Raw genomic sequence first — 57,671 nt, forward strand, 5'->3', positions numbered from 1 at the left:
GCCGCGCGTATTCGAGCATCGTCTTGCCCGACGGCGTCAGCTGCATCCCGTGACGGCCGCGCTCGAACAACTCGGTGCCCATGTCTTCTTCCAGCAGCCGCAGCTGGCGCGACACCGCCGGCTGCACGAGATTGAGCAGGCTCGACGCACGCGTGACGTTGCCGGTTTCGGCCACGGTGACGAAGGCGCGCAGTTGCTTCAGATCCATCGCAAGGGTCCTCGATACCGAAAACTGATCCATCGATCAGAAAATTCTATTTTTTGGTTGATCCATCAAAACTTATTATGGACCTAACCGATGCCAATGACGAGACAGGATTCATGAGCGCCTCCATCTTTTCCGCCCCCGACCAGTACCAGGAAATCCGCGACGCCGTGCGCGGCCTGTGCAGTCAGTTTCCGGCTGAATACCACCGCAAGATCGACGAAGCGCGCGGCTATCCCGAGGCCTTCGTGACCGCGCTCACGCAGGCCGGCTGGCTGGCCGCGCTGATCCCGCAGGAGTACGGCGGCCCGGGCCTGTCGATGGCCGAGGCGTCGGTCATCATGGAGGAAATCAACCGCTCCGGCGGCAATTCGGGCGCCTGCCACGGCCAGATGTACGTGATGAACACGATCGTGTTCAGCGGCACCGAAGCGCAGAAGCAGCGCTACCTGCCGCGGATCGCGGCGGGCGAGCTGCGCGTGCAGTCGATGGGCGTGACCGAGCCGAGCACCGGCAGCGACACGACTAAGCTGAAGACCACCGCCGTGAAGAAGGACGGCCGCTGGGTCATCAACGGGCAGAAGGTGTGGATCTCGCGCGTCCAGCACAGCGACCTGCTGATCCTGCTCGCACGCACCACGCCGCTGGAGCAGGTGCAGAAGAAGAGCGACGGTCTCTCGTGCTTCATCGTCGAACTCGACAAGGCGATCGGCAACGGCCTGACCGTGCGCCCGATCCTCAACATGGTCAATCACGAGACCAACGAACTGTTCTTCGACAATCTCGAACTGCCGGAAGACGCACTGCTCGGCACCGAGGGCAAGGGGCTGAAGGTGATCTTCGACGGCCTGAACGCGGAGCGCACGCTGATCGCGGCCGAGTGCATCGGCGACGGCTACTGGTTCCTCGAGAAGGCTCGCGATTACGCGAGCGAGCGCAAGGTGTTCGGCCGCCCGATCGGGCAGAACCAGGGGATCCAGTTTCCGCTGGCCGAGTCGTTCATCGAACTGGAAGCGGCGAACCTGATGCGCTGGCGCGCGTGCGAGAAGATCGATGCGCGCCAGAACGCGGGCGTCGAGGCCAACATGGCCAAGTACCTGGCCGCGAAGGCGAGCTGGGAAGCCGCGAACGCATGCCTGCAGACGCACGGCGGCTTCGGCTTCGCCTGCGAATACGACATCGAGCGCAAATTCCGCGAAACGCGCCTGTACCAGGTCGCGCCGATCTCCACCAACATGATCCTGGGGCACGTGGCCGAGCACGTGCTGCAACTGCCCCGTTCCTATTGATTCCCGAAGGAAGCCTTTTCATGAAGATTCTCGTACCCGTCAAGCGCGTGGTCGACGCGAACGTGAAGGTCGGCGTGAAGTCCGACCAATCCGGCGTCGACATCGCGAACGTGAAGATGTCGATGAACCCGTTCGACGAAATCGCCGTTGAAGAAGCCGTGCGCCTGAAGGAAGCGGGTGTGGCGACCGAAGTGATCGCGGTATCGGTGGGTGTCGCGCAAGCGCAGGAAACGCTGCGCACGGCGCTGGCGATCGGCGCGGATCGCGCGATCCTCGTCGAGTCGAACAACAGCGTCGAGCCGCTGGCCGTCGCGAAGATCCTGAAGGCGCTGGTCGACAAGGAACAGCCGCAACTGATGATCCTCGGCAAGCAGGCGATCGACGACGATTCGAATCAGACGGGCCAGATGCTGGCCGCGCTGGCAGGTCTCCCGCAAGCGACGTTCGCATCGAAGGTGACGATCGCCGACGGCAAGGCAACGGTGGCGCGCGAAGTCGACGGCGGTGCGGAAACGCTGTCGCTGACGCTGCCGGCAGTCGTGACGACCGACCTGCGCCTGAACGAGCCGCGCTATGTGACGCTGCCGAACATCATGAAGGCGAAGAAGAAGCCGCTGGAAACCGTGAAGCCGGAAGACCTCGGGGTGGACGTCGCGCCGCGCCTGAAGACGCTGAAGGTGGTCGAGCCGCAGAAGCGCGCGGCCGGCGTGAAGGTGCCGGACGTGAAGACGCTGGTCGAGAAGCTGAAGACCGAAGCCAAGGTGCTGTAAGAAGGAGCGCAAAGAAATGACGATTCTGGTGATTGCAGAACACGACAACGCGTCGGTCAAGGCCGCGACGCTGAACACGGTGGCGGCGGCTGCGAAGATTGGCGGCGACATCCACGTGCTGGTCGCGGGCCACAACGCGCAAGCGGCGGCCGACGCGGCAGCGAAGATCGCGGGTGTGTCGAAGGTGCTGCTGGCCGACGCGCCGCAACTGGCCGAGGGCCTCGCGGAAAACGTCGAGGCGACCGCGCTGAACATCGCGAAGGACTACTCGCACATCCTCGCGCCGGCGACGGCCTACGGCAAGAACATTGCGCCGCGTATCGCCGCGAAGCTCGACGTCGCGCAGATCTCGGACATCACGGCGGTCGATTCGGCCGACACGTTCGAGCGTCCGATCTATGCGGGCAACGCAATCGCGACGGTACAGTCGAGCGACCCGATCAAGGTCATCACGGTGCGTGCGACGGGCTTCGATCCGGTCGCGGCCGAAGGCGGCGGCGCAGCGGTCGAGAAGATCGAAGCGGCGGCCGACGCCGGCAAGTCGCAATTCGTAAGCCGTGAAGTGACGAAGCTGGACCGTCCGGAACTGACGTCGGCGAGCATCATCGTGTCGGGCGGCCGCGGTCTGGGTAGCGGCGAGAACTACACGAAGGTGCTGGAGCCGCTGGCGGACAAGCTGTCGGCCGCGCTCGGCGCATCGCGCGCGGCAGTCGACGCCGGCTACGTGCCGAACGACTACCAGGTCGGCCAGACCGGCAAGATCGTCGCGCCGCAGCTGTACATCGCGGTCGGCATCTCGGGTGCGATCCAGCATCTGGCCGGTATGAAGGATTCGAAGGTGATCGTCGCGATCAACAAGGATCCGGAAGCGCCGATCTTCAGCGTGGCCGATTACGGCCTCGTCGGCGATCTGTTCACGCTCGTGCCAGAACTGGTCAACGAACTCTGACGGGAACGGCTGCCGCAACTCAACTGCCGGCAGCCTTCACGACACTTCAATCATCGAGAACGCGAAACGACATGACTGGCGAACAACCCGAATCATTCGACGCGTGGATTGGCCGCCGCGAAGAGAGTGTGGACCGCATCACCCCCGCGCCGATCCGGCTCCTGCGGGCCACGCTGGACGACGCCGAGCCGTCCGCGCTGCCGGCCGCCCTGCCGCCGCTGTGGCACTGGCTGTACTTCCTGCCCGGCGAGCGGCAGTCGAACATCGGCATCGACGGTCACGCGCGGCGCGGCGGCTTCCTGCCGCCGGTCGCGTTGCCGCGCCGCATGTGGGCCGGCGGACGGCTGCAGTTTCTGCGTCCGCTCGCCGTCGATACGCCGATACAGCGCCGCTCCACGATCGCGAACGTGCAGAGCAAGTCCGGCCGCAGCGGCCGGCTCGTGTTCGTGACCGTGCTGCACGAGATCGGCGACGCGCAAGGCTTGGCGATCCGCGAAGAACAGGACATCGTCTATCGCGACGCGCCGCCGCCCGCCGCTGCAGGCACGCCAGCGCCCGCCCCGCAGCCGGCCCCGACCGACGAGCAGTATTCGCGCATCGTCATCCCCGATCCGGTGCTGCTGATGCGCTTTTCCGCCCTCACCTTCAACGGCCACCGGATCCACTACGACCGCCCCTACGCGATGCAGGAAGAAGGCTATCCGGGCCTCGTGGTGCACGGCCCGCTGATCGCGATGCTGCTGATGGAAGAACTGCGCCGCACGCACCCCGGCAAGACGATCCGCGCCTTCGACTTCAAGGCGGTCAGCCCGCTGTTCGACACCGCACCGTTCACCGTGAACGGCAAGCTCGACGGCAAGACCGCCCGCGTGTGGGCGCGCGGCCCGCAAGGACAGCTGGCCATGCAGGCCAGCATCGAACTGGAATAGCGATCCGATCATGCAAGCTCGCCAAGCTCAACCCGGCCCGCTGAGCGGGATGACCGTCGTCACGCTCGAACACGCGATCGCCGCGCCGTTCTGCACGCGTCAGCTCGCCGATCTCGGCGCGCGCGTGATCAAGGTGGAACGGCCCGGCGTCGGCGATTTCGCGCGCGCCTACGATCACCGCACGCGCGGTCTCGCGTCGCACTTCGTCTGGACCAACCGCTCGAAGGAAAGCCTCACGCTGGACCTGAAGCAACCCGCTGCACAGGACGTGCTTGGCGAGCTCGTCGCCCAGGCCGACGTGCTGGTGCAGAACCTCGCACCCGGTGCCGCCGCGCGCATGGGGCTGTCGTTCGACGCGCTGCACGCCAAGTATCCGCGCCTGATCGTCTGCGACATCTCCGGCTACGGTGGCGACGGCCCGTATCGCGACAAGAAAGCCTACGACCTGCTGATCCAGAGCGAGGCCGCGTTCCTGTCGATCACCGGCACGCCCGACGAGCCGTGCAAGGCCGGCAATTCGATCGCGGATATCGCGGCCGGCATGTACGCGTACACGGGCATCCTCAGCGCGCTGCTGCAGCGCGGCGTCACGGGCACAGGCTCGCACGTGGAAATCTCGATGCTCGAGGCGCTCGCCGAGTGGATGGGATTTCCGATGTACTACGCGTACGACGGCCAGCAACCGCCCACACGCAACGGTGCGGCGCACGCGACCATCTATCCGTACGGGCCGTTTACGGCCGGCGACGGCCGCGTCGTGATGCTGGGCCTGCAGAACGAGCGCGAGTGGAAGGTGTTCTGCGACGTCGTGCTGCGCCGCCCGGACCTCGCGACCGACCCGCGCTTCGACGCCAACGTGCGCCGCTCGGAAAACCGCGCGAGCCTGAAAGCCGTGATCGAGCAGGTGTTTGCCGACCTGACCGCGCAGGACGTGAGCGCGCGGCTCGACGAAGCGCAGATCGCGAATGCCGCGGTCAACCAGGTCCGCGATCTGTGGACGCACCCGCAGCTGCATGCGCGCGGTCGCTTCCGCACCGTCGGTTCGCCGGCCGGCGAGCTGCAGGCGCTGCTGCCGCCCGCCACGATCGACAGCTTCGACGTGCGCATGGATCCGGTGCCCGCGCTCGGCGAACACAGCACGGCGATCCTGCGCGAACTGGGGCGCAGCGACGCCGATATCGAACAACTGCGCGCCGACGGCGTGATCTGAGCCATGACGACCTCTCCTTCCCCCGTGCTGCATGCGCGCAGCCTGCTGTTCGTGCCCGCCACGCGTCCCGAGCGCTTTGCGAAGGCATTCGATACGGACGCCGACTGCATCGTCATCGACCTCGAGGACGCGGTGCCCGAAGGCAGCAAGGACGACGCACGCGCGCAGCTCGCGCGGCATCTCCCGCACTTCACGCCCGAGCATCGCGCGCGCACCGTGGTGCGCGTGAACGCCGTCGGCACGCCGTGGCACGACGCGGATCTCGCGTTGCTGCGCGACTGGACCGGGCAAGGCGTCGCCGTGATGCTGCCGAAGTCCGAAGACGTGCATGCGCTGCGCCGCGTCGCGCAGCAGCTCGGCGAGGCGGCGCGCCTCGTCGCGCTGATCGAATCGCTGGCCGGGCTCGATGCGGCCGATGCGCTTGCGCGCGATCCGCAAGTCGTGCGTCTCGCCTTCGGCCATCTCGACTTCCAGCTCGATCTCGGCATGCGCGCATCGCCCGACGAGCCGGAGCTGGCGTTCGCGCGCAACGCGCTCGTGGCCGCGTCGCGCCGCGCGCAGTTGCCCGCGCCGATCGACGGCGTGACGACCCGCACCGACGATGCGCCACGTCTGGCCGCTGACGCGCAGCGCGCACGCGCGTTTGGCTTCGGCGGCAAGCTGTGCATCCACCCGGCGCAGGTCGCCGGCGTGAACGATGCGATGGGATACTCGGACGAAGAGCATGCGTGGGCGCGCCGCGTGCTCGACGAAGCCGCGAAGCACGGCGGCGCGGCGTTCAGCCTCGACGGCCGCATGGTCGACCTGCCGGTGATTCGCGCCGCCGAGGCGATCGTCGCGAGCGTGCGGAAACCGGCGCGATCGGCTTAGCGTCTGTTCACGCCAACGACGGTATCGGCCTCGAATCCGCGGGCCGATGAAAAAGCGGGCGGCGTCCGGTATTCCGGCGCCGCCCGTTGTTCTTGCATAGTCTCGAATCACCGCAGCGGCCGCCCGGAACGCGCACATCGCTCCGGACGACCGCGCCGCTCAGCCTTCCACCGCCCACATCGCAGTCAGCTCCGCCGCCTTCGTCGCCGGATTCAGCTCACGCAGCGCGGCCAGCAGCGCACGTGCGCGTTCGGTGCCCAGCACGTCGGTGGTCAAGTCCATGAACTTCGCATCCTGCTCGTGCTCCGGCATCGGATTCGTGTCGGTGCCGATCGGATCGCCGACGAACACGTGCTCGGTGCGCCCGTCCTTGAACGTGACGGTCACGTCGGCGACGAACTTGCCCGGATACTGTTTCTCCAGCTCGGGCGCCTCGCTGATGCGGATGCTGCGCGCGATCTCGATCACGGGCGCCATGTCGACCTTGCCGACGAGGTAATCGCGGTGGACCGGATAGCCGTTGCCCTTGCCGAGCAGCGTGAACGCCGCCTGGATCGGCAGGCTGAACTGCACGTGCTCGATGTTCTTCGGCGTATACGCGTTGACGTTGGCCGTGCCGACGACCACGTTGAAGTGCGGCGTAATTTTCAGATGGATGTCGGCGATCTCGTCGCGGCGCGCCGCGAACGGCCGCAGCGCGTCGATGTACGCGTGCGTGCAGTAGCACGCGCAATACGCCTTGAGCCACACGGTACCGATCTCGAACGGCCGGTCGAGGTCGAAGCGTCGCTCGGCGTTGTCGCCGGCCGTGCGCTGCAGGAAGGTGCGGAAGAAGCCCTTGTTGCCGCTCAGGAACGCGCGCGGGCCCGTGATGCCCGCGCGTGCCATGTCGGCCGCCGCCATCCCGTTGCGCGTGCCGATGCCCGCATGGATGCGCTTGATGGAGCCGCCGGTCGACGTGTATTCGGTCGTGCCCGACACGTGGCTCAGCGCGATCGCCAGCGCGTGCAGCGTCGTCTCGGCGTCGAAGCCGCGCAACTTGGCCGCCACGGCCGCCGCGCCGAAGTTGGACAGCGTCGCGTGCGGGTGATAGCCGCGCTGCAGCAGTTCGGGCGCGGCAAGCAGGCCGATGCGCGCATAGACTTCGTAGCCGGCCACCATCGCGACGATCACCTCCTCGAGCGATGCGCCGAGCTCCTCGCCAATCGCGAGCGCGGCCGGAATCACGCAGCTGCCGGGGTGGCTGTAGCTCGGGCCGTGCGCGTCGTCGTACTCGAAGCCGTGCCCATACGAACCGTTCACGAACGCGGCATCGGCCGCGCTCATCGTCAGCGCCGACGCGCTCACGCGGCTTTTGCCGGGACGCTGCCCGGCCTTCGCGTAAGCGAGGAGCCGCTCGGACCACGGCATTTTCGAAATGCCGACCTGCAACGCGATCTGGTCGCGCATCAGGCGGTTGACGCCGGCCAGCGCGCGCGCGTCGAGGTGCTCGTATTTCAGCTCCTGGATGAAACGCACCACCGCTTGCTCGAGCGGTGGGCAGTTGTCCGGCGCGACGGAGCGGGTCTCGCGGGTGACGGTCATGAAAGTCTCCTGGATGATCGAATGGTAAATGGCCCGGCTCTCGCGCGGGCCACGACGGGTCATGCGGGGCGATAGGTGCGGCCCGGCCGTCCTGCCGAAAGCGCGATGCCGGCGGCAAGCAGGGCGACGACGGCCATCAGCAGCATTGCCGCCGTGTAGCCGCCGGTGCGCTCAGAACACGAAAACGCCCTTGCCGCCCGCCTGCGCGTCGAACTGCCGGTAGGCCTCGTCGGCCTGCTCGAGCTGCCAGCGGTCGGTGAACAGCTTGTCGACGTCCACGCCGTGATCGGCGACGAAGTGAATGCAGTCCTTCATCCCGACTTCCGAGAACGTATAGGAGCCGAGGATCGTGCGCTGCTTGCCGATCACGTCCTTCATCCCGTCGACGTTGAGGTTGCCGCCCACGGCCACCAGCGCGATCCGCCCCCACGGGCGCGTGCTGCGCACCGCCTGCTGCTTGGGCACGTCGCCGCCCGCGCAATCCATCGCACAGGTCGCGCCGAGGCCGCCGGTGAGCTTCTGGATTTCCTCGATCGGATCCTGCCGGCTGCCGTCGATCACGTGGGCCGCGCCGAAATCCTTCGCGCGCGCGACGCGGTCGGCCGCGATATCGACGCCGATCACCTCGACGCCCATCGCCGCGGCCAGCTGCACGGCCGACAGGCCGACCGGGCCCAGCCCGAACACCGCGAGCGTGTCGCGCGCGGTGATGCCGAGGCGCAGCAGCGCGCCCCACGCCGTGCCGGTGCCGCAGGAAATCGCGGCGCCGGTGGCGTACGACACGTCGTCGGGCAGATGGACGAGCGAGGTCGCGGGCACCTTCATGTAGTGCGCGTGGCCGCCGTGCTTGATCACGCCGTGGATATCCGCGCCGTGGCTGCACATCTGCGTCCAGCCGGTGCGGCAGTGATCGCAGTGCATGCAGCCTTCGTAGTGGAACACCGCGACGCGATCGCCGACCTTGAACGCGCGCGGGTCGACGGCCGAGCCGACCGCGACGATTCGGCCGCACGGCTCGTGACCGCCGATGATCGGCGTGTCCTCCGACATGCCGCGCGACGCTAGATCCTTGAAACCCAGCGAATGGATCACGTCGGCCGGCTTGTTGCGATAGAAGTGCAGGTCGCTGCCGCACATGCCCGATGCCTTCATTTCGATCACGGCATCGGCGGGGCCGGGCGTCGGATCGTCGAAATCGAGAATCTCCAGCCTGCGTTCGCCTCTGAAAACCACGCCTTTCATGTCTTGTGTCTCCTGTGCCTCGGGACTGCGGTCGTGACGCGGCGCCGTGCCGGCTCACACCAGATTGATATAGGTGGCCTTCGGGTACAGGAAGCTCTCGACGTGCTCCTTGCCGCCTTTCCAGCCGTAGCCGCTCATCTTCGTGCCGCCGAAACCCACCGCCGGATCGATCACGCCGTAGCAGTTGACCCACACGGTGCCCGAGCGAATCCCCTGCGAGACGCGGTGCGCGGTCGACAGGCTGCTGGTCCATACGCCGCCGGCGAGCCCGTACGGCGTATCGTTCGCGAGCCGCAGCGCGTCCTCGATCGTGTCGAACGGAATCACCGACGCGACCGGCCCGAAGATCTCCTCGCGCGCGATCGTCATGTCGTTCCGCACGTCGGCAAACACCGTCGGCTCGATGAAGAACCCGCCGGCGGGCGCGCCGTCCGGACGACCGCCGCCGTGCACGAGCCGGGCCTCCTTGCCGCCGACGTCCACGTAATGCATCACGCGCTCGAGCTGGCGCCGCGAAATCAGCGGGCCGATCTGCGTATCGGGATCGCGGCCGTCGCCGATGCGGATCGTGCCGGCGAACGCGGCCATGCGCTGCACGAATTCGTCGTGGATCGCGCGCTGCACGAAGATCCGCGTGCCGGCCACGCACACCTGGCCGGTATTCGTGAACACGCCCATCGCCGCGCCGGGCACGGCCTTGTCGAGATCGGCATCGGCGAACACGATGTCGGGCGACTTGCCGCCGAGTTCGAGCTGCAGCCGCTTCAGGTTGCCGGCCGACGCGCGCACGATCGCCTGCGCGGTGCCGACCGAGCCCGTGAAGGCGACGCGATCGACGTCCCGGTGCTCGGCCAGCGCCTGGCCGACGTCCTTGCCGTAGCCGGTGACGACGTTGATCACGCCGTCGGGCACGCCCGCTTCCATCATCAGCTCGGACACGCGCAGCGACGACAGCGATGCATCCTCGGCCGGCTTCAGCACGGCCGTGCAGCCGGTGGCCAGCGCGGGGCCGTAGATCCACCACATCCCCATCAGCGGGCCGTTCCACGGGATGATGCCGCCGACCACGCCGACCGGCATCAACTGCTTGAGCGCGGTGAAGTTCGGCGCGATCGACATCGGCGGCGTTTCCACCGCGCCCGCGCCCGTTTGCGATGCGTAGAACTGCAGCAGCTGCGACAGCCATTCCTTGTAGCCGCGCGTGCGCGCGAGCGGCGCGCCCATGTCGAGCGTCTCAATCAGCGCGAGCTCGTCGAAGTAATCGAGAATCGCGTCATGCACGCGCAGCAGCAGCTTGCGCCGCTCGTGCGGCGTGAAGCGGCTCCACGGTCCTTCGAACGCGTGGCGCGCCGCGGCCACGGCGCGGTCCACGTCCTGCGTGCTGCCCTGCGCGATATGGCACAGCACCTCGCCGGTGGCCGGGTTGATGGCCTCGATGCGCTCGCCGCCGGCCGGCTCGACCCACTGCCCGCCGATCAGCAACTGCTTCGTACCCTTCACGAAATGTGGAATGTCCATGCTGATGAATGTCTCCTGGCTATTGTTCCGGACGTCGAAATTTACATGCGGAGCATGATCGACTTGGTCTGCGTATAGGCGTCGATCGACTCCTGGCCAAATTCGCGGCCCCAGCCCGATTGCTTGTATCCGCCGAATGCCATCGCCGGGTCGGATTCGCCGAACGTGTTGATCCACAGCCGCCCGGCCTTGAGTGCGCGCACCACCTTGTGCGCCCGCGCGACATCGCGCGTCCAGACCGCGGCGGACAGCCCGTAGGTCGTGTCATTGGCCTGCAGCACCGCATCGTCCTCGTCGCGGAACGGGATGATCGACAGCACCGGCCCGAAGATCTCCTCCTGCGCGATCCGCATGCCGTTGCGCACGTTGTCGAAGATCGTCGGCTCGACGAAATAGCCGGTGCCGCGCCACGGCTGGCCGCCGAGCCGCAACGTCGCGCCGCCTTCGCGGCCCACGGCGATGTACGACTGGACCCGCTCGCGCTGCGTCGCCGAGATCAGCGGGCCGATCTTCGTGTCGGCCGCGAACGGGTCGCCGGCCTTCCACTCGGCCGCCACCTGCGCGACGCGTTCCGCCACTTGCTCGTGGATGCTTTCCTGCACGAACAGGCGCGTGCCGGCCGAGCACACCTGGCCCGAGTTGCCGCAGAACGTTTTCACAGCGGCCTGCACGGCCTTTTCGATGTCGGCATCGGCGAACACCACGTTGGGCGCCTTCCCGCCGAGTTCGAGCGTCACCTTCTTCAGGTTCAGCGTCGCGTCGCGCGTGATCTGCTTGCCGACCGCCGTCGAGCCCGTGAACGCGATCTTGTCGACGCCCGGGTGCTGCGCGAGCGCGGCGCCCGCCGTCGCGCCGAAGCCCGGCAGCACGTTGACGACACCCGGCGGCAAGTCGGTTTCCTGGATCAGCTCCGCGAGCCGGATCGAGGTCAGGCAAGCCAGCTCGGCCGGCTTCAGGATCACCGTATTGCCGCAGCACAACGCGTTCGCGATCTTGATCGCGGCCATCAGGATCGGTACGTTCCACGGGATGATCTGGCCGCACACGCCGAGCGGCTCGCGCAGCGTGTAGATCAGCGTGCTGCCGTCCGACGGGATCGTGGTGCCCAGCACCTTCGAACACCAGCCCGCGTAGTAGCGGACGATGTCCACGGTGGCGCCCGCCGCGGCGCGCGCAAACCACAGCGGCATGCCGTTGTCGAGCGATTCGATCGCGGCCAGCTCGTCGACATGGGCTTCGATCGCGTCGGCGATCTTCAGCAACGCCCGCGTGCGCGCGTGCGGCGACAACGCCGACCACGACGGCGCGTCGAACGCGTTGCGCGCCGCGATCACGGCAGCGTCGACGTCGGCGCCGTCGGCCTCGGCAATGCGGCAAAGCGGCTGCTCGGTGGCCGGGTTGATCGTCTCGAACGTCTTTCCCGATGCGGCGTCGACCCATCGCCCGCCGATCAGCAGACGCTTCGTGCCTTGTCCGATCCACGCGAGCGCTTTCGCGCGCGCGGCCTGTGCAGCATCAGTTACGGTCGTCATGAAACCTCCAGTTGATAGCGCAGCGTTCGTCAGGCCAGCGGAACGTCGACGCGCGCCCGAATTCAAAATGCCGCGCACCATGGCAGGCACAGCGTGCAGCTTCGGTAGGCGCCATGCCGTCGAGAAGCGGTCGCGGCCTGCGCGATTTTACCTACCGTTAGTTAGATAGAAGGCTGCGGCAGCCGGGCCGAAGCCCGGGCATTCGATCGCTTACGACTGCGGCAGCTGCGCCGACGGGAATTCGGGCTGGCGTTTGCCGCGCAATGCCGCGACGCCTTCCTTCACGTCCGCGCCCAGGAAACACAACATCTCCATCGCGAGCGAGTTGTCGAAGATGGGGCCCGCCAGTCGCATCCAGTTGTTCAGCGATTTCTTGGTCGCGCGGATCGCGGTCTGACTGCCGCGCGCGAGGTTCGCGGCAATCGCGAGCGAGCGCGGCAGCACGTCGGCGCGCGGCGTGCAGAAGCTGACCAGCCCAATCCGCTCGGCTTCCCTGCCGTCGACGAAATCCGCGGTCATCAGGTAGTACTTGGCCTTGGCCATCCCGCACAGCAGCGGCCACACGATCGCCGCGTGATCGCCGGCCGACACGCCGAGGCGCGCATGCCCGTCGGTCAGCTTCGCATCCTCGGCCATCACGCTCACGTCGGCCAGCAGCGCGACGACGAGACCCGCGCCCACGGCCGTGCCGTTGATGGCGGAGACGATCGGCTTGTCGCACGCGAGCATGTTGTAGACGATGTCGGACGCTTCCTTCATCACGCGCAGCGTGGCTTCCTGGCTGCCCGCCATTTCCTCGACGACGGCGAGATCGCCGCCGGCCGAGAACGCGCGATCGCCCGCCCCCGTCACGACGATGACCTTGACGCTCGGGTCTTCGGCAACCACGCCCCAGACCTTGGTCAATTCCCAGTGCATGCGGTTGTTCGTCGCGTTCATGACCTCCGGGCGATTGAGCGTGACGAGCAGGACGCCGTCCGGCTGGCGATCGAACAGGAGAAACTGGAAGTCTTCGTATTTCATGCGTAGTCCGGGAAGTGGGAGAGCGCGGGCGGCGTGTATCGCGCCCGCCGGCGAAGTGCGGCTGTGTCGGTTCGCGGTGCAAAAGGGAAAGCGTATAGGCCATGGCGGCTTCACGCAATCTAACTAACAATCGTTATTCTATTTTGCATGCGGCGATTTCCCATCAGGGTATCCCCGCATGCGGCAGTTCGCGCGCGCGCGACGCGGCGCGCGGCTTTCGAAGAACGGAACGTTTCGATCGCAGGCATTGCGCACGACGGCGCGCGAGCCAACGCTGATCGCATTTGTCCAGACATAAACAGCATTCGAACGAGGAGCGAGACACATGACTTCCCCCACCATCGTCCAGCAACTGGCCGATTTCGCGGCCGGCGTCGACACGGCGCGGCTGCCGGACATCGTCGTGCAGGAATGCAAGCGCGACATCCTCGACTCGCTTGGCGTCGCGCTGGCCGGTATCGATCATCCGCGCGGGCGCATCGGTGTCGAAATGGGCCGTCGCATCGGCGGCAGCGCAGGCGATGCGACGATCATCGGCACCGGCGAGCGCACCACCGTCTACGGCGCCGCGTTCGCCAACAGCGAATTGCTGAACGCGCTCGATGCGGACTCGGTGCTGCTGCCGGGCCACGTGAGCCCGTACGTGCTGCCCGGCGCCTTTGCGACCGCCGAGGTGTACGGCCGCTCCGGCAAGGATCTGATCGCCGCCGTGGCGGTGTCGCACGAGATCTCGTACCGCTTCGGCGCCGCGATGGCCGGCTACCGCGACACCAAGGACGGCAAGTCCGCCAATCCCGCGTCGGTCGTCGGCTATAGCAGCACCGTGTTCGGCGCGACCGCGTCCGCGGGCAAGCTCAAGCGCTTGTCGTCGGCGCAACTGGCCAACGCACTGGGCCTCGCCGCCGCATCGGCGCCCGTGAATGCGCAGCGCGCGTGGTTCACGCACGCGCCCACCGCGACCATCAAGTACCAGTTGGCCGGCGGCCTGACCAATATCGCGCTCACGGCCGCCGACATGGGCGAACTCGGGCACCGCGGCGATCTTCGGATCCTCGATGACGAAGTGAACGGCTACGCGAGCTTCATCGGCACCGATCGCTGGACGCCCGAGCTGATCACGGCCGATCTCGGCGACACGTGGCGCTTCCCCGCCTTCCAGATGTTCAAGCCCTATCCGCACTGCCGCGTGATGCACGCGCCGCTCGACCTGCTGATCGACATCGTCACGCAGCACGACCTGAAGCCCGACGAAATCGACAGCATCACGTCGTACGGCGAAGGCTGGGCCTATGTGCTGCCCTGCTTCACCAACCGTGAAATTCTCGAGGTGCACGACGCGCAGTTCTGTTTCTCGCACGGGCTGGCGGTCGCGGCGCACCGCATTCCGCCGGGCCCTCGCTGGCAGGATCCGGCCGTCGTGTTCGATCCGTCCGTGATGGCGCTGATGAGCCGCGTCTCGCTGAAGACGCACCCCACCTATTTCCAGTCGATCTCGGCCGACATCTCGAGCCGCCCGTCGCGCGTCGAAGTGCGCGCACGCGGCCAGGTCTTCGCCGGCGAGAAGATGTTCCCGAAGGGCACGCCGTCGGCGGATCCGTCGACCTACATGACGACGGACGAACTGGTCGGCAAGTTCCGCACCTTCGTCGATGGCCTGCTGCCGGCCGCGACCGTCGACCGCGTCGTCGACAGCGTGCTGAACCTCGAGCAGGTAGACGACTTCGGCACCGTGATCCGCCAGTTCGTGCGGTCCGCCGGCCGGTAAGCCGACCCGCAACCGGAGAACCGCCAACGATGAACCGCCCTTCCCTGAACATGCCGCACGCGGATCGCCTCTATATCGGCGGACGCTGGGTGGCGCCCGCTTCCACCGACACCCGCGCGGTGCTCGACTGCGCAACCGAGGACGTGGTTGCGCACGCGGCGATGGCCAACGAAGCCGACGTCGACGCTGCCGTGCGCGCCGCACGCGGTGCGTTCGATCGCGGGCCGTGGCCGCACCTGTCGCCGGCCGAACGCGGCGCCTTCCTCGAGAAGATCGCCGCCCGCCTCGAAGCGTTGAACGACGATTTCGCGCGCGGCTGGAGTATCGAATCCGGCGTGCTGTACCGGATTGCCAAACCGCGCATCGGCCTGTTCCTGAGCGGTGCGTTCCGCCAGTACGCGGCGATGGCGCACAGCTATCCGTTCGTCGCGCCCGCGCGCGCCGTGACCGGCCACCAGGCCTACCGCGTGCAGGAGCCGGTCGGCGTGGTGGCGGTGATCGTGCCGTGGAACGGCCCGGCCGGGCTGCTCGCGTACAAGATCGCGCCGGCCCTGCTCGCGGGCTGCACGGTCGTCATCAAGAATTCGCCCGAGACGCCGAGTTCGGGCCATCTGTTCGCGCAGATCTGCGACGAAGTCGGCCTGCCGCCCGGCGTGGTCAACATGCTGACGGCCGACCGGACCGTGTCCGAATCGCTGGTGCGCCATCCCGGCGTGGACAAGATCACCTTCACCGGCTCCACCGGCGCGGGCCGGCGCATCGGCGCGGTGGCGGCCGAACGCGTCGCCCGCGTCACGCTCGAACTCGGCGGCAAATCGCCTGCCGTGGTACTCGACGACTACGACATCGAAACGGCCGCGAAGGTGCTCGGCGCACCGTATTTCAGTTATCTGTCGGGCCAGGTCTGTCACAGCCTAACGCGCATCATCGTGCCGCGCGCGAAGCATGACCAGATGGTCGACGCGCTCGTCGAGGCCGCGCGCGGCATGGTGCTCGGCGACCCGCTCGACGACGCGACGAGCATGGGGCCGCTCGCGACGGCCGCGCAGCGCGACGTAGTCGAGCGACTGGTCGCGCAAGGCGTGTCCGACGGCGCGCGGCTGGCGATCGGCGGCAAGCGGCCCGCCCATCTGGCGCGCGGCTTCTTCTTCGAACCGACGGTGTTCGCGAACGTCGACAACCGCTCCCGCATCGCGCAGAACGAGTTGTTCGGCCCGGTGCTGTCGGTCATCGCGGCCGACAGCGAGCAACACGCGATCGACATGGCCAACGACACGATCTTCGGCCTGAATGCCGCGGTCTTCACGCATGACACCGAGCGGGCGCTGCGCGTCGCGCGACGCTTGCGCGCGGGCTCGGTCGGCCACAACGCGTCGCGCACCGATTTCTCGATCGGCTTCGGCGGCTTCAAGCAATCGGGCGTCGGACGCGAAGGCGGCACGGGCGGCCTCGAAGCGTTCCTCGAATCCAAGACCGTCGTCCTGGACCAGCCGGCCGCCTGAGTGCCGATGTACGAACCATCCATCACCTGACATCAAGAGGAGCAACCGATGAACACCGAATCCAGCCATGACGCGCCGAGCGACTGGATGATCCATTCACGCATCAAGGGGCTGGTCGCGCTCGTAGTCGGCGCGGGCAGCGGCATGGGCGAGGCCAGCGCGAAGACGTTCGCGGCCAACGGCGGCGCCGTCGCCGTGGCCGACCTGAATGCCGGCCACGCCGAACGCGTCGCCGGCGAGATCGTGCGCGACGGCGCCGAGGCGATCGCACTGGGTCTCGACGTGTCGAAACAGCCGGACATCGATGCGGCTATCGCCGCCACGGTCGAGCGCTTCGGACGGCTCGACGTCGTGATCAATACCGCCGCGCTGGTGCGCTCGGGGATGCTCGAGGACGTGCCGATCGACGAATGGCGTGCCGGCTTCCAGGTGAACGTCGACGGCGCATTGATGCTCGCGCGCAGCGCGCTGCCGCACCTGAAGAAGAGCCCGCATGCGGCCATCGTCAATACGGCTTCGCTGGCGGGCGTCCATGGCTATTCGCAGGGCGGCGCATATGGGCCGAGCAAGGCGGCGCTCATCACGCTGAGCCGGCAGATGGCGCACGAATGGGCAGCCTACGGCGTGCGCGTCAACGTCGTGTTGCCGGGCGTGATCGACACGCCGATGGCGCGCGGCTCGGTGCCGCAGGAGATTCTCGATCAACTGGCGACGATGCTGCCGATGAGCCGGGTCGGCAAGCCGGAGGAAGTCGCCGATCTGATCGTGTATCTCGCGTCGCCGGCCGCCGGGTATATCACGGCGCAGTCGATCGCGTGCGACGGCGGCATGTCGCACATGATGTTCGCGAAACCGATGGGCAAGTAGGCGCGCTGCGCCACGCGCCCGTCGCGCAGTTTGTGCGGCTGGCGATGACGGTCCGCCCGAGCCGTCATCGCCAGTGATCGTCCGCGTTGCCCGCCCCCCTTCTTCTCCCTCTCCTTCATTCACACGCTCCCCGGCAGCACAAATCCACCTGTCCGCTCAGGCCGTCGAATTGCCGATTTTCGGCAAACACGCGCAAAAAATGCGTTCCGCCGGATAAAACGTCTTTTGGCACCGGCATCACGCGTCACTCGCGCGAACACGGCTTCCGTTACGCGCCTGGAAACGCTCCCATTCGATTTATTCCGTATAACGGATGATTTTTTTAAAAAGAAACGCGCCTGAATGCGTTGAAGTACGGAACGCCGAAATTCATCCAGTGGATCGTCGCGTGAAAGCAGGAATTCGCCTCGGGTTATACCCAATGGAGATTCGATGTTGCGCACCTCAATCTACCTAACGTTAGATTAACGTCGAGCCGGCACAGCGTGTCTGCTGCCGGACGTCGCGACCCGACCGACGGCCTTGAATATTGCTGCAAGGCATCAGCGGCCCGATATGCACCGTTCCTTCACCTTTCGTTAAATTCGGATTTCGAAATGAATGTAAACCGATCATCAGGGTTGGGCACGAAGAAGACGATATTCGCGCTTGGCATTGCGATGCTGCCCGCATGGTCATGGGCGCAAAGCAGCGTCACGCTGTACGGCACGCTCGACGTGGGGATGCTGTTCACCAGCAAGACACTCAATGCGGCAACCAGCGCCAATCGCGGCAAGCAGTTCAGCCTCATCAACGGCGGACTTGAGCCGTCGAATTTCGGCCTGTTCGGACAGGAAGACCTCGGCGGCGGGTTGAAGGCGACCTTCAGGCTCGAGAGCGGCGTCAGTGTCGTCAACGGCGGCTTCGACAACAGCAACGGCAATCTGTTCGGCCGCCAGGCATGGCTGGCGCTCAACGGCGACTTCGGCGAGCTGAAGGCGGGCGTGCAGTATTCGCCGTTCGTGCTGGCGATCTACGAGGCCGATCCGCGCAACGCGGGCCAGTTCGGCACGGCGTTCTCCGTGTATGCGGACAACACGTTCGTGGGCACCTTCAATCCGAATGCGATCACCTATACGAGCCCGAAGTTCGCCGGGTTTTCCGGCAGTGCGATGTATGCGTTCGGCGGCGTGCCGGGCGACTATCGTGCGGGGCAGCAGTACTCGCTCAGCGCGCGCTACGAGTTTCGCGGGCTCGTCGTGAACGCCGCGATGTACGACTCGAGTTCAGGCCACGGCTCCGCCGGGCTGACGACCTTCCAGCAGCCGTTCTTCGGCCGCATGATCGGCGTGGGCTACCACTTCGACCGGCTCACGGTGAAGGGTTCGTTCACCAGCTACAAGGTGCCGACGACGGTGGCCGGCGGCGTCGTGAACGGCGGCACCAACAACGTCTGGAACGTCGGCTTCGACTACTACGCGCTGCCGCAGCTCGATATCAATGCCGGCCTGTGGTACATCCGCGACCCGCACGACTCGGACAATCACACGCTGCTCGGCGCGCTGACGACGCGCTATTTCCTGTCGAAGGCGACCTCGCTCTATATGCAGGTGGGCGCGGTGAACAACCACGGCCGCGAGCGATTCGGGCTGTCGATCGACAATGCGCTGTACGGCGTGTCGGGCACGACGGTCGGCGCGATCGTCGGGATCAACAAGCGGTTCTAGCGCGGCGATCTTCGACGGGAGCGCCAAGCGACGCGTTGCCGCCCTCGTCCGGCCGGAGTACGGAACATTCCGGCCGCCGCGATTGACGCGATTGCAAACCGCGGCGAACGTATGCGAATCCGTGCGCAGACCTGTTCGGCACGGATGGCATGCCGGCATCGCTGCGCCGAACGCCGGTGGATAAGGACCGCGGATCGCGGGCGCCGGGCTGCGGCTCGACGAAGGGCGGCCCCGCCACGCGAATGCAATCGAATCATGAAGAATGCAATGACGACGCAAACGCATGCGGCCGGGCCGACCGGTATCCGGCATACGTGGACGAGCGCCGACGGGCTCCGGCTCGCCGGCCGGTCATGGGGCGCCCCCGACGGCACGCCGGTCATCCTGCTGCACGGCAGCGGGCAGACCCGGCATGCGTCGAGCGGAATGGGCCGCTTGCTCGGCGCGGCGGGTTTTTACGCGGTCGCGTTCGACGCGCGCGGTCATGGCGAGTCCGACTGGTCGCCAACCTGCAACTACAGCCAGGGCGCGATGATCCGCGACCTCGAACGAGTGGTCGCGATGTTCGACGGCCGGCGTCCGATCCTCGTCGGCGCGGGGCTCGGTGGAGGAACGAGCCTGCTCGCGGTGGGCGAAGGCTATGTCGACGCGGCGGCGCTCGTGCTCGTCAACATCGCGCCCTTCGTCGAACCGGCGGGCGCGCTGCGCCTGCAGTCGTTCATGCGACAGCGGCCGGACGGTTTCGGCTCGCTGGACGAGGCGGCCGACGCGATCCGCCACGATCGCGCGCATCCGCCGCAAGCACTCAGCGAGGAAAGCCTCGCGCGCAGCTTGCGCTACGACGACGGGAAATATCACTGGCACTGGGATCCGCATTTTCTCGCGTGGCCGCGCGACCTGACGCGCCGCCATGCGCGCTTTGCGGCCAGCGCGCGTCGCCTGAGGCTGCCGACGTTGCTCGTGCGCGGCGCAGACTCCGACATCGTCAGCGAGACGGGCGCACGCGAGTTCCTGAGCCTGTGCCCCCATGCGGAGCATACAGACGTCCGGGATGCCGGCCATACGAGTGCAGGCGAACACAACGACCTGTTCGGCCAGACCGTGCTCGACTTTCTCGAGCGCCGGATGCCGCGCGACCACGTGCTGCGGAATCGCGCGGCCGCGTGAGCGGGCCGACGAGCACGTCGCCTCGAATCGCCGGCCCGCTCACGCGGCCAGTTCGCCCTTGCGGGTGCTGCGCTTCGCTTTCGCGGCAGGCTTCGCGGCTGCCGCGCGCTTCGCGCCTGCCGCGGGCTTCACGCCTTCGAAGAACATCGTGCTGAGCTGTTCGGCGACCTTGTCCAGCGAACCCTTCTTCGGGTCGAACCAGGTCTGGACGGAATTGATGCAGCCGAGCACGAACACGCGGCAGAGCGCGATGTCGACGTCCTCGCGCAGCAGGCCTTCGGCGCGCAAGCCGTCGAACACTGCGGTCCACAGCTGCTGATGGCGTTCGCGCCGCTTGACCTGGCGCTCCCGCACCTTCTCGGGCAGTTGGGTCAGCAGCCTGCCGTGCGCGAGCGCGTAGTCGCCAAACTTGATCAGCGCGCTCATCTGCCCGAGCAGCGCCGCCTTGAAGCGCGCCTCGGCCGTCGCATCGGGCGGCAGTGCGTCGAAATGCTCGTTGATGTGCTGCACGATGCTGTCCGCGCCGTGCTCCATCACGACGTCGACCAATTCTTCCTTCGACGAGAAGTGATAGTAGATGCTGGCCGCCTCGATCCCGGCCTGGTCCGCGATCGAGCGCATCGTGGTCGCGGCATAGCCCTGCGTCGCAAAAGAGCGCGCGGCAAGCCGCAGCAAGGTTTCCCGGGTATCCGCGCTGGGATTTACATTTCGCTTTCGCACGTTCGTGTATCAGCCGTCCACTGTTATCAAGAATCTGGATGAAGTGAAGCACGCCGGATGCCGCATGCGGGGCCACCGGCCACGCGGCGTCGTGCAGCACGCCGCGCAAGCGATTGTCCGTCCCGTTGCCGTTCCGGCGCGCGACGGCGGCCGGCGGCATGTCTGCGTCTTCCGGGTAATGCCTGATCCTATCGCCTGCCGCCATGTGACACAAAACTAATGTTTGACAGGGTAGCGTATTTTCATGGCGTGAGCCAGCGAACCGCAACCGCGGCGGCCGGCCGGTCGCGCGCGGCGCACCTCCCGCGGCTTTGCCTGAATCTCTCGCTCGCCGCGCGACGTCGCGCAGCCGATCGCGCGGAACCGCCACCGCGCGATCGGCCGGCACGCTCACAGTACGGAACGCCGCGGCCGCCCGCGTTGACACGCGTGCGTGCACCGGCGAAGTTGGAAGGCGCGGTGAACCGCGGACCGCATCCACGCTGCCCCTTCAATCCCTCTCGATCCGTCATGACGCCATCCAGCCAAACCATCGCGCGCACTCCGACGAGGCCGGGACGCCGCCTTCCCGGCACCCCCGAGCCCATGCATCTGTGGCGTACCGCCGACGGCGTGCGGCTCGCCGGAGACACATGGGGGCATCCCGACGCCCCGCTCGTCGTGCTGCTGCATGGCGGCGGCCAGACGCGTCATGCGTGGGGTGGCACCGGCGCGTTGCTCGGCAGCGCCGGCTATTTCGCGGTGGCCTTCGACGCGCGCGGACACGGCGACTCGGACTGGAGCGCCGACGGCGACTACAGCCAGGACGCATTCGTCAGGGATCTGCGCCACGTCGTCGACGCGCTCGGCGCCCGTCGCCCGCCGGTGCTGATCGGCGCATCGCTCGGCGGCGGCACGAGCCTCGTCGCGATCGGCGAACGCAAGCTCGACGCGCGTGCGTTGATCCTGGTCGACATCGTGCCGTATACGGAGCCGGCCGGCGTCGCGCGCATCCGTTCCTTCATGCAGCAGAACCCCGACGGATTCGGCTCGCTCGACGAAGTCGCCGATGCGATCGGGCGCTATCGTTCGCACCGTTCACACTCGGGTAATCATGCCGGCCTGTCGAAGAACGTCCGGCTCGGCGACGACGGCCGCTATCACTGGCATTGGGATCCGCGCTTTCTGTCGGGAACGACCGACCTGCCCGCCCGTCACGCCCGCTTCTCCGCGTGCGCGCGTAACCTCGCGCTCCCCACGCTGCTGGTGCGCGGCGGCAGTTCCGACGTGGTCAGCGAAGCGGGCGTGCGCGAGTTTCTCGAACTGTGCCCGCACGCCGAATACGTGAACGTCGCCGCGGCGGGACACATGGTCGCCGGCGACCGCAACGACGTGTTCGGCCGCGCCGCCGAGCAGTTTCTCGCGCGTCACGTCGGCACGACGTAAGGCGCGCGGTATGCGGGCGTCCGCGGTATGGGCCACGGCGCACGGGCGCCCCGAGGCCCTCGCGTGCGAATCACCCCCTCAGATCGGCGGCGTGTCCGGCGAAGCCGAGAAATGATGCTGGCGTATCCTCCATTCGTGCTGCTGCGCCGCGATCACGAGCGTCGTGCGCAGACGCGAGCGCGACGTCGTGCCGTCGCCGAGCACGAACGCGAATTCGCCGTAGCCCTGCGCGAGAAAGCAGTCGTCGCCGAACCGGATGAACTGCTGCTCGACCAGTTCCAGCGTGGCGGACCTGATCACGCCTTCGTACGACGCGAAGTACGCGCGAATCGCATCGTGCCCGGCCGCGTGACCGGGCCGGCCGCCGAAGAACAGCGCATCGGTCGTGTAGACGCCGGTCAACGCGTCGGCATTCCAGTCGCGCGCAGCCGCGTTCCATGCGGCCTGCACGACGGCCAGCGCCGGGCCGGGCGTATGGTTCGTTCCAGTCATCGTGTTGTTCTCCTGTTTTTGGGCGCCGGCACGCGTGGCTGCCGGCCGGATTCGTCGATCTGGCCGTTCGCTGGCGCCATGCGTTGGCACGCCGCGAATCGATGGGAACGGCATGCGTCAAACCAGCTGCATTACGTCCGCGATGGCGGCGCGCGTCGAGCGGAACGCGTTGGCCGAATGCGTCATGTCCGCATAACCGAACGCGATGCCGCAGACGAACCGGCGCTCGTCGCCGATGCCGAAATAGCGGCGAATGAACCGCGCGTGATGAGCGAGCGCCGCCTGTGCGGTCGTTGCGACGCCGTGCGCGCGCGCCGCCAGCAGAAACGACGCGACGAACGCGCCGCAATCGAGCGCCGCGTACGGCCCCAGCTCGGCCGGGATCGTCAGCAGCGCGACATGCGGCGCGCCGAACAGCCGGAAGTTCTCGGCAACCTGCCGCTCGCGCGCCGGGCGGTCGTCGCGCGCGATGCCGAGCGCCGCATAGAGCGCATAGCCGACTTCCCGCCGACGCTCGCCGTACACGCCGCGATATTCGTCCGGAAACGGCATGTCTGCGTCGATGCCGGGATGCTGCGCCGCATGGGCGACGAGCGCCGCGCGGAAACGCTCGGTCGTGTCGCGCGACGTGACGATCGCATGCCACGGCTGCACGTTGCACCACGACGCCGCGCGTTTCGCGATCTCGACGATGCGCTCGATCACGTCGGTCGGCACCGCGTCCGGCAAATAGGCACGGCACGTGTACCGCTCGGCGGCAATGCGTTCGAGCGTTTCCACATCGGCTGCCGACCGGTCGCCTGCATCCTTGCCGTCTCGTTGCGCCTGCATCCCACGTCTCCGGTTAGCGGTAGCTTGCATTTCGATTGAAACTATCATTAGTTAGATCGACCAGCGACCCGAACACACTGAATCCGATCATCAAGGCTCGCAGTCGACGTCGTTCAGGATGAAGGACAGCGTCTTGGCCGCCGCCTTCAGTTCGGGCGTCACACGCTCGCGGATCGCCGCCATGTCCGGCTCCAGTTCCACGGCCCCGCAATTCAGCGCCATCAGCGTTTGCGTGCGGCCAACCACGATCGGCAACGCAATGCCGTACGCGTTGCGCTGATACTCGCCGACCGACATGCATACGCCCGACTGCCGCAGATCCTCGAATGCCGCATCGAGGTTCTCGCGCACGGTCTCCGCATCGTCGCCCGCCGCATCGAGCAGCTGAGTGATCAGGGGCGCGCGCATCGCCTCCGGCAGCCCATACAGGTAGGCGCGCCCGACCGCGGTCGTCGCCATCGGCAGCAGCGAACCGACGCCGAGCCGCAGCGTCGCGATCCGCGCGCTTGCGCGCCACGCGATATACACCATGTCGAGCCGATGCGGGACCGCGAGCGCGACCGACAGGTTCAGCTTGTCGGCGAGCTTCTGCATCACGGGCGCGACGAGGCGCGTGACGGCATTGGCTTCCAGATACGCGTGGCCGATGCTCAACGCGCCGGCACTGAGTTCGAACTGCCGCCCGCCGCCCACCCGGCGCAGATAGCCGATCGAGATCAGCGTCGTGGTCAGCCGCGATACCGTGGCCTTCGGCAGACCGGTGCGCCGCACGAGTTCCGCGTTGGACAGCGGCGCACGCGCCGCGCGAAACGCATGCAGCACCTCGAGCCCGCGCTCGACGGTCAGCGTGACGCCATGTTGCTTGTCGGTTCTGTTCATCGGCATGTCAGTCGGTCACGACCGCCTGCTCCTGCAGGTGCTGGGCCGCGGCCACCAGCCTCGGCCCGAGTTCCCGTTCAACCCGCGCGCGCCCGAGCCGCGCGCTGCGCCCGATACAGGCCAGCACGAGCGGCGTGTGATCCTGCACCACCAGAGGCACCGCGAGGATCGTCAGGTCCGGTTCCCATTCGCCGAGCGACATGCAGTAGCCGACGTTGTGTACCTGTGAAATGCCTTCGCTGATGCGGCGGCGCAGGCTCGGCCAGTCGCGGCCGGTCTTGCGTTCGATATTGCCGAGCAGGTAGAAGCGCTCGAGTTCCGGCAGCGCGGCCAGCAAGGCCCAGCCCATCGGCGACGAGGCGATGCGCAGCCGCGTGCCCGCATACAGCTTGAGGTCGACCGAGGCCGGCTTGCCCGCACACGTCTCCAGCACGATCACGTCGAGGCGGTCGCGCGTGCCGAGCATCACGTAGGTTTCGTTCGCGTTCGCGAAGGCCTGCATCTCGAGCCGCGCCAGCAATTGCACGTTCGAATGCGCGATCGCGGCATAGCCGAGCGACAGCACGGGCGCCGCCAGCCGATACTTGCGGCGCTGCGGCGAATAGTGAAGATAGCCGAGCGCGACGAGCGAGCGAGCCATCCGCGACACCGTCGGTGCGGGGATGCCCGTCTCGATCACGAGTTCCTGATTGCCGAGCCACGGCTCGTGCGGCGAAAACGCGGCGAGGATTGCCAGGCTGCGCGCGAGCGGAACGACCATCGCGCCGGACGCGGGGCTGCCTTCCGGACGCTCTCTGTCTCCGGTCGGCCCATCGTGCCAACCCGCGTTTTCCTGTCCTGACAGGGGCAGCGCTGCCCGGTTCGACTGCGGCGACATCGATTGCTCCGTTTGTCTCGATCTGGCTCTGGAAGCGGCCGTGAACTTGCGTGTACCGGTCGGTCAACGCGGTCCGCCACGCAGCGTGGCGGCGCGCGCGGCACGCGACCGTCCGATGGCTTCATTAGAGAAGCCAACCGGTAAACGCGTCAATTGTAGTTCCAATATGTTCCGTACTCTGAAAACATAAGTGGCCTCGAAATCGGCCGCCGGCAGTTCCTCTTCGTGGTTTTCCGCCAAATTCGAGACGGAACAAGCGCGGCGCGACGGATCAAAGTACGGAACGTTAGACGAATCCGGGAATGGCACGAAGACGCGGCGCGGCGGCGGTCCGCCGCCCGCCGCGCCGGGCCGCCACCGCCCGCGTTACGCGTCGCCCTTCAGCTCGATCAGGAGATCCTTCGCGGCGACGCGCTCGCCGGGCTTCACATGCACGGCCGCGATCTCGCAGTCGCGCTCGGCCGCGATGTGGGTTTCCATCTTCATCGCCTCGAGCGCGATCAGCGTCGTGCCGGCCATCACGCGCTGGCCCGGCTGTACGGCCACCGTCACCACCGACCCCGGCATCGGCGCGGCCACGTGCAGCGGGTTGCCCGGATCGGCGCGCTGCAGCCCGTGCCGCTCCTTGCCGGCCTGCACGACCGTCTTCTGCTCGACGAGCGCCGAGCGCGGCTGACCGTTCAGTTCGAACTGAACCTTTACGATGCCGTCCTGCGCATCGGCGTGCTGCCCTTGCAGCGACACGAGCAGCGTCTTGCCCGGCGAGATCTCGATCGCCACCTCCTCCTGCGGCTGCAGGCCGTACAGGAACGCCGGCGTCGGCACCACCGACGTGTCGCTGTACGCGCGCACGTGCGCGTAGTAGTCGACCGTCTGCTTCGGATACATCAGGTACGACGCCAATTGCCGGTCGTCGAGCGGCTGCTCGCAGGCTGCCTCGGCCTGCACGCGCACCGCGTCGAGATCGACTGGCGGAAGCTGGTCGCCAGGGCGATACGGCGCCGGCGGTTGGCTCTTCAGCACCTTGCGCGACAGCTCCACCGGGAAGCCGTCCGGCGGAAAACCGAGCTCGCCCTTGAACAGCGACACGACCGACTCCGGGAATGCGATGTCCTTGTTCTGGTTGCGCACGTCGTCCACGCTCAGGTCGTTCGCGACCATCATCAGCGCCATGTCGCCGACCACCTTCGACGTCGGCGTGACTTTCACGATGTCGCCGAACAGCCGGTTCACGTCCGCGTATGCGCGCGACACCTCGGTCCAGCGATGGTCGATGCCGAGCGAGCGTGCCTGCTCGCGCAGGTTCGTGTACTGGCCGCCCGGCATCTCGTGACGATAGACGTCGGCGGTGCCCGCGCGAATCTCCGATTCGAACGGCGCGTAATAGCGGCGCACGCCTTCCCAGTACATCGACGCTTCGTGCAGGCGATCGGCATCGAACCCCGGGTCGCGTTCGCTGCCCGCGAGCGCCGCCGCGATGCTCGACAGGTTCGGCTGCGACGTGAGGCCGCTCATCGCGTCGAGCGCGCCGTCCACCGCATCGCAACCCGCGCCGATCGCCGCGAGCACGGACGCCGCGGCAATCCCGCTCGTGTCGTGCGTATGGAAATGCACCGGCAGCCCGGTTTCTTCCTTGAGCGCCTTCACGAGCGTGGCGGCCGCCTGCGGACGGCAGATGCCGGCCATGTCCTTGATGCCGAGCACGTGCACGCCGGCCTGCTGCAACTCGCGCGCGATGCCGATGTAGTACTTGAGGTCGTATTTCGAGCGCGACGTGTCGAACAGGTCGCCGGTGTAGCAGATCGCGCCTTCGCACAGCATCCCGCTTTCGCCGACCGCATCGATCGCCACGCGCATGTTGCGCACCCAGTTCAGCGAGTCGAATACGCGGAACACGTCGACACCCGCGCTCGCGGCCTGCTGCACGAAGAAGCGCACGACGTTGTCCGCGTAGTTCGTGTAGCCGACCGCGTTCGAGCCGCGCAGCAGCATCTGGAACAGGATGTTCGGCACGCACTCGCGCAGTTGCGCGAGGCGCTCCCACGGGTCTTCCTTCAGGAAGCGCAGCGCGACGTCGAAGGTTGCGCCGCCCCAGCATTCCAGCGAGAACAGTTGCGACAGCTCGCGCGCGTAGAACGGCGCGATCGGCAGCATGTCGGCCGTACGCATGCGCGTCGCGAACAGCGACTGGTGCGCGTCGCGCATCGTCGTGTCGGTCAGCAGCACTTGCCTGCGCTCGAGCATCCATTGCGCAAATTTTTCCGGGCCGAGCTCGCGCAGGCGATCGCGCGTGCCGGCTGGAATCGCCACCGCCGTGTCGACCTTCGGCAGCACCGGTTTCGGCAACGGCAGCGCCGGCAGCGTGCGGCCGTTCATCTCCGCGTTGCCGTTCACGTTCAGCTCGCCGAGATAGCGCAGCAGCTTCGTTGCGCGGTCGCCGCGCTTCGCGAACGCGAGCAGTTCCGGCGTCCTGTCGATGAAGCGCGTCGTCACGTCGCCGGCGACGAACGCCGGATGATTGATCACGTTCTCGAGAAACTGCAGGTTCGACGTGACGCCGCGAATGCGGAATTCGCGCAGCGCGCGATCCATCCGATGAATCGATTCGGCTGCGGTCGGCGCCCACGTCGTGACCTTGACGAGCAGCGAATCGTAGTACGGCGTGATCACCGCGCCGCCGTACGCGGTGCCCGCGTCGAGCCGCACGCCAAAGCCCGCCGCGCTGCGGTAGGCGGTGAGCCGGCCGTAGTCGGGCAGAAAGTCGTTCTCCGGATCCTCGGTCGTGATCCGGCATTGCAGCGCATGGCCGTTCAGCGGGATGTCCTGCTGCGCCGGCACGCCGGCCGCGCGCTCGGCGAGCGTTCCGGCGCCGTTCACGACGTCTTCGGCAAGCCCGATCCGGCCGCCCTCCGTAATGCGGATTTGCGCCTTCACGATGTCGATCCCGGTGATCATTTCGGTCACCGTATGCTCGACCTGGATGCGCGGGTTCACCTCGATGAAATAGAACCGGCTCGTGTCGGCATCCATCAGGAATTCGACGGTGCCCGCATGCGTATAGCCGACCGCGCGCATCAGCCGCAGCGCCGCTTCGCAGAGCGCATGACGACCTTCGCGATCGAGATACGGCGCCGGCGCGCGTTCGACGACCTTCTGGTTGCGGCGCTGCACCGTGCAATCGCGCTCGTGCAGATGAACGACCGTGCCGTGCATATCGCCGAGCACCTGCACTTCGACGTGCCGTGCATTGCGCACGAGCTTCTCGACGTACACCTCGTCGTTGCCGAACGCGGCCAGCGCTTCGCGCCGCGCGACCGGCAGCAGCGTCTCGAGATCCTGTGCGTTTTCCAGCACGCGCATGCCGCGCCCGCCGCCGCCCCAGCTGGCCTTCAGCATCAGCGGATAGCCAACCTCCGCAGCCAGCGCCTTGCATGCGTCGAGATCGTCCGGCAGCGGCGCGGTGGCGGGCATCACCGGCACGCCGGCCGCCATCGCCGCATTGCGCGCGGCGACCTTGTTGCCGAGCGTGCGCATCACGTCGGGGGACGGGCCGATCCAGCGGATGCCCGCGTCGATCACGGCCTGCGCGAAATCGGGGTTCTCCGACAGGAAGCCATAGCCGGGATGGATCGCATCGACCTTGGCCTGGCGCGCGACGCGCAGGATGTCGTCGATATCGAGATACGCGGCGAGCGGCTTCTTGTCTTCGCCGATCAGGTAGCTTTCATCCGCCTTGAAGCGATGCAGCGCGAGGCGGTCTTCCTTCGAATACACCGCCACGGTGCGCATGTTTAGCTCGGCGGCGGCGCGCATCACGCGAATCGAGATCTCCGAGCGGTTCGCGATCAGGATGGACTGGATGGGGGTAGGCGTCACGGCAGCCATGGATTGTGAAGGGTTGAATGAGGTGCGCCGACGCGCCATCCACCGCCTGCCTGATTCACGGGGCGGCGACGGATCGTCGCGTCGGTCACGCGGCGTTGCTTTCGTCCCGGCTTTCGCCAGTCGACATCGTCGTCATATCGCCCGATAGCCGCTATCGACGACGCGACGACGAACAGCATCCAGCCGACCAACCGGGCAGACCAACAGGAGACCGGCCGGTCGGTCGTCGATCGGGACACGGGGGCCCGCGCCACGACGCGGGCCGCCACGATTTCAGTCGCGGTGCTCGAAAAGCGGCGCGTGGTCCATCCAGTCGTAACCCGCACCGGATCTCGCCCACGCCCAGTTCACATCGCGGGGCCGGTCGCCGGGCTGCGCCGTCGTTGTTCGAAGGCGTTCCCCCGCTCCCTCGAGCCCGAGCCTGCGCGCATCGTCTTGCGGTAGCCATTTCGCTTTTGATAGCCAGTCATTGCATCACCTTGCGTGTATAGAAGCTTGTCGCTCTTCGGCCCGGCCCGTCTGGCTCGCGGAGATACCTGCGTGGCCGGCGGGCGCCCCATGCGTCGAGGTTCAATCATGCAAAAAGCAGGCCACATCGGATCTCGACCGCACGGCCCCGACGCGCGTGGAGATCGTTCAAAGGCGGTTTCAAAATTCGTTCAATTCTGAAATCGAGTTCTGATTTTGAAATTGCGACGGCGCACACCGCGCCTTATTGCGCGTCGCGAATCATGTTGCGGGCAATCACGATCTGCTGGATCTGGGTCGTGCCTTCATAGATCCGGAACAGGCGCACGTCGCGATAGAAACGCTCGATTGCATATTCGGCCATGTAGCCGGCACCGCCGAAAATCTGCACCGCGCGATCGGCCACGCGGCCGCACATCTCGGACGCGAACAGCTTCGCGCACGATGCCTCGGTGCTGACTGGCAGCTTGTCGTCGCGCCGGCGCGCGGCGTCCAGCACCATGCAGCGCGCCGCATAGATCTCGGCCTTGCTGTCGGCCAGCATCGCCTGCACGAGCTGGAAATCGGCGATGGGCTTGCCGAACTGCTTGCGCTCCATCGCGTACGACAACGCCATCGACAGCATCCGCTCAGCCACAGCCACGCAGACGGCCGCGATATGGATACGCCCCTTGTCGAGCACCTTCATCGCCGTCTTGAAACCTTGCCCTTCCTTGCCGCCGATCAGGTTCGCGGCCGGCACGCGCACGTTGTCGAAAATCACGTCGCAGGTATGGGCGCCTTTCTGTCCCATCTTCTTGTCGCGCTTGCCGAAGCTGATGCCGGGCGACTTCGCATCGACGATGAACGCCGAAATGCCGCCCGCGCCCTTGTCTTCCGGGTTGGTGCGCGCCATCAACGTGAAGATGCCTGCATGCGGCGCGTTCGTGATGAAGCGCTTGGTGCCGTTCACGACGTAGTCGTCGCCGTCGCGGATCGCGGTGGTGCGCAGCGACGCCGCGTCGGAGCCGGCTTCCGGTTCGGTCAGCGCGAAGGACGCAATCAGCTCGCCGGTCGCGAGGCGCGGCAGGTACTTCTCCTGTTGTTCGGGCGTGCCGTCGAACAGGATCCCTTGCGAGCCAATGCCCACGGTCGTGCCCAACAGCGAGCGGAAGACCGGAGAAGCCTGGCACAGCTCGAACACCGCCAGCACCTCCTCCTCCATCGTCAGTTCCAGACCGCCGAAGCGCTCCGGAATCGTGAGGCCGAACAGGCCCAGCGCCCTCATGTCGGCGACGATGTCGTCGGAAATCTCGTCGGTTTCGGCCACGAGTTCCTCGTTGGGCACGAGCCGCTCGCGCACGAACCGGGCGATGGAGTCGAGCAGGCCGTTGAGCGTTTCTTGATCGCGAATCATGTCGGTGGGCCTGAAAAAAGATGAGAAAGACGACGAGATGCTGCGCCGGCGGCCGGCCCGAAACAATTGCACGGCCAAAAACGTTCCGAAGAATGAAACGGCGCCGGCACGGCCGACATTGGGCCGGCGCGCACCGCGGCCCGGACGCCTGCCAAGGTACGGAACAATCTGCGCCGATCCGTTGACCCGACAACCACGCGGCTCCATCGTGAGCACTCGAATCCACTGCCGTCACGTTTGCCATGCCGCTCCAGCCCGATCATCTGCTGTCCCGTCCGTTCCCGCCCATCGAGCATGCGTACTCGCTGCGCGATACGCAGCTCTACGCACTCGGCGTGGGCCTCGGCGCCGATCCGCTCGACGCGGGGCAACTGCGTTACGTCTACGAAGGCCGCGCCGGCACGTCGCTGCGCGCGCTGCCGACCATGGCGAACGTGCTCGCCTATCCCGGTTTCTGGGCACGCGAGCCGGACACCGGCATCACCTGGCAAAAGATCCTGCATGCGGAACAGGAAATCCGGATTCACGCGCCATTGCCGGCCAGCGGCCGCGTCACGGGCACGACGCGCATCACCGGGCTGTGGGACAAGGGCGAAAACAAGGGCGCGTTCCTGCAGCAGACGCGCGAGATCGCCAATGCCGACACGGGCCACCTGCTGGCGACCGTCGTGCAACTGAGCCTGTTGCGCGGCGACGGCGGCTTCGGCGACGGCGGCAGCACCACGCCGCTGCCGGTGCCGCATGCGATGCCCGACGGCGAGCCCGATCACGTCTGCGAGCTGACCACGCCCGCGCAACTGGCGCTGATCTACCGCCTGAGCGGCGACCTGAATCCGTTGCATGCCGACCCGGCGGTGGCCGCCGCGGCCGGTTTCGCGCGCCCCATCCTGCACGGCATGGCGCTGATGGGCGTGGCCGCGCACGCGGTGCTGCGCACGGTACTGGCCTACGACGACACGCGCTTCGCGGGCATGCGCGTGCGCTTCACCGCGCCAGCCTGGCCCGGCGACACGCTGCGTACCGAGATGTGGGTGCGCGGCGACACGGTTTCACTGCGCGTCACGGCCGTGGAGCGCAACGTGGTGGTTTTGACCAACGCGCGGGTCGACCTGCGCTGATACGCAATTCTTCAGGAGACAGTCATGGATCTGGGTTTGACCGGCAAGGTCGCCATCGTCACCGGCTCGGCGCGCGGCCTCGGCGCCGCCACCGCGCGCCGGCTCGCGCAGGAAGGCGCGAGCGTCGTCGTTACCGACATCAATGCCGAGCTGGCACAAGCCACCACCCGAGCGCTGCAGGACGAAGGGCTCGCCGCGCACTGCATCGTCGGCGACATCACGTGCGCGGCCGACGTGCAGCGCCTCGTCGATGAAACGGTCGCGCATTTCGGCGGTGTGCACATCCTCGTGAACAACGCCGGCGCGCCGCGCGACAAGTACCTCGTGAAGATGAGCGAGGACGACTGGGACTTCGTGATGAACGTCATGCTCAAGGGCGCGTTCCTGGCCGCGAAAGCGGTCATGCCGCACTTCATCGAGCAGGGCTGGGGCCGGCTCATCAACATCAGCTCGCGCGCGTACCTCGGCAACCCGACGCAGGCCAACTACTCCGCCGCCAAGGCCGGCCTGATCGGCATGGCCAAGGCGCTATCGATGGAGGAAGGCCGCTACGGGATCACCGCGAACTGCGTCGCGCCGGGCTTCATGGAAACGGAAATGGTGCAGGCGCTGCCGACCTACGAAACGATCAAGGAGCGTGCGGTGGCCGCGCAGCCGATCAAGCGCGTCGGGCGCCCGGACGACATCGCCGACGCGGTGGCGTTCCTCGCCAGCGAGCGTGCCGGCTTCATCAGCGGCGAAGTGCTGCACGTGACCGGCGGACGCTACGGCTGATCCGGCGGCGGCAGCGCAACAACCCAGGCCGCCGGCGCGTGACACGCGCGCGACGGTGGCCGATTATTGACGACATTCAAAGGCATTCCAAATGAAACGAGCAGCCATCGTCTCTCCGCTGCGCACCCCGGTGGGCGCGTTCGGCGGAACGTTGAAGGGCGTTCCCGTCGAGGAACTCGGCGCCACCGTCGCGCGCGCCATCGTCGAGCGTACCGGGCTCGACCCGGCGCGCCTCGACGACGTCGTGTTCGCGCAAAGCTATGCGAGCGGCGAGACGCCGTGTACGGGGCGCTGGGTCGCGCTGCAAGCGGGCTTCCCGATCGAAGTGGCCGGCATGCAGCTGGACCGGCGCTGCGGCGGCGGTGTGCAGGCGCTAGCCACCGCGGCGATGATGGTGCAGACAGGCGCGGCCGACGTGGTGATGGCCGGCGGCGTCGAAAGCATGAGCAACGTCGAGTTCTATACGACCGACATGCGCTGGGGCAAGCGTGCCGGTTCGGTCACGATGCACGACCGGCTCGACCGCGGCCGCGAGCGCTCGCAGCCGGAAAGCCGCTTCGGCCGCATCAGCGGCATGATCGAGACGGCCGAGACGCTGGCGCGCGAATACGACATCACGCGCGAAGCGTCCGACCGGTTCGCCGCGCGCAGCCACCGGCGCGCCGCGGCCGCGCAGCAGGCCGGCCATTTCGACGCCGAGATCGTTCCCGTGTCGGTGCCGCAGCGCAAGGGCGACGCGCTGATCGTCGCGCAGGACGAAGGCGTGCGCGGCGACACGACGCCCGAGAGCCTCGCCAAACTGCGCACCATCATGAAGGACGGCGTCGTCACGGCCGGCAACGCGTGTCAGCAGAACGACGCGGCCGCCGCCTGCCTGATCGTCGCCGAGGACAAGCTCGACGAACTCGGCCTCACGCCGCTCGGCTGGCTGGTCGGCTGGGCCGCTGCGGGCTGCGATCCGGCGCGCATGGGTATCGGTCCCGTGCCTGCCGTGCAGAAGGTGCTGGCACGCACGGGCCTGCGCTTCGACCAGATGGACCTGATCGAGCTCAACGAAGCGTTCGCGTGCCAGGCGCTCGCCTGCGTCAAGGGCTGGGGCAGCTCGATGGACGCGCTCGAGGACAAGCTCAACGTGAACGGCTCCGGCATCTCGCTCGGTCACCCAGTGGGCGCGACGGGCGTGCGCATCATGAGCACGCTGCTGCACGAGATGCAGCGCCGCAAGGTCCGCTACGGCCTCGAAACGATGTGCATCGGCGGCGGTCAGGGCATCGCGATGATCGTCGAGCGCGCCTGAGCAAGGAGACCGATCATGACTGACCATGAATCCGCCCGCGCGTGGCAACCCGGCCAGCGCGAGTTGCAGAACGCCGGCATCGTGACGCTGATGCGCGCGCTCGGCGTGCCGTCGTATGAAGAACTGATGCGCGTGTCGATCGACGAGCCCGAGCGCTACTGGCAGACCGTGATGCGCGAATGCGCGATCGCGTGGGACGTGCCGCCTACGGGCTACGTCGACCTGTCGCGCGGCCCGCAGTTTCCGAGGTGGTTCCCCGGCGGCAAGCTCAACTGGGTCAACACCATCTACGGCTGGGCGCGCCACCCCGCCACCGCGCAACAGAAGGCCGTGGTGGCCGAGCGCGAGGACGGCAGCGTGAGCGAGCTGACCTATGCGGAACTCGAACGGCGCGTGCGCGATTTTGCGGCGGGGCTCGCGCAGCGCGGCGTCAAACAGGGCGACCGCATCGGCCTGCTGATGGAGAACGGCATCGAGGCGACCGTCTCGCTGCTCGCGATCGTGCATCTCGGTGCGCTCGTCGTGCCGCTGTTCAGCGGCTTCGGCGTCGATGCGATCGTCGCGCGCCTGTCGGCTGCGGAAGCGCGCATCGTGATCGCGTCGACCGGCTTCTCGCGCCGCACCAAGCGCGTGGACGTCCAGGGCGCGTTGCGCGATGCGTGGCGCCAGTTGCCGCTGCTCGAACACGTGATCTGGAAGCGCGGCGAAGGCGACACCGCGCAGGACGCGCGCGACCTCGACTGGCAGGAAACGGCTCGCGCCGCGGCGGACCACGCAATCGAGCCGGTGTCGGTCACGCCCGACACGCCGTTCATGGTGATCTATACGTCGGGCACCACCGGCAAGCCGAAGGGCGTGGTCCATACGCACGGCAGCTTCCCGATCAAGATCGCTCACGATTCGCTCGTACATTTCGACGTGCATCCCGGCGACGTCTACTGCTGGCCCGCCGACATGGGCTGGATCGCCGGCACGCTGGTACTCGGTTGCGCGCTGCTGCGCGGCTCGACGCTGGTGTGCTACGACGGCGCGCCGGACTACCCCGACTGGTCGCGCATGTCGCGCGTGGTGGAACGTCACCGCGTCACGCACTTCGGCTCGGCGCCGACGCTGATCCGCGGCATGGCCAGCCACGAAGGGCTGGCGCTCGCGGGCGACCGCTCGACCGTGCGCTTGCTGATCACGGCCGGCGAAGGCATCGCACCCGAACATTTCAACTGGTTCCTGCAGCGCTTCGGCGACGGCACTGCACCTGTCATCAACTACACCGGCGGCACCGAGGCGTCGGGCGCGCTGCTCGCGAGCGTACCGATCCGGCCGATTCCGCCGAGCGGCTTCAATACCGTATCGCCCGGCGTGGCCGCCGACGTGGTGAATGCCGACGGCGTCAGCGTGACCGGCGAGGTCGGCGAGCTGGCGATCCGCGCGCCGTTCGTCGGCATGACGCAGTCGTTCTGGCGCGACGACGAACGCTATCTGGAAACCTACTGGCACACCATTCCGGGCATCTGGGTGCACGGCGACCTGGCGCTGCGCACGCGCGACGGCAACTACTTCATGATGGGCCGCTCCGACGACACGCTGAAGGTCGCCGGCAAGCGCCTCGGGCCCGCCGAGGTCGAGGAAGTCGTGCTGGAGCTGCCGGACGTGGCGGAGGCGGCTGCGATCGGCGTGGCCGATGCGGACAAGGGGCAGAAGCTCGTCGTGTTCGTCGTGCCGAAGCCCGACGCCGCGATCGCCGGCGCCGATCTGGAGGCGCTCGTGTCGGGCCACGTCGACAAGCGCCTGGGCCGCCCGTTCCGGCCCGGCCGCGTGCACGTGGTCGCGCAACTGCCGAAGACGCGCAGCTCTAAGATCATGCGGCGCGTGATCCGCAGCGTGTACTGCGGGCAGCCGCCGGGCGATCTGTCGTCGCTCGACAATCCCGGTGCGCTCGACGAAGTGCGCACGGCCGCGACCTCCGCCTGACCCTACCGCAAACGAAACATGAAAGTACTCGAAGGCATCAAGGTCCTCGATTTCGGACGCTTCATCGCCGGGCCGTTCTGCTCGGCGCTGCTCGCCGACTACGGCGCGGACGTGATCCGCATCGACCGCGTCGGCGGCGGCGAGGATCGCTTCATCGTGCCCGTGACCGAACACGGCGAGGGCGCGCTGTTTCTGCAGGTCAACCGCAACAAGCGCTCGATGACGCTCGATCTCGACAGCCCGGAAGGGCGCGAGATCGTGCGCCGGCTGGTCGTCGATGCCGACGTGGTGATCGCGAACATGCCGCCTCGCACGCTGCAGCATCTCGGACTCGACTACGAGAGCTTGCGCGCGATCAAGCCCGACGTCATTCTCGTCGCGTCCAATGCGTTCGGCAACAGCGAAGCCGTGCGCGATCGGGTCGGCTTCGACGGCGTCGGCCAGGCGCTCAGCGGCGCCGTGTATATGGCCGGCACGCCCGACCGGCCGCAAAAGGCGATGGTGCCGGTGGTCGACTTCGCGACGGCGTTTTCCTGCGCGCTCGGCGTGGTGCTGGCGCTCTACGAACGCCAGCGCAGCGGCATGGGCCAGGAAGTCAGCGCGTCGCTGCTGTGTACGGGCCTGAACATGGCCAGCGGCGCACTGATCGAGGAAGCGCTGCTCGGCCTCGATCGTCAGGCCACGCTGAACCGCGCGTCCGGCTATGCGCCGTCCGACATCTTCAAGGCCACGGACGGCTGGTTCATCACGCAGGTCATCGGCCGACCGATGTTCAAGCGCTGGACGCAGCTCGTGGGGCGGCCTGAACTGCTCGACGATCCGCGCTTCGCCAACGATACGCTGCGCGGCGAGAACGGCGCGTTCCTCAGCGACATCATGAGCGAATGGTGCGCCGACAAGACGCTCGCCGACGCGCTGGCCGCGCTCGAGGCGGCGCGGATCCCGGCCAGTCCGGTCAATTCGCCGCGCCAGGCGCTCGAGGACGAAACCATCAAGGCCGCCGACGTGATTCGCTGGATGGACTATCCTGGCGCGCCGAAACCGGTGCCGATCTTCGCGACGCCGGTTTCGCTGTCGCGCACGCCGCCTGAAATCCATACGCGGCCTCCGCTGACCGGCGAACACACCGACGAAATCCTCGCCGGCATCGGCTTCGACGCACGGACAGTGGCCGAGCTGCGATCGCGCAAGATCGTCTGACCGGATCGACTGCATCGTCGCGCGCACCGCTGCCCGGTGCGCGCGGATCGGTGCCGACTCGCTGCACGCAAGCCAGTTCGCGGCCTGCGCGGCCGCCCGGCGCGCACGCGCCGGCGCTTCCCCCTCTTCGCGCCCGTTTCCCGGTTCCCGCGCGCCGGCCGATATCGGCATTTCGCCGCTTACCCGCCCATCGAATTTCAACTATATTCGTCAGTCACACTTGACAATCGCATCATGGATCCGTCCCAGCTCCCTTCCCTCGTCTGGTTCGTGCACATCGCGCACCATCTGAGCTTCACCAAGGCCGCCGCGGAAATGGGCGTGTCGCGCGCCGCGCTTTCGCAGAACCTGAAAGCGCTCGAGCGGCAGTTGAACGTGAAGCTGCTGTACCGCACCACGCGCGACATGTCGCTGACTGAAGACGGCCAACGGCTGTACGACACGTTGCGCCCCGCTTTCGACTCGATCGAAGCGGCGATCCGCAACCTGCACGAAGTCCGCCACGCCCCGTCCGGGCTGCTGCGCATCAACACGTCGCGCGTGGCCGCGCGCAAGCTGCTCGAACCGCACCTGGGCGAATTCATGGCGCGCTATCCGTTGCTGCGCGTGGAGCTCGTGATGGACGACGGGCTGTCGAATATCATCGCCCACGGTTACGACGCGGGCATCCGGCTCGGCGAGAGCCTGGCCGAGCACATGGTGGCCGTGCCGATCACGCCGATGCTCGAGATGGTCGTAGCCGGCTCGCCCGACTACTTCGCGCGTCACGGCACGCCGGCGACGCCCGCCGATCTGATCCGGCACAACTGCCTCTGCTATCGCCATACGACGAGCGGCGCGATCTATCGCTGGGAATTCACGTCGCCCGAGATCGAAGGGCATGCGTTCGAGGTCGAGCCGCAAGGCACCACGATCACGAACGACGACGACGGGATGATACGCGCGGCACTGCAAGGCATCGGCCTGATCCAGCACCAGGACATCGCGCTGCGCGAGCATCTCGATGCCGGCACGCTGGTGCGTGTGCTCGCGCCGTGGTGCAAGCCGTTTCCCGGTTACTACCTGTACACGCCGTCGCGCGAGCAGATGCCGGCGAAGGTGCGCGCGCTGATGGATTTCCTCGTCGAGAAACGCGAACAGCTCACAGCGGACGCGGCCACGCGAACGGCCGCGCCTGCCGCTTCCGTCGCGTCAGCGCCGCCGCGCAAGCGGCGCGCGAAACGTCCCTGAGCGCGTGCGTCCCGCGCGGCCGGCCGCCGCTCAACGGCGCTCGCCCTGCGCGAAAGCGTGCACCGACGCCACCAGCGACGGCGATTCGGTCCGGTAACGGTATTGCATCCACCGCTCCATCGACAGCCCGTCGTTGAGCGGCATCTCCAGCGCGCGGCGCGTCATCTGTTTCATCGCCGCGAGCGCATCGGCGTCGGTTCGCGCGATCTCGCGCGCGAGCGCCATCGTCTCGGCGTCGAGGGCGTCACCGCTGACCGCGAGCGCCGCGAGCCCGATCCGCTCAGCCTCGCGGCCCGTCATGCGTCGGCCCGTGATGAGGTAGTACATCGCGCGCGGCAGCCCGATCTTGCGCGGCAGCCGCTGCGAGCCGCCGCCGCTCGGCAGCAGATTGCGCTGCAGATGTGCGTCGCCCAGCTCCGCGTTTTCGTCGACGATCACGATGTCGGACGCCAGCGCCAGCTCGAACCCGCCTGCGACTGCATAACCGTTGACCGACGCGATCACGATCTGCCGCGACGCCTCTATCAACGCGAACGTGTCCTGCATCAGGTCTTGATGCCGCATATGCGCGGCCGGATCGGCGAGCACGCCGCTCGCGAGCCACTTCAGGTCGTTGCCCGCGCAGAACGCGCGGCCGCTACCGCGAATCACGATCACGCGGATATCGCGGCCCGGATCGCCTGCCGTGCGCACGGCGTCGTTCAACGCCGCGAGCGTCGCGCCGTCGAGCGCATTCATCCGCTCGGGGCGATTCAGCGTGACGACGCGGATGCCAGGCGTCGAGTCATCTGTCAGCAACGTGTTCGTCATCTTGTCCCCAGGGTTCGGGCGAGCCGAATTGCGTCGACCGGCGCCGCGCGATCGTTTTGCACGATCGCGACATCGCGTCCACCGTTACATCGCATAGGACTCGCTCGCAGGCACCGGACGTCGCGCGATCGCGGGTGCCCCATCGTATGGTGTATGCAGTACTTCCGGCATCGGCGACGTGTCGGCCTCGCGCACGACGAAATTCGAAATCATCGCGACGAGTTGCTTGCTCTGATCGTCGAGCGACTGCGCCGCGGCGGCGACTTCCTCGACATACGCGGCATTATGCTGCGTCGCCCGGTCCATCTCCGACACGGCCTGGTTGACCTGATCGATGCCGTGCCCCTGCTCCGCCGAGGCCGCTGCGACTTCTTCCATCAAGGCCGTCACACGCGAGATCGCGTGCATGATCTCGGCCATCGACGTGCCCGCGGCGTTCACGAGCTCCACGCCGCCCCTGACGCGTCCGACGGATTCGTGTATCAATTCCCGAATTTCCTTCGATGCCGACGACGAACGCTGAGCGAGCGAACGCACCTCCGACGCGACGACGGCGAAACCGCGCCCCTGCTCGCCTGCACGCGCCGCTTCGACGGCGGCGTTGAGCGCGAGGATGTTGGTCTGGAACGCGATGCTTTCGATGATGCCGACAATTTCGGCGATCCTGCCGGAACTCGCATCGATACTGCCCATCGCCTCGACGACCTGCGAGACCACGCCGTTGCAACGCTCGGCCGACTGCACGGCCTGCACGGCGACTTCCAGCGCCTGCCGAACGTTGTCGGTGTTCTGGCCGACTCGCGACGAGAGTTCCGCCATGCTCGCCGCAGTCTCCTGCAGCGAAGCAGCCTGCATCTCGGTGCGGCGCGACAGATCGAGATCGCCGGCCGAGATCTGCGCGGCCGCCGATGCAATCGAATCCGCGCTCGCCTTGATGCCGTCGATGGCGCCGGACAGATTCGCCTGCATCCGTTTCATCGAATAGAGCAGGCTACCGCAATCGTTCGGCGCGGTCGCGATGACGGCCGTGAAATCGTTGGCCGCGATTCTCCCGGCAATCTCGACCGCATCGGCAGGCTCGCCGCCTATGGTGCGGGCGATGCCGCGATTGAGCACCACGACGATGCCGCTCATCACCAGCGCGATCAGCGCAAAGAGGCCGAAGCTTTGCAGCAGGCTTGCCTGAAACGCGCTGTCGATGTCGTCGACGAACAGACTCGTATTGATGATCCAGTCCCATGGACGGTACGTATCGACATACGCGATTCGCGCAGCGTCGGTCGTCACCCCGGGCGTTTCCTTCGGATAGTCGAAGCGCTGGAACCCGCTGCCGGCTCGCGCGGCCAGTTCGACCTGCTGCTTGACGATGGCAGCAGTCTTCGGATTCAGTTCGCTCAACGGCTTGTTCTGGATCGATGCATCGAACGGGTACATCAACACCACGCCCTTCGAGTTCACAATCGAGAAATAACCGCTACCCGCTTCGCCGTAACGGATGCCGCGAATCACGTCCATCGCCAGCCGTTGCGCTTGTTCGGCGCTCAGCTCGCCCGCATCGACCCGCTTCGCATAGAACTCGGCCGTGGCAAGTGCGATCTGGACGGCATGCACAAGATCGGACTTGCGCTCCTCGAGACGCATCTCGCGATTCCGGTACGCGTCCGTGACCGACAGCAGAATCAGACAGAACAGGCTCAGAACCAACGGCAAGCCGAGCCGCTGCTTGAATGACAATTTCATTGTGGTGGCATCTCCTCGTTGTTATGGCTATGCAGCTCGATCGGGCACGCTTGAACGTCTCGTGCAGCGCATGGGTTTGCGTCGCGGTTGCCCTGCATTAAAGGCCCGTCGCGCGGTGATCCGCAATACGGCGCGCACGTTGTTCCGTGGGTTGGAAGCGCGCGTGTCGCGCGGCATCACGGCTTGCACTTTCGAAGGAAGAAACAACGCGTCGGAAAAACCGCGGAAACGGCGTGTGACATGGTTGAATGGGCGATCGACCGGCGCGCAGCCACGCTGCCGGCGTGCGGTTCAGCGTGCTCCGTCGTGCAACCCACTCCGAGGACAATCACCATGCCGTTGCTGCATACCATTCGCTCGCGGATCGGCCATGCGGAAGTCGTGCAGATCGTCGAGATGGACATCAGCGGGATTCTCGGCGCACTGCTGCCCGAGGCCACGCCCGACGTGATGAAGTCGATTCCGTGGATGAAGCCGCCCTACGTGGACGAAGCACACCGCATGCGTGCCGTCAGCCAGTGCTTCATCGTGCGGATCGGCCAGCGCATCCTGGTGATCGACACCTGCGTCGGCAACGACAAGAACATCGCCGGTTTCGACGCGTTCGCCGATCTGCGGCTCGACTTCCTGGCTACGCTCAAGCAGGCCGGCATCGATCGCCAGGCCGTGACCGACGTGCTGTGCACGCACCTGCATTTCGATCATGTCGGCTGGAACACATACAAGCAGGACGGCCGCTGGCTGCCCACCTTTCCCAACGCGAATTACCACTTCGGCAAGGCGGAATACGCGTTCGCGCAACAGGGCGACGCGAACGACGCGATGTACGACGCGCAGAACATTTCGTTTCACGAATCGGTGCAGCCCGTCGTCGACGCGGGGCTCGCGAACTTCATCGATCGCGATACCGATCTCGGCGACGGCATCTCGGTGTTCGCCACGCCTGGGCACACGATCGGTCATATCGCCGTCGCGATCGATGCGGGTACCGAGCGGTTCATCATCGCCGGCGACGCGATGCATCACCCGGTCCAGATCGCGCGGCCCGAGATGGCGCTGGTGCTGGACTACGACCACGCGCAATCGGCGACCACGCGGCATACGCTGCTGTCGCGCCTCGGTGGAAGCGCCACGCTGTTTACCTGCACGCATTTCTGCTCGCCGTCGTTCGGGCTGGTCAGCCAGGACGCCGACGGCAACTACGTGTTCACCGGCGTACCGAAGTAAACCCCTTACTTGCACGAATCCATGCTCAGTCTCGTTTCCCGGCTCGATGCGCTGAACGTCAACCCCGGCCGCCTGTTCATCGACGGCCAATGGCTCGACTGGCCCGATGCGCGTTTCGACCAGATCAATCCCTGCACGAACGAAGTCATGACGAGCTTCGCCGAGGCCGGCACGCGCGGTGTCGCGCTCGCGGTGGCAGCGGCACGCAAGGCGTTCGACGAAGGCCCGTGGCCGCGCATGCGCGCGCAGGAACGCAAGCGCCTGCTGCAACCCATCGTCGAGCGGCTCTATGCGGCCGAGGACGAAATCGCCCGATTGCAGACGCTCGACAACGGCATTCCGTACACGTTCAGCCGCAACTCGCGCGTGTCGGCAAAAGCCGCCGCCGACATCTTCGACCATTTCCTCGGCTGGATCGACAAGATCAACGGCGACACGCTGCCGATCTTCTCCGCCGCGTCGAACATGCAGTACATGACGTTTCGCGACCCGGTCGGCGTCGTCGCGGCGATCCTGCCGTACAACGGCCCCGTGATGACGTTCGCGATGAAGGTGGCGCCGGCGCTGGCCTGCGGCTGTACCGTCGTCGTGAAGCCGTCGGAACTCACCAACCTCGCCGTGAGCCGGCTCGCGCAGATCCTGGCCGACAGCGATCTGCCGCCCGGCGTCTTCAACCTCGTGACCGGCGCCACCGAAACGGGCACCGCGCTCACGTCCCATCCCGGGATCGACAAGGTGACATTCACCGGCAGCCCGCTCGTCGGCGAACGCATTACGGTAGCGAGCGCGCCGACTATGAAGCGCCTGTCGCTGGAACTCGGCGGCAAGAGTGCGGCGCTGGTCTTTCCCGACACGCGCAGCGTGCCGGCCACGGCGCAGGCGCTCATGGGGCTGTGTTCCACCTTCCTGTCGGGGCAGGTCTGCACCACGCCGTCGCGCGCGATCGTGCATCGGTCAATCATGGACGAGTTTCTGCATCACGCGCAGGCGCAACTCGCGAAGGTGCGGTTCGGCGATCCGTTCGACGCCATCACCACGTCCGCGCCGATGATCTCCCGGCGTCACCAGTCGCGCGTGCTCGAATACGTCGAAACCGGCCGTGCGCAAGGCGCGACGCTGCTGGCGGGCGGCGGTGTGCCGGGCGGCGCGCTCGGCATCGGCAACTGGGTAGAGCCGGCGCTCTTTGCAAACGTGCGCAACGACATGCGGATTGCGCAAGAGGAAATCTTCGGCCCCGTGCTGTCTGTGATTCCTTTCGATACGGAAGAAGAAGCGATACGCATCGCGAACGGCAGCGAATACGGCCTGGCCGGCTGCGTATATACGACGGACGTCAGCCGTGCCTTTCGCGTCGCTCGCGCGGTCAAGAGCGGCGCGATCGGCGTCAACGGCTTCGCCAGCATTCCGAACGCGCCGTTCGGCGGCATCAAGCGCTCGGGCGTCGGCCGCGAAGGCGGCTGGTCGACGATCGAGGCGTTCACCGAACTGAAGACCATCAATTTCAATCTGGATGCCTGACCCATGAGCGAAACCTTCGACTACGTGGTCGTCGGCGCCGGCAGCGGCGGCAGCGTCGTGGCCGCGCGGCTCGCCGAAGCCGGCCATACCGTGTGCGTGCTGGAAGCCGGCCCGCCCGATACCAACCCGTTCATCCACATTCCGGCCGGCTACATCAAGAACCTCTTCAACGACCGGCTCGTGTGGCGCTTTCGCAGCGAGCCGATCGCTGGCACTGCTGGGCGCACGATCGAACTGACGCAGGGCAAGGTCGTGGGCGGATCGGGTTCGATCAACGGCATGGTCTACAACCGCGGGCAACATGCCGACTTCGACGGCTGGGCCGCGCTCGGCAATCCGGGCTGGTCCTACGACGACGTGTTGCCCTACTTCAAGAAGGCCGAGACGCGTATCGGGCCCGGTGACGACCGCTACCGCGGCCGCAGCGGGCCGCTGATCGTCACCGACCCGATCATGCCGGCGCTGCTGTGCGAGCTGTTCGTCGAAGCGGTCAAGAGCTTCGGCTATCCGTACGTGGCCGACTCGAACGCCGAAGCGCAGGACGGCGTCGGGCCGTGGCATTTCATGATCGACACGCGCGGCCGCTTGCCGCGACGCTGGAGCGCCGCACGGGCGTACTTGCATCCGGCCATCAGAAGCGGACGCGTGGCGCTACGGACCGACAGCCCCGCCACCAGCGTGCTGCTGGACGGCCGGCGCGCGACCGGCGTGCGATACCGGGCGGGTGGCATCGGCGCCCCGGAGCGCGAGGTGCGCGCCAGTCGCGAGGTGATCGTCTCGGCGGGCGCGCTGAACACGCCACGCCTGCTGCAGATCTCCGGCATCGGCGACGATGCGCATCTGCGCACCATCGGCGTGCAGACGCAGATCGATCTGCCCGGCGTCGGCGCGAACCTGGTCGATCACTTCAACCTGCGCGTGGCCGTCAAGGTCAAGGACGTCCCCACCCTCAACGAGCGCGGGCGCGGCCTGCCGCTGGCCCGCGAGATCGCGCGCTACTTCCTCGGCCGGCCGAGCATCCTGAGCATGGGCCCGGTGCCGATGCGCTTTTTCTTCCGCTCGGAGCCGTCGTTGGCGCGCCCCGACCTGCAGGTATCGTTCACGCCCGGCAGCTATCAGGAAGGTCTGCCCGGCCTGCTCGATCGCTACCCGGGCATGACGCTGGGCGGCCACAAGCAGCGGCCCGACAGCCGCGGCTGGGTCAAGGCGCGCTCCCCAAACATCGACGTGCTACCCGAGGTGCAGCCGAACTACCTGACCGACGAATCGGACCAGCGTGCGATGGTGGCCGTCGTCAAGATGGCGCGCGCCGTGCTACAGGCCAGGCCGTTCGCGCCGTACTACGTCGACGAGATGTTCCCCGGCAAGGACGTCCGGACCGACGACGAGATCCTCGCGTTCGCGCGCCAGCGCGGCGGCACCGTCTATCACCACAACGGCACCGCGCGTATGGGGCCCGACAGCGATCCGATGGCGGTGGTCGATGCGCGGCTGCGCGTGCGCGGCGTGCAGGGGCTGCGCATCGCCGACGCGTCCGTGATGCCGTTGCCGATCTCCGGTGCGACCAATGCGGCGACGATCATGATCGGCGAGAAGGCCGCCGCGATGCTGGTCGAGGATGCGAAGGCGGACAGCGTCCCGAGCGCGCGGTTGTTCGATACCGCTTGATTGCGGCAGGCGCCCGGCAAGCTCGGGCATCTGCGCGACGTGCCGATCTCACCGCCCGTCGAAACGGGCGTCGAACGATTTCGGCTAACGTGTGGGGGGGCACCGGAGGAACGACGCTGCGCGGCCCCACCCGATCGATACGTCCGTGATCGTCGCCACCATTTCGGCAGCGTCCGATCGCGGACTTCTCCACTACGCGATCGCGTCCTTCACGGTCGACGCCGACGACCACCGGACGACCTGCTCGAGCCCGTGTCGGCACAGGAGCTCGCTCTCGTTGAAATAAACGAACGGTTTGGCGCCCGTCTCCATGCCGGTCTGCATCGATTCGATGTTGCCGAGATCCTCGAGCATGCCGTCGGAGATGTGCGACGTGAAATGCTCGAGCTGCAGGCGCTCGCGCACGCTCTTCGGTTTCTTGTTGTAGAAGCGCGCCTCCCAGATCGTCGTATTCACCGACGTCGGCCAGAATTCATGTGTCCAGAACTGGTTCGCCGAGACCTGCAGATGCCAGTTGGGAAAGAACCAGTTCACGTCCTGCGACCAGTTCGGATGCCGATCGGGGTTCACGCCGCGATGCTCCGTGAGCGGATTGGCCTGCGCGACGTTGCGCGTGCCGGTCACCGTTTCGCCCGCCGAAAACAGCCAGCGCGCTACCTTCGCCTTCTCCGGCACCGCGACGTTCTGGTTCAGCCAAAGCGAGAACGAGCGATGGGCGCCGCGCAGGTTCGCGCTCAGGGGCCGCCCGAACGGATTCTCCCTGCCGGTGTAGATGGGCGCGAACGTCTTCGGGTGGATCGACGCGATGTGATACACCTCGCTGAAGTTCTCGGCCACCGCCTTCCAGTTCGCCTTGAATTCGCCGCGCAGCACGATCGTGTTGTCGGCGTTCGGATAGTCGATGCCAGACAGCGCTTCCGCCATCGGACCGAGAAACTCGGCGAGGCTCACCTCCGGCGCGGGCGCCATGTTGATGAAGATCCAGCCGTCCCACACGTCGAGTGCGACGGGTGTGAGCCCGCATTTCTTCCGGTCGAGATGGAAGAAACCGGCTTCGTCGGGCACGTTCGCCAACTCGCCCGCGTTGCCGTATCCCCAGCTGTGATAACGGCAGACGAAACGCTTGGCGTTACCGCTCGGGCGGTGCTCCACGATGTTCGCGCGATGCGCACACACGTTGTGAAACGCGCGGACGTTGCCGTCCTCCGAACGCGCGACGATCACGGACGCCTTCGCAACCGCAAGATCCTTCACGAAGAAATCGCCCGGCTTCGGGATCCGCTCGACACGGCCCACCATCAGCCACGCACGGCGGAAGATTCGTTCGCGTTCGATTTCGTATTGTTCCGGATCCGTGTACAGCGTGGTCGGCATCGGCTTCGTCGACAGGCCGACGGATTCGGTCAAGCTCGGTTTGAGTTCGCCAGGGTGATTCATGCCAGCTCCTTAAAAGGGTTTGGGTGCGGGATTCGAATCAAATCGACGTGGCGCGCTCAACCGTGCGGCTGAAAGCCGGTAGTGATCGTCAATGCGTGAACCGGCGGCGCATGCCTGATGCCCGACGTCTCGTGCATCTCGACTGCGATCGCGGCGTGGCACATCGCGAGCAGCAAGCGAAACAGGTTCTGCTCCGGCATTGGCATGTCGTCGAGCGGAAACTGCTCGAGATGGACAGTCGCCTCCGCGCGGACATCGCTTCGTAAAACGCCACAATCTCCGCGTACGGCGTGGCCGCCCGATTGATCCAGCGCGCGTGCGACGTCGGCGCATTCCAGCGATCGAGAAACGGTTCGAGGGATTCGAAGCCTATGGGCAAACGCTTCGAATCGCGTGATTCATCGTCAGTCATCGTGCTCCTCCAATTTGAAACGCAACACCCGAGCCCGAAATGAGCTGCAGCGCATCGCGTCATCTCAAAGCGTCATGCGTACCCTCGCGACATCAGCACCCAGATGTCCGCGCGCCATCTTTCCGGCTTCGACCTGGGGTGCCATCGGCTTCGCACGCCACCAGAAACGTTTCGCATTCCGTACTTCAAAATACATGGCGATATCCGAGCTGATTCGGCCTGTTCGAGGTCCGCGCATTTATCTAACTAACGATAGCTTGATTACAAGAATGCGTGCGCTCCATCCGGTCAAACCCCTATGCGAATGCCTGTTTCAGGAGGATTGGGACGAGCTTGCCAAGCAACAACAAGCCCGACGACGCTACGTGCGAAGTTCGCGTGGCAGCTCAGGTGTCGTGGCAACCGTGCTTAGTGGATAACACTCATGGCGAATCACTTTGGGGCACGCCAAACTAACTAACAATTGTTCGATTAAATGCGATGTGCCGGTGGAACCGCCGATGCGCCGCACCGAAATCAAGATTGCACGGATGCGAATGACCCGACGGGCGCGCATTCAGCCTATCGGCTCGACACCAACCCTTCACATGAATCCATCGACCGCATTGGAGATAAGATGAGGAATGCCATGAATGACGTACCACCCATCGACGGCGTGGATGAAGCACCAACGGGACAATCGTCGCCAAGAGTGGTCCACGACAGTCTTCGGTCGTGGTACATCCTGGTCATCGTCACGCTGGCATATTCGCTTGCGTACATCGACCGCCAGCTTCTCAATCTGCTCGTCGATCCGATCCGGCATTCGCTTGGTATCTCCGACACGCAACTCAGCCTCGTGCAAGGGGTCGCATTCATTTCCGCGTACCTGATCGCATCACCGCTATTCGGTCGACTCGTCGACGTAACCAACCGGCGCAACATCCTGCTGGTCGGCATTTGCCTATGGTGCATTTTTACGGCGCTGTGCGGCAAGGCCACGACGTTCCAGGGCCTGTTCCTGGCGCGCTTTGGCGTCGGGGCTAGTGAAGCATGCGTGTTCCCGATCGCGTTGTCGCTGATTGCCGACTGCTTTTCGGCGAAGCAGATGCCGCGCGCGATGAGCGTGTTCATTCTCGGCCCGATGCTTGGCGGTGGACTCTCTCTCGTCGCCGGCGGCCTCGTCATCTCGTTCACCCGCAACGTTCGCCAGCAATTACCAGCGCTCGCCGGATTCGAGACCTGGCAACTGGCATTCGTGTTGATCGGGCTTCCAGGCATGCTGTTTGCGTTGCTCGTGTGGCTGACCGTGCGCGAGCCCATGCGCAGCAAGGTCGTCAGCGGTAGCGCGGACGACCGCCAGTTCTCGACCCGCGAATCCGCCGCATTTCTTTGGGCTCGGCGCGGGTTCTACGCACGCATATTGCTCGGCGTCGGCATGCTCGCCATTGTCGTGCTGGGCATGCCCGCGTGGATGCCGACCTACCTGATCCGTTCGCACGGCATGCCCGCTGCGCTGGTCGGATTTCGTTTCGGCGCGCTGGTGGTCTGCTGCGGAATTGCGGGGGCACTGTCGGGCCCCTGGGTGGTGCGCCGCTTCGAACAGCGCGGCTATGAGGACGCACCGTTGCGCGCGGCAGCGTTCGCGATGATCCCGATGTTGCTGTGCTGCGCGAGTATCCCGTTTGTGCCTGATGCAACGGGTACGCTGGTCGCAGCCGGCGGCACCGTGTTTTTCTTTACGCTGCCGACGGGGTGCATGGCCGCGGCTCTGCAACTCGTCGCGCCCAGCCGCATGCGCGGCACCGTCGGGGCGCTCTACTCGTTCTTCGCGCAGTTGATCGGTTTTGGGCTCGGACCTACGCTGATCGCAGTCTTCACCGACCGTGTGTTCGGCAATCCGAAGATGGTCGGTGGCTCGATCGGGATCATCTGTACGATCGCGTCCGCTCTCGCTGCGTGGCTGCTGTTCGGCGCACTGCCTCATTATCGTCGTCTGCTCGCGGAGGAGCGTGGCACGCATATAGGTTGACGTGGATTTGGACGAGACCAGTAAGCGCGCGACCAACGTTGCGCGCCATCGATACACGATTTCAATGCGGATGGGCATGCCGCGCGCACCGTACTAAACGCGGTGGCGGGTCGGGTGCCATGTACGAGACCGAACCCGGTCGGGCTCTCGTCGAGTCACTCGCGTCGGAACACGATTCGCACATTACATAAATAGTATTTGTTAATTTAAAAGGGTCGAATCTTTACACCCCATAACCTCGCCACCGCCGACAAGGTATGCATATTGCACCGTAGCCTCATCTTTCCTCGCCAACATAGGAGAACCGATGAGCGATCCCACCACAAATTCCGGCACGACTGCGAAATCGGTGCCGTCCCCACGAGACCCACATCTTCGCGCGCTGGCGAACTGTATCTGCTTCCTCACGATGGATGCAGTCCAGAAAGCCAACAGCGGTCATCCCGGTGCGCCAATGGGATTGGCTGACGTCGCGACCGTCCTGTTCAAGGAGTTCATCCAATTCGATGCATCGGACCCCCACTGGATCGATCGAGACCGGTTGGTACTTTCCAACGGCCACGCGTCGATGCTCCTCTACAGCCTCCTCTATCTCACCGGCTATTCCGACATGACCCTGGACGAGCTCAAGCGGTTCCGGCAAGTCGGCAGCAAGACACCCGGTCATCCGGAGTACTCGCATGCCGATGGCATCGAACTGACTACCGGTCCCCTCGGACAAGGCATCGCGGACTCCGTCGGCATGGCGTTGGCCGAACGCGTGATGAATGCGAACTTCGGCGATGATCTCGTCGATCACTACACATACGTATTTCTCGGTGACGGTTGCCTGATGGAGGGCATCAGCCACGAGGCCATTTCGTTGGCCGGCCACCTCCGGTTGGGCAGACTGATCGCGTTCTGGGACAACAATTCGATTTCCATCGACGGGGCCACCAAGCTCGCTGTCTCGGACAACGAAATCGAGCGCTTTCACTCGGCTGGATGGCACGTCCTGGAAATCGACGGCCACGATACGGATGCGATACGGCGTGCTATCGAGACCGCTCGGACAACGAATGACAGACCGACCTTGATCGCATGCAGGACGATCATCGGTTTCGGCTTTCCGACGAAGGCTGGAACCGAGAAAGCCCATAGCGACGCGCCGGGCGAGGATGAAATCGCGGGCGCACGACAGACCCTCGACTGGCATTCACCGCCGTTCGAAATCCCGGATGACCTGCTGAAAGCATGGCGGGAGGTCGGGGCGCGCGGCCGCGACGCAAGACTCGCGTGGGAAGAGCGTGTCCGCCGGGCACCGCAGGCGCTGCGTACCGAATTCGAGCGGCGCAATGCGGGCAAGCTTCCCGATGACTGGAAGCAGGCCATTGCCGCGGCACGGCAGGCTTTTATTGCCAGTGGTCGTGAAATGGCCACCCGCAAGGCCAGCGGCGAAGTGCTTGACCGTCTCTTCGACGTGATTCCGGAATTGCTCGGCGGCTCGGCGGACCTTACGGTGTCCAACAATACGAAGACAAAAAATCAAATCGCAATCGAGCCTGGCCGGTTCAAAGGTTCATACCTTCACTACGGCGTCCGCGAACACGGCATGGCCGCGGCCATGAACGGCATTGCCCTTCATGGAGGCCTCATTCCGTACGGTGGCACCTTCCTTTGTTTTTCGGACTACTGTCGACCGGCGATCCGGTTAAGCGCGATGATGCGGGTGCGATCCATCTTCGTGATGACGCACGATTCCATCGGTCTCGGCGAAGATGGCCCGACTCATCAACCCGTTGAACATCTTGCCGCCCTTCGGGCCATTCCCCAACTCGCCGTCTATCGGCCGGCCGATCCAGTCGAAACGGCAGAGTGCTGGGAACTGATTCTCGAACAGCCCCGCAGGGCTGCCCTCCTCGCATTGTCACGACAGCCGGTCCCGCTCCTGCGCAACGAGCCTGGAAACGAAAACAAGTCGGCACGGGGTGCCTATATTTTGCGGGAGGCCGATGGCGGACCGCGCCAACTCACGCTGCTCGCGACAGGTTCGGAGGTCGACCTCGCCGTCCAGGCACGCGACGTCCTGCAGCACGAAGGCGTGCCGACGGCCGTTGTATCGATGCCGTGCCGCCTGCTCTTCGAGGAGCAGCCACGCGATTACCAACGGGCCGTGCTGGGCACCTCTCCCGCGAGAGTCGCGGTCGAGGCGGCGGTCGAACTGGGATGGGAGCGGTACATCGGTCCGGAAGGCCGGTTCGTCGGAATGCACAGTTTCGGCGAGTCCGGGAAAATCAAAGACGTGTACGACAAGTTTGACATTACGGTAGATGCGGTTGTTCGCGCGGCGCACCAGGTGTTATCCGAAGTGTGACATTGCTGCGATCCGCTCGGGATGCGATGACCTCGCAGGGCTCGTGGATGTGCTTGGAGAAGTGGGCGGCCCCGATTTTTCGGTGGATTCTCGCGTAGCGTTAGAATAGCGCCCCTTCTCATGGGAGACGAAAATGTCCTGGTTCGTATACGAAGTGCCCGAATACCACGAAGACGCTGCGCGCATCGAGCCCTTCAGCGACCTGCGCAGCCGTGTGCTGCAAGTCAGTGGCGCGGCCATGGCCGATGAACTGGAAAGCGTTCGCGAGAACGCCGCGGCAACGGCGGACACTCCCGATCGTCCCCTGCGCACTCCGGAAAATCCGCATGTCTTTCCGATTCCTTACGCCGACTCCATGATCCTGGTCGGGTTCATCTTCGATTTGAAACGCGAATTCCGGCAACTGGTCGTGTCGCCCGTGGAAATGCCCTGGTTGAACGACGCGTAAAAGCTGGCCCCAGCGGAAGCCGACGGAAAAAGTCGAGCGTGCTCGCGAGCCAGTTCGAATAGTCAGCGCGCTCGACAGAATGACCCGGCGCACCAGAACGAGTGCCTAGAAATTGCGCGCCACGCCGACCATGAACATGTCCTGGTCCTTGTCGTTGCCGGTTGCGACGCGATTGAAGCGCAAGCTTGCCGCCCAATCGTTCGTGACCTGATAGGTTACTTGCGCGCTGAGCAACGCATTGAGTCGCGTCTTGCCCGAGGTCTCGTCCCGATCCCGCGAGAGATACGGACCGACGCCTGCCGACAGCGTCCATTTGCTCTTGATCGGCGCGACGTACCAGAATTGCGCGGCCACGCCTCGTCGGCCGGCAACGCCATTGTTGCCTTCGTAGACGAAGCTCGCCGAATAAGCCCACGCATTGCCGAGCGGCCGCTTGACTTCGACCATGTATCCCTTTTCGATCGGCACTTGAGGACGGTTCGTCTGCGACGTCCCGGCCCAGACGCTGACCTGCGTCTTGCCGTCCGAAAACGCCGGGCGAGGATCGCCGCCGAAATCCGAGCCGATGCCGAAGAGCACGGCGTCGGAATTGAATCCGCCAATCATCTGGACGTGGTTGTACTGCACCTTGAGGAAGAAGCGCTTGGGCACGACGTAATACCGCACCGCCGCCGACGCACGCACACCCCAGCGCTTTTCATTGCGTGCCCGGTCGTCGACATGTGTCGTGTCCATGCTGAAATACGGGCCCGCCGAAAATTCGAGCGCCAGACGACTGCCGACCGGCCAACGAAACGAACCCAGGGCAGCGAAGCCGTCGCGATGATGATCCGCCGGATGCCCTTCGTTCAAGTATGCAAGGTAGACCGACAGGTAATCGTTCAAGACGTCGCCGAAGCCGACTTCGTACGCACGCCAATGCATATCGCCACCCTCGGTCGCGCGCCCGTCGCCATACACCGCATAGGCGTTGAGCGTTCGCTCAGATGATTTGAGCCCGCCCGGCGGGCTCGAAGGATCGTCCTCGGCGTGCGCGGGTACCGGGCACGCCAGCATGGTCAGACCGGCGATCGAGCTGGCGAGGACCCAGCGCGAACGGATGCGACGGCAGTCTTCCATTTGGACACCCTCCTCACCTTGGTAACCGCGATTTGCCGGAAAGGTTGATAGCGATTATAGGCGGCGCCCGGTCGGACGGCTGACGTGCACCGCATGCCGACATCGGGCGATCAGGCGGCGGCCCTCACGGCGCGGCCGCGACCCGCCACTTGCCCGCCGGAATCGGGGAACGACCGGTGAGCCGTCGCCCCCCTTGAAATTCACGCGGCGTATCCTATTTTAGGTATCGCTCAAGGCAGTCGCGGCTTACGCGCTGCGTGTTTCGATTTGTTAGTCAGCGACCCTCTCGCGGATGGACGAACTGGAGCGCGTGGTCCGGTACGTCCCCCGCAGGGGGCACAACAGGAGCGAGTCATGAGCGATATCTTCTTCCCCTCCGATCTGCTGGCGGAATTCGACCGCCTGCAACGGCAGATGGCCGGTATGTTCACGGGCTTGCCGGCCAGTCTGCGCGCCCCGCGGCCCGGTGCGTTTCCACCGGTCAATATCGGCAGTACCGACGACACGGTGGAGATCGTCGCCTTCGCGCCGGGTCTCGACCCCGCCAGGATCGACATCTCCGTCGATCGCCGGCTACTGTCGATCAGCGGCGAGCGCACACCGCCGGACGATGGCACGACCGACGACGAGCGGCGCGTCTACGCGAACGAACGTTTCATGGGCGCATTCCGCCGCGTGATCGAACTGCCGCAACATGCGGACCCCGACAAGATCGAGGCCCGCTATACGAACGGCTGCCTGACGATCAGCATCGGCAAGTCGGAAGCATCGAAGCCGCGCGCGATTGCGGTCCAGTAAGCAGCACGACGTCACGAACGCATGACGGAGGACATCATGAGTGACACCAATACGACCGAACTGACGACCCGTGCGGCCGACACTCGAACGGCCGTGACGAACCGTGAAGCGGCTCAGCACGACACGCCGCGCACGCGTATTGCGCCGGCCGTCGACATCGTCGAGGATGCGCACGGCATCACGTTGTACGCGGACCTGCCGGGCGTGCCGCGCGAGAAGCTCGACGTCCGCGTGCACGACGGCAGCCTTGCCATCGAAGCGGAGGCCGTCGTTCCGACGCCAGCGGGATTGCGCCTGCAGCACGGCGAAGTGCAGCATCCGCACTTCTCGCGCGCATTCACGCTCAGCCCGGATTTCGACGTGTCGCGCATCGACGCGCAACTGCGCGACGGCGTGTTGAAACTGAGCATCCCGCGGCGCGAGGAAGCGAAACCGCGGCGGATCGAGGTGATGGCGGGGTAAACGGACGCGCCGGGCGCGTTTCATCGACCCGGCGCGGTCCGCGTCGCTTGCGCCGCTTCGACCGCCGGGTGCGGGCACCCGCGCTTACGGTCGCGGCGTGAAGTACCGGCACCGCGCAAGCGAGTCGTCGCACATGTCGTATTTCCATGCAGGAGGCATCCGATGCAGATCAACAGGACGATCGAACATGGCGGATATACGGTCCGGGCCGTGGTGACCGACACGGAGACGGGCCGCTATTCGGCGACGGCGATCCTCATGGATCGCGACGGTGAAAGCCGGGCGCTCGGCGTCGACGGCGACTTCGCCGATACCCGCGAAGCATGCGACCAGGCGCTCGAACTCGGGCTCGCATGGATCCAGCGACGGTCGGTCGTGTCGGACCGGTATGTGAGACGAAATCGAGCCGGGCCGAGCCGCGATTTGGACAAGGTACCGCGCGCACGACGACAAGCCTGACGCACGTTGCGCTTGCCATCGGCGACGGCCCGGCTGCCACGCCGGCGAACAGGTTTGCCGCGGGGTTACCGTGCGCGGGTAGCCGGGTCACTCACCGACGCTCAAACCGCCAGGCACCGGCATTTGACGGTCCGATGGTCGCCGATGCCGGCGTGCGCCCCGCCGCGGCCGAACCCCGACCGCTTCGCATCGCCGACCGGCGAGATCTCGTTTCGCATCGACACGCGGGTGTCGAACGATCGCCCGATCATCCGAGCCAAGACTTGATGTTCGCGCCCATCGCGCCAGCCGAGATCCCGTACCGCTCGTGCAACGTCGGCAGCGCGCCCGCGGCGAGGTATGCATCCGGCAGTGCGATCTGCCGGAACGGGACCGCGACGCCGGCGCCGAGCAACGCGGTCGCGACCGCTTCGCCGAGGCCGCCGATCACCGTATGGTTCTCGGCGACGATGACCATGCGCCCCCTGCGCGCGGCCTCGCGGACGATGGTCGCCGTATCGAGCGGCTTGATCGTCGGTACGTGCAGCACGGCGACATCGACGCGATCGCCCTGAAGCGCCTTCGCTACCTCGAGCGCGCGCATCGTCATGATCCCGGACGAGATCAGCAGCACGTCGTTGCCGTCGCGCAGCAGCTTGGCCTTGCCGAGTTCGAAACGGTAATCGTATTCGTCGAGCACGGCCGGCACGTTGCCACGCAGCAGGCGGGCGTACACCGGCCCCTTGTGCGCGGCGATGGCCGGCACCATCTGTTCGATGTCCAGCGCGTCGCACGGATCGATCACGGTCATGTTCGGCATCGCGCGCATCAGCGCCAGATCCTCGGCGGCCTGGTGGCTCGGCCCGTAGCCGGTCGTGAGCCCCGGCAATGCGCACACCAGCTTCACGTCGAGATTGTCCTCGGCAATCGCCTGATGAATGAAGTCGTACGCCCGGCGCGTCGCAAACACCGCATAGGTGGTGACGAACGGCTGCGCGCCTTCGTGCGCGAACCCGGCGGCGGCCCCCATCAGTAGTTGCTCGGCCATGCCCATCTGGTAGTAACGTTCGGGGAAGGCCTTCGCGAAGATGTGCAGGTCGGTGTACTTGCCGAGATCGGCCGTCATCCCGATCACGTTGTCGTTCGTGCGGGCGAGTTCGGTCAGCGCATGGCCGAACGGCGCAGCGCGGGTCGCCTGCCCTTCCGCCGCGATGGACGCGATCATCGCCGACGTCTTCAGACGCGGCTTGTTGTCGACGGTGCTCATGCCTGTCTCCCTGCTTCGAGTGCGTCGAGCGCGAGTTGCCACTCGTGCGCATCGACGCGGATGAAATGGCTCTTCTCGCGTGCCTCGAGGAACGGCACGCCGCACCCCATCTTCGTGTCGCAGACGATGATGCGCGGCTGCGGCGCGCCATGCCGGCGCGCCTGGTCGAACGCACGCTTCACCGCGTCGATGTCGTTGCCGTCCACGCGTTGCACGTACCAGCCGAACGCCTCGAGCTTGTCGACCAGCGGCTCGAACGCCATGACCTGGGTCGACGGGCCGTCGGCCTGCTGGTTGTTCACGTCGACGATCGCGATCAGGTTGTCGAGCCGCCAGTGCGCGGCCGACATCAGCCCTTCCCAGATGGCTCCTTCGTCCAGCTCGCCGTCCGAGAACAGCGTGTAGACGAACGCATCCGAGCCCTTGCGCTTCAGGCCGAGACAACGGCCGACCGCGATCGTCAGGCCCTGCCCGAGCGAGCCGCCGGACATTTCCATGCCGGGCGTATAGCTCGCCATGCCGGACATCGGCAAACGGCTGTCGTCGCTGCCATAGGTCTCGAGTTCCGCGGCCGGCAGGATGCCGGCTTCGAACAGCGCCGCGTACAGCGCGATCGCATAGTGCCCGTTGGACAGCAGGAAGCGGTCGCGCCCTTCCCATTCGGGATCGTCGGCGCGATAGCGCATCGCGCCGAAATACGCGACGGCCAGCACGTCGGCGATGTCGAGCGCCTGGCCGACATAGCCCTGCCCCTGCACTTCGCCCATCAGCACGGCGTTTCTACGGATGCGGTACGCGCGCTCGGCGAGCGTGGCCGCTTCATGGATGGTTTCGTTGTCCATCGATAGCTCCATTATCGGATCGGAAGGAATACAAATCGAATCAGCGGTTGACGGATCGCGGAACGAGGAACACCAACAGCGCACCGACCGCGATCGCGACGGAGATGAACACGAGTCCCGCGGTGGACTTGCCGGTCAGGTCGTTCAGCCAGCCGACAATCGCCGGCGAGAAGAAACCGGCGAGGTTCGCGAAGCAATTGACCGCGGCGATGCCCGCCGCCGCCGACACCCCGCCCAGCAATGCGGTCGGCAGCGACCAGAACTGCGACGACGACGCGAGGATGCCGGCGGACGCGATGCTCAGGCACACGATCGACGCGCCGACGCTGCCGAGCATCGGCAACGTGGCGAAGCCCGCCGCCGCGACCAGCATCGGCACCGCGAGATGAAGGCGGCGCTCGCGGCGACGATCCGCGCTGATGCCGATCAGCGG

The 57,671-nt window shown here is 66.2% G+C and carries 48 protein-coding genes (2 of these 48 only partly in view); 27 read left to right on the forward strand and 21 right to left on the reverse strand.

Annotated elements, in window-relative coordinates:
- On the reverse strand, positions 1 to 208 hold the 5' end (the start) of the coding sequence (locus HWX09_RS07965; protein WP_027785830.1) for a LysR substrate-binding domain-containing protein. It extends 722 nt beyond the left edge of the window; 208 of the gene's 930 nt are visible here — the first part of the coding sequence; it begins with the start codon at positions 206 to 208; its stop codon lies off the left edge, out of view.
- 113 nt (positions 209 to 321) lie between these two features.
- Between HWX09_RS07965 and HWX09_RS07970 the strand changes: the two genes are divergently transcribed.
- From HWX09_RS07970 to HWX09_RS07995, 6 genes are all read left to right on the forward strand, one after another.
- Entirely contained in the window at positions 322 to 1,494 is a 1,173-nt protein-coding gene (locus HWX09_RS07970; protein ID WP_027785829.1) for an acyl-CoA dehydrogenase family protein, read from the forward strand.
- Positions 1,495 to 1,514: 20 nt separating this feature from the next.
- Positions 1,515 to 2,264, forward strand: coding sequence for an electron transfer flavoprotein subunit beta/FixA family protein (locus tag HWX09_RS07975; RefSeq protein WP_027785828.1), 750 nt, complete (start codon positions 1,515 to 1,517; stop codon positions 2,262 to 2,264).
- A gap of 16 nt (positions 2,265 to 2,280) precedes the next feature.
- Positions 2,281 to 3,213: an FAD-binding protein gene (locus tag HWX09_RS07980; RefSeq protein ID WP_027785827.1), complete on the forward strand. Its 933-nt coding sequence runs from the start codon at positions 2,281 to 2,283 to the stop codon at positions 3,211 to 3,213.
- Between the two features lie 71 nt (positions 3,214 to 3,284).
- A complete protein-coding gene (locus tag HWX09_RS07985) occupies positions 3,285 to 4,142 on the forward strand; it encodes a MaoC family dehydratase N-terminal domain-containing protein (RefSeq protein ID WP_027785826.1) in 858 nt (285 codons plus the stop codon).
- A gap of 10 nt (positions 4,143 to 4,152) precedes the next feature.
- On the forward strand, positions 4,153 to 5,352 hold the full coding sequence (locus HWX09_RS07990) for a CaiB/BaiF CoA-transferase family protein (protein WP_027785825.1): 1,200 nt from the start codon (positions 4,153 to 4,155) through the stop codon (positions 5,350 to 5,352).
- A 3-nt stretch (positions 5,353 to 5,355) separates the two neighbouring features.
- Positions 5,356 to 6,222, forward strand: coding sequence for a CoA ester lyase (locus HWX09_RS07995; protein WP_027785824.1), 867 nt, complete (start codon positions 5,356 to 5,358; stop codon positions 6,220 to 6,222).
- A gap of 159 nt (positions 6,223 to 6,381) precedes the next feature.
- Here HWX09_RS07995 and HWX09_RS08000 read toward each other — a convergent pair whose 3' ends face one another.
- From HWX09_RS08000 to HWX09_RS08020, 5 genes are all read right to left on the reverse strand, one after another.
- Positions 6,382 to 7,806, reverse strand: a complete 1,425-nt coding sequence (locus HWX09_RS08000) for an MmgE/PrpD family protein (protein ID WP_027785823.1) — start codon at positions 7,804 to 7,806, stop codon at positions 6,382 to 6,384.
- Positions 7,807 to 7,977: 171 nt separating this feature from the next.
- Entirely contained in the window at positions 7,978 to 9,048 is a 1,071-nt protein-coding gene (locus HWX09_RS08005) for a zinc-binding dehydrogenase (protein WP_027785822.1), read from the reverse strand.
- A gap of 54 nt (positions 9,049 to 9,102) precedes the next feature.
- On the reverse strand, positions 9,103 to 10,566 hold the full coding sequence (locus HWX09_RS08010; protein WP_027785821.1) for an aldehyde dehydrogenase family protein: 1,464 nt from the start codon (positions 10,564 to 10,566) through the stop codon (positions 9,103 to 9,105).
- A 41-nt stretch (positions 10,567 to 10,607) separates the two neighbouring features.
- Positions 10,608 to 12,098, reverse strand: a complete 1,491-nt coding sequence (locus HWX09_RS08015) for an aldehyde dehydrogenase family protein (protein ID WP_027785820.1) — start codon at positions 12,096 to 12,098, stop codon at positions 10,608 to 10,610.
- A 210-nt stretch (positions 12,099 to 12,308) separates the two neighbouring features.
- Positions 12,309 to 13,121 carry an enoyl-CoA hydratase/isomerase family protein gene (locus HWX09_RS08020; protein WP_027785819.1) on the reverse strand — a complete coding sequence of 271 codons (813 nt, stop codon included), beginning with the start codon at positions 13,119 to 13,121 and terminating at the stop codon, positions 12,309 to 12,311.
- Between the two features lie 325 nt (positions 13,122 to 13,446).
- Between HWX09_RS08020 and HWX09_RS08025 the strand changes: the two genes are divergently transcribed.
- The 5 genes from HWX09_RS08025 (at position 13,447) to HWX09_RS08045 (ending at position 20,128) form a co-directional block, all read left to right on the forward strand.
- Positions 13,447 to 14,886 carry an MmgE/PrpD family protein gene (locus HWX09_RS08025; RefSeq protein WP_027785818.1) on the forward strand — a complete coding sequence of 480 codons (1,440 nt, stop codon included), beginning with the start codon at positions 13,447 to 13,449 and terminating at the stop codon, positions 14,884 to 14,886.
- A 29-nt stretch (positions 14,887 to 14,915) separates the two neighbouring features.
- A complete protein-coding gene (locus HWX09_RS08030) occupies positions 14,916 to 16,388 on the forward strand; it encodes an aldehyde dehydrogenase (protein WP_034185493.1) in 1,473 nt (490 codons plus the stop codon).
- 48 nt (positions 16,389 to 16,436) lie between these two features.
- Positions 16,437 to 17,255 carry an SDR family NAD(P)-dependent oxidoreductase gene (locus HWX09_RS08035; RefSeq protein ID WP_080681396.1) on the forward strand — a complete coding sequence of 273 codons (819 nt, stop codon included), beginning with the start codon at positions 16,437 to 16,439 and terminating at the stop codon, positions 17,253 to 17,255.
- Positions 17,256 to 17,851: 596 nt separating this feature from the next.
- Positions 17,852 to 18,961, forward strand: a complete 1,110-nt coding sequence (locus HWX09_RS08040) for a porin (protein WP_051421420.1) — start codon at positions 17,852 to 17,854, stop codon at positions 18,959 to 18,961.
- 267 nt (positions 18,962 to 19,228) lie between these two features.
- Complete coding sequence (locus tag HWX09_RS08045; RefSeq protein ID WP_063831217.1) at positions 19,229 to 20,128, forward strand: alpha/beta hydrolase; 900 nt, start codon at positions 19,229 to 19,231, stop codon at positions 20,126 to 20,128.
- Positions 20,129 to 20,167: 39 nt separating this feature from the next.
- Here the strand turns inward: HWX09_RS08045 and HWX09_RS08050 are convergent, their stop codons facing one another.
- Positions 20,168 to 20,803, reverse strand: coding sequence for a TetR/AcrR family transcriptional regulator (locus HWX09_RS08050; RefSeq protein WP_051421418.1), 636 nt, complete (start codon positions 20,801 to 20,803; stop codon positions 20,168 to 20,170).
- A gap of 630 nt (positions 20,804 to 21,433) precedes the next feature.
- Here HWX09_RS08050 and HWX09_RS08055 point away from each other — a divergent pair.
- Positions 21,434 to 22,273, forward strand: coding sequence for an alpha/beta hydrolase (locus tag HWX09_RS08055; RefSeq protein ID WP_051421417.1), 840 nt, complete (start codon positions 21,434 to 21,436; stop codon positions 22,271 to 22,273).
- Positions 22,274 to 22,351: 78 nt separating this feature from the next.
- Here HWX09_RS08055 and HWX09_RS08060 read toward each other — a convergent pair whose 3' ends face one another.
- The 6 genes from HWX09_RS08060 to HWX09_RS08085 all read right to left on the reverse strand — a co-directional run bounded on the left by HWX09_RS08060 (position 22,352) and on the right by HWX09_RS08085 (position 31,101).
- Positions 22,352 to 22,765, reverse strand: coding sequence for an SgcJ/EcaC family oxidoreductase (locus HWX09_RS08060; RefSeq protein ID WP_027785812.1), 414 nt, complete (start codon positions 22,763 to 22,765; stop codon positions 22,352 to 22,354).
- A gap of 117 nt (positions 22,766 to 22,882) precedes the next feature.
- Complete coding sequence (locus HWX09_RS08065) at positions 22,883 to 23,596, reverse strand: nitroreductase (RefSeq protein ID WP_051421416.1); 714 nt, start codon at positions 23,594 to 23,596, stop codon at positions 22,883 to 22,885.
- Positions 23,597 to 23,686: 90 nt separating this feature from the next.
- Positions 23,687 to 24,475 carry an IclR family transcriptional regulator gene (locus HWX09_RS08070; protein ID WP_027785810.1) on the reverse strand — a complete coding sequence of 263 codons (789 nt, stop codon included), beginning with the start codon at positions 24,473 to 24,475 and terminating at the stop codon, positions 23,687 to 23,689.
- Between the two features lie 7 nt (positions 24,476 to 24,482).
- Positions 24,483 to 25,235, reverse strand: coding sequence for a helix-turn-helix domain-containing protein (locus tag HWX09_RS08075; protein WP_063831215.1), 753 nt, complete (start codon positions 25,233 to 25,235; stop codon positions 24,483 to 24,485).
- A gap of 483 nt (positions 25,236 to 25,718) precedes the next feature.
- Positions 25,719 to 29,237, reverse strand: coding sequence for a pyruvate carboxylase (locus HWX09_RS08080; protein WP_027785808.1), 3,519 nt, complete (start codon positions 29,235 to 29,237; stop codon positions 25,719 to 25,721).
- A 712-nt stretch (positions 29,238 to 29,949) separates the two neighbouring features.
- Positions 29,950 to 31,101 (reverse strand): acyl-CoA dehydrogenase family protein, encoded by a 1,152-nt coding sequence (locus HWX09_RS08085; RefSeq protein ID WP_027785807.1) that lies wholly within the window; start codon positions 31,099 to 31,101, stop codon positions 29,950 to 29,952.
- Positions 31,102 to 31,343: 242 nt separating this feature from the next.
- Here HWX09_RS08085 and HWX09_RS08090 point away from each other — a divergent pair, with 242 nt between their 5' ends.
- From HWX09_RS08090 to HWX09_RS08115, 6 genes are all read left to right on the forward strand, one after another.
- Complete coding sequence (locus HWX09_RS08090) at positions 31,344 to 32,219, forward strand: MaoC/PaaZ C-terminal domain-containing protein (RefSeq protein ID WP_027785806.1); 876 nt, start codon at positions 31,344 to 31,346, stop codon at positions 32,217 to 32,219.
- 24 nt (positions 32,220 to 32,243) lie between these two features.
- Entirely contained in the window at positions 32,244 to 32,993 is a 750-nt protein-coding gene (gene fabG / locus HWX09_RS08095) for a 3-oxoacyl-ACP reductase FabG (RefSeq protein WP_027785805.1), read from the forward strand.
- Between the two features lie 91 nt (positions 32,994 to 33,084).
- Positions 33,085 to 34,290 carry an acetyl-CoA C-acetyltransferase gene (locus HWX09_RS08100; protein ID WP_027786654.1) on the forward strand — a complete coding sequence of 402 codons (1,206 nt, stop codon included), beginning with the start codon at positions 33,085 to 33,087 and terminating at the stop codon, positions 34,288 to 34,290.
- 12 nt (positions 34,291 to 34,302) lie between these two features.
- On the forward strand, positions 34,303 to 36,258 hold the full coding sequence (locus tag HWX09_RS08105; RefSeq protein ID WP_027786653.1) for an AMP-binding protein: 1,956 nt from the start codon (positions 34,303 to 34,305) through the stop codon (positions 36,256 to 36,258).
- A gap of 18 nt (positions 36,259 to 36,276) precedes the next feature.
- Positions 36,277 to 37,458 carry a CoA transferase gene (locus HWX09_RS08110; RefSeq protein ID WP_027786652.1) on the forward strand — a complete coding sequence of 394 codons (1,182 nt, stop codon included), beginning with the start codon at positions 36,277 to 36,279 and terminating at the stop codon, positions 37,456 to 37,458.
- A 234-nt stretch (positions 37,459 to 37,692) separates the two neighbouring features.
- Positions 37,693 to 38,688: a LysR family transcriptional regulator gene (locus HWX09_RS08115; RefSeq protein ID WP_034185532.1), complete on the forward strand. Its 996-nt coding sequence runs from the start codon at positions 37,693 to 37,695 to the stop codon at positions 38,686 to 38,688.
- A 30-nt stretch (positions 38,689 to 38,718) separates the two neighbouring features.
- Here the strand turns inward: HWX09_RS08115 and HWX09_RS08120 are convergent, their stop codons facing one another.
- Both HWX09_RS08120 and HWX09_RS08125 read right to left on the reverse strand, forming a co-directional pair.
- Positions 38,719 to 39,498: an enoyl-CoA hydratase/isomerase family protein gene (locus tag HWX09_RS08120; RefSeq protein ID WP_027786651.1), complete on the reverse strand. Its 780-nt coding sequence runs from the start codon at positions 39,496 to 39,498 to the stop codon at positions 38,719 to 38,721.
- A gap of 84 nt (positions 39,499 to 39,582) precedes the next feature.
- On the reverse strand, positions 39,583 to 41,238 hold the full coding sequence (locus tag HWX09_RS08125; RefSeq protein WP_080681427.1) for a methyl-accepting chemotaxis protein: 1,656 nt from the start codon (positions 41,236 to 41,238) through the stop codon (positions 39,583 to 39,585).
- A 333-nt stretch (positions 41,239 to 41,571) separates the two neighbouring features.
- Here HWX09_RS08125 and HWX09_RS08130 point away from each other — a divergent pair, with 333 nt between their 5' ends.
- The 3 genes from HWX09_RS08130 to HWX09_RS08140 are packed head-to-tail and all read left to right on the forward strand — an operon-like array spanning position 41,572 to position 45,651.
- A complete protein-coding gene (locus tag HWX09_RS08130) occupies positions 41,572 to 42,465 on the forward strand; it encodes an MBL fold metallo-hydrolase (RefSeq protein ID WP_027786650.1) in 894 nt (297 codons plus the stop codon).
- Positions 42,466 to 42,486: 21 nt separating this feature from the next.
- Positions 42,487 to 43,983 (forward strand): aldehyde dehydrogenase family protein, encoded by a 1,497-nt coding sequence (locus tag HWX09_RS08135; protein WP_027786649.1) that lies wholly within the window; start codon positions 42,487 to 42,489, stop codon positions 43,981 to 43,983.
- A gap of 3 nt (positions 43,984 to 43,986) precedes the next feature.
- Positions 43,987 to 45,651: a GMC family oxidoreductase N-terminal domain-containing protein gene (locus HWX09_RS08140; protein ID WP_027786648.1), complete on the forward strand. Its 1,665-nt coding sequence runs from the start codon at positions 43,987 to 43,989 to the stop codon at positions 45,649 to 45,651.
- A gap of 192 nt (positions 45,652 to 45,843) precedes the next feature.
- Here HWX09_RS08140 and HWX09_RS08145 read toward each other — a convergent pair whose 3' ends face one another.
- Together HWX09_RS08145 and HWX09_RS08150 are read right to left on the reverse strand one after the other, a co-directional pair.
- Positions 45,844 to 47,088, reverse strand: coding sequence for an SRPBCC family protein (locus HWX09_RS08145; protein WP_027786647.1), 1,245 nt, complete (start codon positions 47,086 to 47,088; stop codon positions 45,844 to 45,846).
- Positions 47,089 to 47,144: 56 nt separating this feature from the next.
- Positions 47,145 to 47,288 (reverse strand): hypothetical protein, encoded by a 144-nt coding sequence (locus tag HWX09_RS08150; protein ID WP_155257387.1) that lies wholly within the window; start codon positions 47,286 to 47,288, stop codon positions 47,145 to 47,147.
- Between the two features lie 840 nt (positions 47,289 to 48,128).
- Between HWX09_RS08150 and HWX09_RS08155 the strand changes: the two genes are divergently transcribed.
- The 3 genes from HWX09_RS08155 to HWX09_RS08165 all read left to right on the forward strand — a co-directional run bounded on the left by HWX09_RS08155 (position 48,129) and on the right by HWX09_RS08165 (position 52,312).
- Positions 48,129 to 49,511: an MFS transporter gene (locus HWX09_RS08155; RefSeq protein ID WP_227789672.1), complete on the forward strand. Its 1,383-nt coding sequence runs from the start codon at positions 48,129 to 48,131 to the stop codon at positions 49,509 to 49,511.
- Positions 49,512 to 49,818: 307 nt separating this feature from the next.
- Positions 49,819 to 51,864, forward strand: coding sequence for a transketolase (gene tkt / locus HWX09_RS08160; RefSeq protein WP_027786645.1), 2,046 nt, complete (start codon positions 49,819 to 49,821; stop codon positions 51,862 to 51,864).
- 133 nt (positions 51,865 to 51,997) lie between these two features.
- On the forward strand, positions 51,998 to 52,312 hold the full coding sequence (locus HWX09_RS08165) for a hypothetical protein (RefSeq protein WP_027786644.1): 315 nt from the start codon (positions 51,998 to 52,000) through the stop codon (positions 52,310 to 52,312).
- A gap of 105 nt (positions 52,313 to 52,417) precedes the next feature.
- On the opposite strand, the gene HWX09_RS08170 is transcribed toward HWX09_RS08165, so the two are convergent.
- Positions 52,418 to 53,431, reverse strand: coding sequence for a hypothetical protein (locus HWX09_RS08170; RefSeq protein ID WP_027786643.1), 1,014 nt, complete (start codon positions 53,429 to 53,431; stop codon positions 52,418 to 52,420).
- A gap of 354 nt (positions 53,432 to 53,785) precedes the next feature.
- Here HWX09_RS08170 and HWX09_RS08175 point away from each other — a divergent pair, with 354 nt between their 5' ends.
- From HWX09_RS08175 to HWX09_RS08185, 3 genes are all read left to right on the forward strand, one after another.
- The gene (locus tag HWX09_RS08175; protein WP_027786642.1) at positions 53,786 to 54,229 is read left to right on the forward strand and encodes an Hsp20/alpha crystallin family protein; all 444 of its coding nucleotides are present in this window, start codon (positions 53,786 to 53,788) and stop codon (positions 54,227 to 54,229) included.
- Between the two features lie 36 nt (positions 54,230 to 54,265).
- Positions 54,266 to 54,691, forward strand: a complete 426-nt coding sequence (locus HWX09_RS08180; RefSeq protein WP_027786641.1) for an Hsp20/alpha crystallin family protein — start codon at positions 54,266 to 54,268, stop codon at positions 54,689 to 54,691.
- Positions 54,692 to 54,853: 162 nt separating this feature from the next.
- Entirely contained in the window at positions 54,854 to 55,150 is a 297-nt protein-coding gene (locus HWX09_RS08185) for a hypothetical protein (protein ID WP_027786640.1), read from the forward strand.
- Between the two features lie 247 nt (positions 55,151 to 55,397).
- Here the strand turns inward: HWX09_RS08185 and HWX09_RS08190 are convergent, their stop codons facing one another.
- The 3 genes in view from HWX09_RS08190 to HWX09_RS08200 are tightly spaced (at most 40 nt apart) and all read right to left on the reverse strand, a layout consistent with a single transcriptional unit that may run on beyond the window.
- On the reverse strand, positions 55,398 to 56,396 hold the full coding sequence (locus HWX09_RS08190) for a transketolase family protein (protein ID WP_027786639.1): 999 nt from the start codon (positions 56,394 to 56,396) through the stop codon (positions 55,398 to 55,400).
- Positions 56,393 to 57,238: a transketolase gene (locus HWX09_RS08195; RefSeq protein WP_027786638.1), complete on the reverse strand. Its 846-nt coding sequence runs from the start codon at positions 57,236 to 57,238 to the stop codon at positions 56,393 to 56,395. Before HWX09_RS08195 ends, HWX09_RS08190 begins: the two co-directional genes overlap by 4 nt.
- Before the next feature lie 40 nt (positions 57,239 to 57,278).
- Positions 57,279 to 57,671 carry the end of an MFS transporter gene (locus HWX09_RS08200; protein ID WP_027786637.1) on the reverse strand. It continues 933 nt past the right edge of the window, so the window shows 393 of its 1,326 coding nt (coding positions 934-1,326); its start codon lies beyond the right edge, outside the window; it ends in the stop codon at positions 57,279 to 57,281.

The sequence above is a fragment of the Burkholderia sp. BCC1208 genome, assembly GCF_902833095.1.
Taxonomy (GTDB): Bacteria; Pseudomonadota; Gammaproteobacteria; order Burkholderiales; family Burkholderiaceae; genus Burkholderia.

Excerpts from the sequence above, each read along its gene's own strand:
- HWX09_RS07980 (WP_027785827.1), top strand. The coding sequence starts at position 2,281 with ATGACGATTCTGGTGATTGCAGAACACGACAACGCGTCGGTCAAGGCC.
- HWX09_RS08190 (WP_027786639.1), bottom strand. The coding sequence starts at position 56,396 with ATGAGCACCGTCGACAACAAGCCGCGTCTGAAGACGTCGGCGATGATC.
- HWX09_RS08085 (WP_027785807.1), bottom strand. The coding sequence starts at position 31,101 with ATGATTCGCGATCAAGAAACGCTCAACGGCCTGCTCGACTCCATCGCC.
- HWX09_RS08130 (WP_027786650.1), top strand. The coding sequence starts at position 41,572 with ATGCCGTTGCTGCATACCATTCGCTCGCGGATCGGCCATGCGGAAGTC.
- HWX09_RS08035 (WP_080681396.1), top strand. The coding sequence starts at position 16,437 with ATGAACACCGAATCCAGCCATGACGCGCCGAGCGACTGGATGATCCAT.
- HWX09_RS08075 (WP_063831215.1), bottom strand. The coding sequence starts at position 25,235 with ATGGTCGTTCCGCTCGCGCGCAGCCTGGCAATCCTCGCCGCGTTTTCG.
- HWX09_RS08090 (WP_027785806.1), top strand. The coding sequence starts at position 31,344 with ATGCCGCTCCAGCCCGATCATCTGCTGTCCCGTCCGTTCCCGCCCATC.
- HWX09_RS08045 (WP_063831217.1), top strand. The coding sequence starts at position 19,229 with ATGACGACGCAAACGCATGCGGCCGGGCCGACCGGTATCCGGCATACG.
- HWX09_RS07975 (WP_027785828.1), top strand. The coding sequence starts at position 1,515 with ATGAAGATTCTCGTACCCGTCAAGCGCGTGGTCGACGCGAACGTGAAG.
- fabG (WP_027785805.1), top strand. The coding sequence starts at position 32,244 with ATGGATCTGGGTTTGACCGGCAAGGTCGCCATCGTCACCGGCTCGGCG.
- HWX09_RS08080 (WP_027785808.1), bottom strand. The coding sequence starts at position 29,237 with ATGGCTGCCGTGACGCCTACCCCCATCCAGTCCATCCTGATCGCGAAC.
- HWX09_RS08170 (WP_027786643.1), bottom strand. The coding sequence starts at position 53,431 with ATGGAAGACTGCCGTCGCATCCGTTCGCGCTGGGTCCTCGCCAGCTCG.
- HWX09_RS08065 (WP_051421416.1), bottom strand. The coding sequence starts at position 23,596 with ATGCAGGCGCAACGAGACGGCAAGGATGCAGGCGACCGGTCGGCAGCC.
- HWX09_RS08030 (WP_034185493.1), top strand. The coding sequence starts at position 14,916 with ATGAACCGCCCTTCCCTGAACATGCCGCACGCGGATCGCCTCTATATC.
- HWX09_RS08100 (WP_027786654.1), top strand. The coding sequence starts at position 33,085 with ATGAAACGAGCAGCCATCGTCTCTCCGCTGCGCACCCCGGTGGGCGCG.
- HWX09_RS07970 (WP_027785829.1), top strand. The coding sequence starts at position 322 with ATGAGCGCCTCCATCTTTTCCGCCCCCGACCAGTACCAGGAAATCCGC.
- HWX09_RS08015 (WP_027785820.1), bottom strand. The coding sequence starts at position 12,098 with ATGACGACCGTAACTGATGCTGCACAGGCCGCGCGCGCGAAAGCGCTC.
- HWX09_RS08040 (WP_051421420.1), top strand. The coding sequence starts at position 17,852 with ATGAATGTAAACCGATCATCAGGGTTGGGCACGAAGAAGACGATATTC.
- HWX09_RS08055 (WP_051421417.1), top strand. The coding sequence starts at position 21,434 with ATGCATCTGTGGCGTACCGCCGACGGCGTGCGGCTCGCCGGAGACACA.
- HWX09_RS08145 (WP_027786647.1), bottom strand. The coding sequence starts at position 47,088 with ATGAATCACCCTGGCGAACTCAAACCGAGCTTGACCGAATCCGTCGGC.
- tkt (WP_027786645.1), top strand. The coding sequence starts at position 49,819 with ATGAGCGATCCCACCACAAATTCCGGCACGACTGCGAAATCGGTGCCG.
- HWX09_RS08135 (WP_027786649.1), top strand. The coding sequence starts at position 42,487 with ATGCTCAGTCTCGTTTCCCGGCTCGATGCGCTGAACGTCAACCCCGGC.
- HWX09_RS08000 (WP_027785823.1), bottom strand. The coding sequence starts at position 7,806 with ATGACCGTCACCCGCGAGACCCGCTCCGTCGCGCCGGACAACTGCCCA.
- HWX09_RS07990 (WP_027785825.1), top strand. The coding sequence starts at position 4,153 with ATGCAAGCTCGCCAAGCTCAACCCGGCCCGCTGAGCGGGATGACCGTC.
- HWX09_RS08125 (WP_080681427.1), bottom strand. The coding sequence starts at position 41,238 with ATGAAATTGTCATTCAAGCAGCGGCTCGGCTTGCCGTTGGTTCTGAGC.
- HWX09_RS07985 (WP_027785826.1), top strand. The coding sequence starts at position 3,285 with ATGACTGGCGAACAACCCGAATCATTCGACGCGTGGATTGGCCGCCGC.
- HWX09_RS08010 (WP_027785821.1), bottom strand. The coding sequence starts at position 10,566 with ATGGACATTCCACATTTCGTGAAGGGTACGAAGCAGTTGCTGATCGGC.
- HWX09_RS08155 (WP_227789672.1), top strand. The coding sequence starts at position 48,129 with ATGAATGACGTACCACCCATCGACGGCGTGGATGAAGCACCAACGGGA.
- HWX09_RS08165 (WP_027786644.1), top strand. The coding sequence starts at position 51,998 with ATGTCCTGGTTCGTATACGAAGTGCCCGAATACCACGAAGACGCTGCG.
- HWX09_RS08115 (WP_034185532.1), top strand. The coding sequence starts at position 37,693 with ATGGATCCGTCCCAGCTCCCTTCCCTCGTCTGGTTCGTGCACATCGCG.
- HWX09_RS08070 (WP_027785810.1), bottom strand. The coding sequence starts at position 24,475 with ATGAACAGAACCGACAAGCAACATGGCGTCACGCTGACCGTCGAGCGC.
- HWX09_RS08140 (WP_027786648.1), top strand. The coding sequence starts at position 43,987 with ATGAGCGAAACCTTCGACTACGTGGTCGTCGGCGCCGGCAGCGGCGGC.
- HWX09_RS08025 (WP_027785818.1), top strand. The coding sequence starts at position 13,447 with ATGACTTCCCCCACCATCGTCCAGCAACTGGCCGATTTCGCGGCCGGC.
- HWX09_RS08060 (WP_027785812.1), bottom strand. The coding sequence starts at position 22,765 with ATGACTGGAACGAACCATACGCCCGGCCCGGCGCTGGCCGTCGTGCAG.
- HWX09_RS08185 (WP_027786640.1), top strand. The coding sequence starts at position 54,854 with ATGCAGATCAACAGGACGATCGAACATGGCGGATATACGGTCCGGGCC.
- HWX09_RS08120 (WP_027786651.1), bottom strand. The coding sequence starts at position 39,498 with ATGACGAACACGTTGCTGACAGATGACTCGACGCCTGGCATCCGCGTC.
- HWX09_RS08110 (WP_027786652.1), top strand. The coding sequence starts at position 36,277 with ATGAAAGTACTCGAAGGCATCAAGGTCCTCGATTTCGGACGCTTCATC.
- HWX09_RS08005 (WP_027785822.1), bottom strand. The coding sequence starts at position 9,048 with ATGAAAGGCGTGGTTTTCAGAGGCGAACGCAGGCTGGAGATTCTCGAT.
- HWX09_RS08195 (WP_027786638.1), bottom strand. The coding sequence starts at position 57,238 with ATGGACAACGAAACCATCCATGAAGCGGCCACGCTCGCCGAGCGCGCG.
- HWX09_RS08175 (WP_027786642.1), top strand. The coding sequence starts at position 53,786 with ATGAGCGATATCTTCTTCCCCTCCGATCTGCTGGCGGAATTCGACCGC.
- HWX09_RS07995 (WP_027785824.1), top strand. The coding sequence starts at position 5,356 with ATGACGACCTCTCCTTCCCCCGTGCTGCATGCGCGCAGCCTGCTGTTC.
- HWX09_RS08180 (WP_027786641.1), top strand. The coding sequence starts at position 54,266 with ATGAGTGACACCAATACGACCGAACTGACGACCCGTGCGGCCGACACT.
- HWX09_RS08150 (WP_155257387.1), bottom strand. The coding sequence starts at position 47,288 with ATGCCGGAGCAGAACCTGTTTCGCTTGCTGCTCGCGATGTGCCACGCC.
- HWX09_RS08020 (WP_027785819.1), bottom strand. The coding sequence starts at position 13,121 with ATGAAATACGAAGACTTCCAGTTTCTCCTGTTCGATCGCCAGCCGGAC.